Here is a 57,671-nt window from a genome sequence, read left to right on the forward strand (position 1 = left end):
GCTTACTGTAAACCACTCTGTTCCTTTTCGAATCATTGGCTCTCGAATGCGCTCTGGATCATGATGAAGTTCTTTTAAACTAAATCCTTTCGGGCACAAATATCCCTTACTGAAAGGATCTTTCTTATCACCCTCAATATGCGTTACTTCTCCATTCACCGTGTGAATTTCTAAGCCGCATGTGGCTTCACAGAGCGGGCAAGTACGGTAGTGAATCTTCTCCTCAGCAGTGGTCATCGCATATTCCTCCTTATGTTCGTTTAAATACCAACTGGTTAGTATTTAAAGTTTACTGAAAATTCCATCACTATTCAAGGGAAAGTAAAAGGATTCCGTTAGTTACAGAATCCATTTTTCTCTTAATGCTTTTGCAACTGCTTCGGCACGATGATTAGCTTGTAACTTTCGAATCGCCGTACTTATATAATCTCTCGCTGTAAAATCACTGATTCGTAATAACCTGGCCATTTCTTTCGTACTGTAGCCATCAGCTGCATATTGAAGAACTTCTGTTTCACGTTTGCTTAAGGGATTGGGTGACTGAGAGATTGGTGGGAGCATATAAGCAAGTGCCTGTTGAAAATAAATCATCACATCATCAATAAGCCCTTGATGAACCGTAACACCCTCTTCGTTTTTATCAATTAGGACACAGCCAATAGCAATTCGCTCAATGCTTAATGGAATAATTAAGACAGATGTTAAATCATAAGCTTCGATATATTCTGTGGGGAAGAGCTGATGATGCTGATCCATCACCAGGAAAGAAGGCTTGTTACTTAGAAGGACTCGTTGAATGGGTGGGATGCGCCGTATATCCTCACGTATAGCGCTCATAGAAAACACTCCACTACGATCAACGCGAAGAATGCCTTCTCCAACACCTGTAAAATAGGAAAAAGTAAAGAGACTGGCACGCATGAATGGAAAATGGGCAAGACATTGTTTAATCATTACTTCGCAACGTTGGATCGGATCTTTCATCTCTAACATCCGATGAAAAGATCGCATCCACGTTTCCTCATGCATCGACATGATTCACCCCTATCTTTTCAGGAATCGAACTGCCGTACAAAAATCGTTAAACTGTATATGTAAGCGCTTTCTAAGATAGCTCCTTCATTATAAAATTTGCTAGATTAAATCGCAAGTATTGAAAGGTGGTCAAAGATGCGGAAAGAAATGATAACGACAAGCAACCGCGGACTTCAGGAAGATTCCCTGCCATTTCGTCTTTATCAAAAAGCGAAGAAATTTGGCGGATGGGACCCAAGAGAGATTGATTTTACTCAAGACGTAAAAGATTGGCAGTTTCTAACCGGGGATCAACAAGAAGAGATACTGAGACTTATTTCTCAATTTCAGGCTGGTGAAGAAGCAGTCACATTGGACCTTCTGCCATTAATCATGGTGATCGCAAAAGAAGGAAGATTAGAAGAAGAGATGTACTTAACAACTTTTCTTTTTGAGGAAGCAAAGCACACGGAGTTCTTTCGTGTATTTCTAAATGAGATTGGTCAAACCGGGGACCTGTCCCGTTTTCACTCCGACACCTATCGTAAAATTTTTTATTCTATATTACCGGAAGCAATGGGGAAACTCCACCAGGACCATTCTCCTGAAGCGCTAGCTGAAGCTTCTACTGTCTACAATATGTTTGTGGAAGGGGTTCTTGCTGAAACGGGCTATTTTTCTTTCTACGAATCTCTTGATAAAGCCAAGGTTATGCCAGGATTAATGAAAGGCGTTGGATTGCTTAAAAAAGATGAATCACGTCATATCGGCTATGGAACCTTCTTGTTACAGCGCCTGATTGCTGAACATCCCCACCTCTTTGAGATTGTGCAAAATAAGATGAATCAGCTCGCCCCACTTGCAGAGCAGTTAACACAGGAAGGAATAGGAGAAAAAACACATAGCGCATTCGGAAATACACTTGATGCCACAATGGCCTTTTCTATGAAACAGCTATCGATAAGGATGGACATCCTTGCACGCGCAAAAGGAAAAGACATCAACGAGATTTACCGTACTTCTGAATCCGATGTTGGCGTTCTTTAAAGTAAAGGAGGAAGAGCTATGTCAGTAAACGTAGAAATAAAGTCATTTCCGCTTTTTATTAATGGAGAATGGTCTCCTTCAGAAAGTGGTCAACTGTTCGAGGTGATGAATCCTGCTACTGGAGATGTAATCGCAAAAGTAACGAGCGGTAACGCTAAAGATGTTGACCGAGCTGTAGAGGCAGCATCCAAAGCATTCGATAATGAAGAATGGCGTGAGATGCCTCCAAAAGAGCGTTCGAAAGTCCTTTATTCCATCGCTCAGAAAATCATGGAAAATGCAGATGAACTTGTTGCCTTAGAAGCGCTCTCTTCAGGTGGCACCGTTAGAAGACTTGGATCCAATGACATCATTCAGATGGTGGATCTATTCCAGACTCTCGGTAAATTTGTGCTCGATTACACCTATTCAGAAACACTGCCATCTCCTCCGTTTCCAGGACCAGCTCATAACTTTATCTGGCGTGAGCCAATCGGCGTCTGTGCCGCCATAACGCCATGGAACATGCCTATGCTTATTGCAACGTGGAAGATCGCACCTGCCCTTGCCATGGGGAACACCATCGTTATTAAACCAGCGAGTTATACACCACTTACAACGCTCCGTCTCGCTGAAATTATTTCTGAAATAGTTCCCAGAGGAGTGATAAATGTTGTCACGGGTAGTGGAAAAGACGTTGGTGAACCACTCGCTACGCACCCTAAAGTCGATAAGATAGCTTTCACTGGTTCTACTGAAGTGGGACGTCACATTATGAGTCTAGCTTCTAAAACAGTGAAGAACACAACGCTTGAACTTGGTGGGAAATCACCTTCCATTATCCTGGATGATGCAGATCTTTCAATCGCCCTTCCTGGCAGTCTGTTCGGCGTCTTCCTTCACTCTGGTCAATTGTGCGAATCCGGAACGAGACTCTTTGTGCCAGATAAACTGTATGATCAGGTAATCGATGGACTCAAAGAGCTTTCTGAGAAGCTTGTGATTGGAAATCCAATTGATCCGGCGACAGATATGGGTCCGGTGGTTTCTGCTACGCAAAAAGAAGCGATCTTATCATACATTGAGAAAGGTAAGCGGGAAGGGGCTCGTCTTATTTGTGGCGGGAATGAAGTTAACGTGAAGGGCTGTGAGAAAGGACATTTTATTGCTCCAACAATTTTTGCCGATGTCACGAACGACATGACGATCGCCAAAGAAGAAATCTTCGGGCCTGTGCTTTCTGTTATCCGGTATAGCGATGTTGATGATGCCATCCGTATGGCGAACGATACGATTTACGGACTAGCAGCAGGTGTTTGGTCAACTGATGTGAATAAAGCCTATAAGGTCGTAAGAAAACTGCGTGCCGGTGTTGTTTTGATAAATGATTGGCATATGCTCAGAAATGATGCACCGTTTGGCGGATACAAACAAAGTGGCATTGGTAGAGAAATGGGCAAGCATTCTCTTGACGCATATACTCAGGTGAAGCATGTGCACACCTCAATGGTGCCAGAAATCGAACGGAGAAATTGGTACAGTCTTCTCTTTTCTAACCAATCTTAATAAAGGAGGTAAAACTGTATGACATTAACATATTCTCAATATATGCTTCGAACGGCCATTCATAGCGGGGCAGGAACTCGGGCACTTGTACCCGATCTGTTCAGAGGACTTCAAGCAAAGCGTGTGGTTCTCTTTAGTGACCACGGACTTGAAAAAGCTGGTGTCGTTGAAAAGATCAAAGAGATATTCGAGCTGACACCACATGGGACTGGCCCTGAACTTGCAGGGATTTATCTTGATATCAATCAAGATGCAGGGAGTCATGATGTTAATGCAGCGCTTCAATTTGCCAGGGAAGTAAGTGCGGATGGGCTACTCGCTGTTGGCGGTGGCAGCGTGATGGACACCGTGAAAGGGGTGAAATACGCCCTTCACAACGGATTAACAGATATTAAAGAAGCTATTCCAGGAGGACTTCTCTATTTATCCTGGCCAGAGGCCACTCATATACCAATTCCCCACATCTCGATCCCTACAACCGCTGGTACAGGATCAGAGGTATCTCCTATTGCCGTGATTTATAACGAAGAAATCAAGATGAAGACAAACATTATTCATCCATTTATTAATGCCGATATGGCTATATTGGATCCAGAATTGACAACGGGATTACCACCTATCATTACGGCTTTTACTGGATTTGATGCGTTAACTCATGCAATTGAAGCATTCGTCTCACCATCAGCCACATCGCTAACTGATGCTTATGCCCTCCAGTCTATTCGCTTGATTGAGTCACATCTCTCAACTGCCGTCAACCAGGGAGATAACCTCACAGCACGTATGGAAATGCTCCAAGCGAGTATGATGGGTATAACGGCATTTAGCTTCGCCCTTAATGCCATTCCTGTGCATAATTTTGCGCATGCGTATGGAGCTCTTTTCCGCATTCCACACGGCCTTGCGAATGCCGTTTTTCTTCCGGTTGTGATGGAAATGCTCCCTGATCTCTATCTTCCAAAAATAAAGGAACTTGCTCGTGCCCTTCATTTAGAGACAACCGGCAAGAATAATGACGCGTTGCTACAAGCTGTCATTCATAAACTAAAAGAAATGCAGCAGAACGTTGGTCTTCCAGCTAATTTCAAAGATTATGACATTAAGCCTGATGCACTTGACGCTACAATCGCAGCGGTAAAAATGGATCCTGCTGCTCTCAATTATCCACTTCCACCAGAATTAATTCGCGCAGTTGGCGAGCGCGTCATTCATTCCCAGAAGGTATCCGTATAACCGAAAGAACCGTGAAGCTTAAGCTTCACGGTTCTTAGTATGCAAGTCCGATCGATTCTCGAATGTAGAGATGATCTGTTACGGTATGAAGCATAAAATCAGCTACATCTGATCGAGCGATGCGACGTCCGCCTTTTGGAATGCCACTTCGCGCTTTCCGATACTCTCCAGTCCGATCATCATTCGTTAATCCCATTGGACGAGCCACTGTCCACTCTGCTTCACTTGCAGCAAGAAGGTCGACTGCTCTTCGATGATCAGCAAGGACGTTCTGCAACAGTTTGCCTGCAACAAACCCTGTCACTCCAGGAATCTCTTTATTAATCCCAGCAGAAGCCATATAAACGATCCGCTTTACATCATGAATGCTCATCGCATCGAGGATATTTGCCGTCATTGTAGAAAGATCTGTTGTTTTTCCAAGTCCATTAGCACCCAAACATGAAATAACGGCATCAACGTCAGGAGTTATCGCCTGCTTCACATCAGCAGACTGCATCGCATCGCCAATTTCAACTAATAAATTTTTGTGAGTCGTTTCAAGTTTTGAAGGTGTTCGAACAAATGCAGTGACGGTATGTCCCGCTGCAATGGCCTGTTTCACAAAAGCATTTCCTGTACCGCCGGTAGCTCCGAATACAATTAGTTTCATGAGTACGACCTCTCCCTCTATTCAACGATCTTTATCTTTTTATCCCCGTTAATAGATATCAGTGAAACGCAAATACCCTATTTAATTTTCTTTATGAAAACAACCTTAAGATAGTTTCCTTCACGAAACTCTTTAATCGTACGAAAATCTTCAGGTAGTGTAAATTCTTCTAGCAGCTCATATTTACCGTTCGTTTCTTTAAATGCCTGATCAACAAACCCTTTAAACTTCTTCATATCATAGCCGCTATAGTTCGTTGAAGCGACAATCACACCATTATCTTCCGTAATTGAAATCGCATCTTTCAACAGATCTTTATAATCTTTAGCAGCACTAAATGTATGTTTCTTAGAACGTGCAAAGCTTGGAGGATCAAGAACCACCATATCAAAAGATAAATTCTTTTTAACGGCGTACTTAAAATATTTAAATACATCCATCACGAGGATGTTTTGTTCTTCATAATCAATGTCGTTAACGCTAAACTGCTCGATCGTCTTATTCAAGCTTCGATTAGCAAGATCAACGCTTGTAGTACCCGTCGCGCCACCTTCAACCGCAAATACCGAGAAAGCACCTGTGTAGGAGAACGTATTTAATACTGTTTTCCCCTTCGCGTATTGATCACGGATTAACTTTCGAACAGGGCGCTGATCAAGAAATACTCCAACCATGGCACCTTCATTTAAATACACAGCAAAGTTCACACCATTTTCTTTCACAATTAGCGGGAATTCGCCGCGTTCTCCTTCAACAAAATCATCATCTTCTACATATTGACCTTTCGCGTCAAAGCGTTTCTTCTCATAGATACCTTTAAAATCCACAAGCTGTTTTAACGCCTCTACTACAACATTTTTAAATGAATAAATCCCTTCACTGTACCAGTTAATAAGATAATAACCGTCGAAATAATCGATGGTTACGCCTCCCAGGCCATCTCCCTCCCCATTCACCACACGAAATGCCGTTGTTGTTGGATCTTCAAAGAACGAAGTACGATGACGAAGGGCTTGCTGGATTTTCCTCACAAAAAAGTCCTGATCAATTGCTTCTTGTTCATTTTGTGAGAGCACCCAGCCATACCCCTTGTTTTGCCTTCCATAATAGCCTCTTGCAATAAACTGACCTTTCTCATCTTCTAGTCTTAGAATCGTCCCTTCTTCTTTCAAGACGTCTGCATTCACAATCGCTTCCTTGAATATAAGGGGATATCCTTTAAAAAATTTCTTTTGATGCTTTGCTTGCACCTGCACGCTTCGTTCGTTCCTCATCGTGTCATCCTAACTTTTCGAGTTTTTTTAATCTGCTTGCATTATATCACGTAACCTACCTGCTCCATAAACCGAACTTCCCTCTGGATAATTGGATTGATTCATTCAGAAACTAACGACGAAAGGTGGTGATGAATGGTGAAAACGAAAACAGGAACGGATATTGAGACAGTGAAACGTCTTAATGCAAATTCAGGGCTTACCTATAACCAGGCAAAAGAAATGTTGGCTAAAAAGATGAAGAAAGAAAAGAGTTAATTTCATTGAAACCGTGAAATGAGACGAATCATGCGCTTATCGTTTACAATAAGCTGGTGCTTTACTAACGCATCAGGAGGGTTTTAATGAACGAGAAAACAACTTCAAGCTATTTCAAAACCATTCTTCTTTTAAGTGTGGCGGTCTGGCTTGTTGTCATGAATACAACAATGTTTAATGTTGCTTTACCAAATGTATTAACTGAATTTAACCTTTCCCCTGCAGACGGCGCCTGGATTGTGTCTGGATACTCCATTATCCTCGCAATTTTCACGATTACGTATACTCGTCTATCGGATTATCTACCGATCAGACGCCTCTTAATTGCAGGGATTGTCATATTTGGACTCGGATCAGTTCTTGGCTTCTTTTCAGAGACATTTCCACTACTATTAGCTGCACGTCTTTTACAAGCAACCGGAGCAGCTGCAATTCCTGGACTATCTATGGTGTTTGCGGGACGATTCATTCCATTTTCAAGTCGCGGACGGGCGATGGCCATGATTGCTTCAGCATCATCTCTCGGGTTCGGACTTGGCCCTGTTGTTGGGGGCGTCGTAACGGAGTATCTTGATTGGAATTATCTTTTCACTGTAACTTTATTTGTAGTTTTACTCATACCAATTCTCTTTCGTCGTCTTCCGGAAGAGGAGGTTCGTAAAGGAAGCTTTGACATTATAGGAGGACTATTGACAGGGGCTACTGTTACAAGCTTTCTACTCTATATTTCAACTTTTAATTGGCTGTTTTTAGCTCTGGGCATTATCGTAGGCGGACTCCTCTGGCTTCGAATTACAAGAACAGATATTCCTTTTATTCAACCGTCTCTTTTTAAAAACAATGGATATCGAAAGCTATTGTATATGAGCTATCTTGGGTTCACAACCCACTTTGCCATTTTACTTCTTATGCCACTCATGCTTCAGAACGTTTATGAAAAAGGACCTTCTGTCGTAGGGTATATTATTTTTCCAGGCGCCATGCTTTCAGCAGTTGCCGCTATTTATGTTGGAAGACTACTTGATCGATACGGAAACATGAAAGTGATTTATCTTGCTCACGGTCTGCTTCTCATCTCCACCGTGATTTTCTACTTCCTATCACCTCTAAATGAATACATGATTATGATTGGCTATATGTTCACAAGTTTCGGCTTCTCAAGCCTTTCATCTAGTACAACGAACGAGGTGTCGCGCATTCTTCCTTCTGAAGAGATCGCCACTGGCATTGGTATGAAGCAGCTCATACAATTTGTTGGGAGCGCCTCAGGATCTGTAGCTGGTGGGATCATGCTTGAACTTAACGGATTAACATATAGTACAGAATCATTCCAGCTAACGTATATCTTCTTATTTATCTTAATGGCACTATCAGCCATCATCATGTGGATATACGCCCGCAAATTGAAAACCTCAGTATAGATCATCTAAGCACTAGGAGACTAAATAACCCACCTCATAATGAGGTGGGTTATTGATTCGACAGGAATCGGGGAGTGCCTGTCACTCGCTATGTTTCAATCCCTTATTCCAAATAAGCGGTAAGATAAACGCAAGAACAAGGAGATACGCCCAGGTACCGAATGGAACTTTGGTTAGTATAAAGTGTACGACCCAGAATACAGGGATCAATAACGCAAACGGGATAGTCTTCCAACCATCACTTTGCCCGGCTGATTCAAAAGGCTCCGAAAAAGGAAGCGTGCCTTTCAATATTCGAAAACAAATGACGCTATAAATAAGAGCGATTAAGCATACGATGATCAAATCTGGAATAATTCGAACACCGAATAAAAAGGTATAAATCGCACTGATAGCCACAAACACAGGTGCAAATAGGCGAAGTAGAAAAGCCTTTAACGTACCCTTAATAATCACGCCAGAATTTTGTATAGGTGTGACATGATAAATCCATGACCCTTTACTTTTACTCGAATATTGAAGCATGATCACTATTCCCGGAACCATCATCATGCTCGCATAAATCGTTAAATAGGAGTTACCTGAAGTAAGGGCTTCAAATGACTGCCCAGCAGAATAGCTATTATACAGAAAAACAAAAGGAAAGATCATAGCAAACCCAAGAGAAGGATAGATCTTAAGTTTTAAATCACGTTCATTCTTTAGCATTCTCCCCGCAAATTGATAAAACGCATGCTCTTCTCTGCTTCGCGTGATAAATGAAGCCAAACGTTCCATTCCCTTAAATGTCTTCTTTTTCGATGGGCCAGTCTGATCGATGAGCTTAAGAAGGTTCTTCTCAAACGTAGGTAACAATGATAAATATAGCCACAGAGCGATTAGTGGTATCAAAATAGCTAATGCGATAAAGATATAGTAATAAGCTCCGTTAGCCCCATTCAACACTACAGCAAACGGTGCGCCAAACCAAACTGGCGGTAAAAGGAGATTCCACCATGTTGGTGAAAAGCCTACCTGTAATCCCGCAAATTCAAAAGCACGAGCAAGTACTTGATAACCGACTACGATGGTGATTGATAACCCTATTTGCACATAATTAATGACATCTCTTAAGCGTTCTCCGCCAAAAAATTTTAAGATGATGTAATACAGCAGCGCTGTCAGCGCCACAATTAACAAATCACTAAAAAACACTGTAACGACAAATAACACTCCAAATAAAATTCCATACTGCACAGTTCCTACAATAAGTGGAACAACAACAATCGCAGCCGTTAAGAAAAATAAATATATCGTAACGTGGACAGCCCGTGCTGCACTAATCGTTCGACGATCGACAGGTCTTGTGCCAATAACCGTTTGGTCTCGAACGTCTAAAAGAACAGAAGAGAAATCTGAAATCATCGCCGTCATAATTAAAAACATTAAAACGCCGAAAATCAAGCTCATCTGAAACATAAAATTGTCACCAAAAAACAGGATCGGAATCAACGTTAGCCCAATAAAAGCATAAAACCAGAGTGATTTAAGAAACTGGTTGGAATCTTTCTTTTTGTTCCCACTCATGTTCTGGCTCATTATCGTAGTAGGGCGTCTCCCATCCATCGTTAGCTTTACCTGAAGTATTCGACGCAAGGTTGGATAATCAATATCCAGCCGCTCAAATAGGAACCGAAAGAGGTCAAGAATCTTTAGTGTTGGAAAGTTCTTCATACATCTTCACGCTGCACGATTTGCACAAAATCTCCCGCAAGATTTTGATGCTCATTAAAACCTGTTAATTGATTAAATATCTCCTCAAGTGAGCCCTCTTTATTTTTTTGACGAAGCTGTTCAAAGCTTCCATCCGCAACAATCTTGCCATCATTTAGAAGGAGAATACGGCTACTAATTTTCTGAACGACCTCCATAATGTGCGAAGAGTAGAAAATCGTTTTCCCCTGAGCCGCAAGCTGAGCAAGGATTTCTTTAAACACCATGACACTATTCGCATCAAGACCATTGATCGGTTCATCGAGAAAAAGAATATCAGGGTCATGAAGCAAGCTAGAAATCAGTAAGACTTTTTGCTTCATACCTTTTGAGTAGGATGAAATACGAGATTCATAAACGTCTTCAAGCTCAAACACTCTCATCAGCAATCTAGCTTTATATTCCGCTGTATCAGCATCTAATCCGTAGAGTTCACCTGTAAACGTTAGGTACTCCTGCGCAGATAAGTTATCATAAAGGTCCGCCGATTCTGGAACATACCCGATTCTCTTTTTATAATCAACGCTATTCTTTTTAATATTTTCTCCAAATATCTCAACTTCACCAGCGTAAGTAGCTTCTAATCCGAGCATGATTTTAACAGTGGTACTCTTACCAGCCCCATTCGGACCAATGTAACCAATAATTTGCCCTTCATAAACATCAAGATCAATATTATCTAGAACGAGCTTTTCTCCGTACCACTTCGTCAATCCTTTCAAAGAAAGTACTTTTCCCGGTCCGTGTTCCATACAATCCCCTCCATATGTAAACTTCTACTTATTTCTACGAAACTTACGATAAAAGGTTTCATCCTGTCCACAAACCCTTTAGGTAGTATAATCAGGTACTTTCCCACCGAAAATTCATTTCGTCAACAAAAAAGACGATGCTACTCACATCGTCTTTCCAGCTATTCGCCCTCTCTACTTAACATTCGATTGGCCTTCTCTGTCAGCCCATAGCCTTTGGAGATTTTAAGCAGCAAGCCGTCTTTCTCCATGTATTTGATCCCTTTGACAACATGTTTTTCTTGCCAATTCTGTAAAAGACCGAACACCTCATTTTCATGTAGTCTCTGTGCTCGTATCGCATTTGTTGCTTGTCCGGTAAAGACTTTTGAGAGCACATGAAGTGGCTCATTTTCATGCCTGATAATGAAGTGAAGCAATAACTTCATCTCGCCAATTGTCATCGTATGTTTCTTTACATTCATGTACTCTTCCTCATTCGAAGGGACATTTTGACTGATTGACTTTACTTTTTCCAGGTAGTCTCGAACAAAGGTGATTTCCCTTTGATCCAAATCCGGAAAAACTGTCCGAGGCTTAAAAGGTGCTATGGTATCGGTTAATACATGGGAAAACCAAATAAGTGGTGAGCCTGCTCGATCTTCTGGCAGTCTCACGCTTTTGAGCTGCTGATAAACCGTAACCGTAGATGGCGCTTCAAATAAAGCAAGTTCTTCTTCTGATAAAGTATGCTGAACTTGTAGCACTTCAGCATAAAGCGGTGCATACGGCTTGAATGCTTGAATCGCTTGAGACACTTCCTCTATTTTTTCTACTAAACGTGGAGTCTTGTCTACCATTTTATTGAATTGTCGTTCAATCGTTCCGATACGTTTCTTCGCACGGTCCATGTCAATTTCCTCTTTAAAATGGACATGGTTTTCCTCTATATCATAATAAATCGCATATCCGCAGGCCTCACAATAAAATTCAACATCACTACTAGAAGGGTGAAGCATCATCTTCTTCTCATGATGACAAACTCCCTTTTCGGTCCATAACCATTCATCTGGAACTTCGCGGTAAGGTCTCATCACAATGTCGACTCGGTGTCGCCAGTAAGCAAGATCTTCAGGAGAATTTAAAAGGGAGATAAGAGGCGAGTGATTCATCCTTTCAACCGCTTTTACAACGTTTTCTTTCTCTCTAGCCAATTGAATAAACGGATGAAGTTGATACGCCTCTATAATGCGCTCTTCCCATTCTACACGAGACTTTTCAGCTAACTCCGCGCAAAAAAGGTAATCTCGAATAACCCGATCGAGATGACGATCAAGATCTTCCGTTGATAACTGTAAATAAAACTCTTGATAAGTAGAATTGTTATGGATGGGGAGGCCATGCATCGGTGAAAAAGTTTGCCACAATAATTGCTCTGGTTTGATAAGATGTGGGTAAAGCTCATCTTCTTTATTTAAAGGAATAGGTAAAACGGCTTCGTTTTCCTGTTCAAGAAACGTTTGCAACTTCTGCTTCTCTTCCTGGATAAGAGCGCCAATCTTCCGTTTCACATGTTCGTGAAGACGATGAATCATGCCTTTTTGTACTTTCTGACCTACCGTTCTAATTCGTTTATTTTTCTTTCCCATTGGAACAAACGCAAACATCGGATAGGCATCAAAATGATAAGTATGATGTTCAACTGTCATTATGCAAAACCCGCTTTCTGTCTTTCAGCTGTTTATCCAACAGTATACGGCGGAATTTGGTATGGAAACAACCTTACAGCATGCAAAAAAACACATTTAGAGGAGGGATACATTTGTACGGCTCGGGGTATATAAAGAGAAAATAGAAACTGAGGAGCACTACATATGAAGAAACGATCATGGTATCGCAAAAAACGTTGGATGATATTCATTATATTTTTAGTTATTTATGTAGGCGTTATCACTTATCACCGCTTCAAGCCTTTACCTGAAGGCGTATCCTACGCAGGTGAAGTTCATCAAATAAATGATGAAGACATCGAGTTTCTTTTTGACTTAACTTACGACAAAAAGGAGAAAGAAGTTTATGATCATAGTATTTTTGATGAAATCAACAGTACGATTCAAGAAGCCGATGATTTCCTTATTTTAGACCTTTTCTTATTTAACGGATACACGGATGGGAAAAGAGATTATCCAAAAATCAGTGAAGACTTAGCGAATACAGTAGTTGAAGTAATGAAGGCGAAGCCTAACCTGAAGGTTGTCCTCATTAGCGATGAAGTGAACACAACATATGGATCTCACGAGGCTGACCAAATAAATAAAATTAAGGAAATGGGCGCCGAAGTTATTTTCACTGATCTTGATCGGCTGCGAGATCCAAACTTATTTTATTCAGGGCTTTGGAGAATGGGGATCACCTGGTTTGGGCAAGAAGGCAAAGGATGGCTTCCAAACCCAATGGCACCTTCAGCACCAAAAGTCACTGCACGATCTTATCTAGAATTGCTTAATGTGAAAGCGAACCATCGTAAAACGGTGACTACAGAAGATGCGGGTATTATCATGTCTGCAAATCCTCATGATGCGAGCGGTTTTCATTCTAACATTGCCTTTAAAGTGAAAGGCGAGATTCTAAATGACCTTATCGAAACTGAAAAAGCAGTTGCCGCCTATTCTGGAGGAAACGTATCGTCATTTCCAGACACTAAGTTGACCGATGAGAGTCCCGAGGCTGCTTCTAATGTTAAAGCTCAAATTGTGACAGAAAGTAAAATTCAGGATAGAGTTGTGACAGCTATTGATGATGCCAAAAAAGAAGAGCTTATCTATATTGGAATGTTTTATCTGGCAGACCGGGATATCGTTGATGCGCTTGTTGACGCAACCGAACGAGAGGTCGACGTACGTCTAGTACTAGATCCCAATCAAAATGCCTTTGGACAGCAAAAAATCGGCTTACCTAACCTTCCTGTGACAGCTGAGCTAGAGAAACAAGGAAGTGAGCATCTTACAATTCGCTGGTATGACACAAATAAAGAGCAATTTCACACAAAACTATTGTATATAAAAGGAAATAAAGAGAGCACAATCATCGGTGGATCAGGCAACTATACCTCTAGAAACCTGGATGATTACAATATGGAAACGAATATTCATTTAAAAGCACCTAACGATACTAAAGTCGTCCAGGATGTTGACCGCTATTTTGAGCGAATTTGGTCAAATAAAGATGGAACCTATACAGCTGACTACGAAAAATATCAAAACTCTCTTTCCCCCTATAAATATTTCATGTATATTCTTCAAAAATTATTCCAAGTAACCACTTATTAACTATCATTAAAAATCCCCGGGAAAAATTTCCCGGGGATTTTTAGCTTACCTTGTTCTTCTTTTATTTCGCATTTTCTTTACAATCGGATAAATAATGGGACCGTATTTAATCGCTTTTTTAATCAAATTTCTCATAAAAGGATACCCTCCTCTAGTACTATCCTTTATTCCCGATTTCTTATTACCTAAACGAAAGATTAGAGGAGATTCAATGGACTGGAGAGAACTAGAAAATAACCAGATAATTAGGAGGACGATTTCTCTTATGATCAAACAGGTGAGCCAAATAGCGATTCCCGTCAAAAAGATGGAGCGAGCGGTCCAATTCTACAAAGAGCATTTGGAACTTAAATTATTATTTGAAACAAATCAGATGGCTTTTTTTGATTGTAATGGGCTGCGCTTGCTACTAAGTCTTCCAGAGAAAGAAACTTTCGCACATGCAAGTTCAGTTCTTTATTTTGAAGTAAGTCATATTGAGAAAAGCTACGAACGTTTAATGAAGAATGGGGTGATTTTCATTAGTAAACCTCACCTAGTTGCGAAAACAGATGACGTTGAAACGTGGATGGCGTTTTTTGAAGATAGTGAGCAAAACACACATGCCATCATGAGTGAAGTGCTAACAAAATAAAGAAAGGATGCCGGTGGCATCCTTTCTTACTTGAGTTCTAAACCTTACTTAATCTTCATCTTTTACATCTGGATCTTCTGGAAGCGGCTCATTGGCTTCTTCTTCTAATCGTCTCTTCATTTTTTCCAACTGTTCAAAATGAGTATTAAACTGCTCTTTATATAGCAAATATTGCTCACCATCAAAAATGGTGCGAACGCGCTTCTCTCGAATGAGCGTTTCGATATAGGATTCTGGTAAAGATAAATATTCTGCCGTTTCTTTAATAGTGAGGTACATGCGCCTGCCTCCAATATACGTCATTACGTCTCAAGTCTTATTCCAATTTAATACTCTAGATGATGTTTAGATGACTTGAACTACTATAAGATTACCATAGGGAATAGCATAACGACGGAAACTCGGGGAGGAAATATAGTGAGAAGTGGATTTATGGTCATTGTTGGGTTGCTTGCAGTAGGGGCGGTTTTATTAATTTTATTTGAAAACACCTCTCTTTTTGCACGAGGAAGTGATGAGAACAGCATTGAGTTAAGTGAAAAAATTAATCAAGTTAGTATTTTGACGCACAGCAGTGATATGAACATAGTCACTGAATCACGTGATGATGTGAAAGCAACCTTAAATGGTAGTGGAGAGCTTTCGGTGAGAAAGAAGGGAAATGCGATTGAAGTTGAAGTGAAGCGAAAGTGGTATAAGTTTTTTAACTTTAACGGGGGATCAGATGTTACTGTTTACCTCCCAGAAGACTTTAAACACGATCTCAAGCTTGAGGTTGGCTCAGGAAGTGTTGTCTTCAATAATGAAGAAAATCCTACCATTTTAAACGAAGTAGATATTGATATGAGTTCGGGTGATGTTGAACTTTCCAACCTGGAAACAAAAAGCTTCGAGCATGACGGCTCATCTGGTCGTCTTATCATCGATCGACTTTCAACCGAGAAGGGAAGCTTTGATATAAGTTCTGGAGACGTGATTTTAACCCATTATTCTGGCCCACTTGAGGGAGAAATGTCATCAGGTGACATGAAAGTTCAAATGGATCAGTTAACAGGGGATGTATCGTTTGACCTTAGTTCAGGTGATGTCGATTTGGACCTTCCGGACAATGCTGATTTCACATTGGATAGTGAGGCAAGCAGCGGGGACATCTCAACCAAATTCACTTTAGAAGAGCAGACGATTAGCAATAAGGAAATATCAGGAGTACATGGTTCAGGGAAGTATCACGTGAAGATATCCCTTTCAAGCGGAAGCGCCAGCGTTTATTAAAAAGGAACACCTGCTTTCCAATAGGATGGCAGGTTATTTTTGAGTTTTCAATGGAAAATAAACGATTTGGTTTACTCGTCGGTTACTTTAACGGCATTTATCATTTCACATCACCAAATTATTTCCATGAAAATATTCCTTAACATGTTCTAGGTAATATTTATAGCCCTGCCTTCGTAATTATACTCGGTGGAACGCTCATTACCATTATAGGAATCTTGAGCATTCTCTTCATTCAGAAATCAGAAACAAAGCATACAAAGCAAGCTTACAAAATACCTCGCTATAAAGAAAAAAACCACTTTTCAGCTCTGCTGAAAGGGCGCCCTATGATGACCAATCCGATTGGTCACCACAGGGCGTAAATGAGTCTAATATCAACAACATTCAATTACATAGTCTTTAAAATAAGAGATTTTTTTGCTAAAAATCTTGATTGCCTTCGAGGAGCGGAATACGTGATTTGTATCTCTCAATCAATGCCTGATTCGATTCATCTGACCCGTCTACATTCCCGCTCTTAAACACAGGAGGAGTTATTCCCCGTTCAATCAACTGATGAATAGTTTCTACAGTAATACCGTTGAGGATCCCCATTCCTATAACGGTAGAGATTGAACCAAATGAGACTTGATTCTCTGTATCTTGAATCACCGCATCACCCACCTCAACATGGTTATCAATCACTTGATCTACTACATCGTACAAGTACTTTCCTTCTTTGTGACGAGATGATTGTCCATTTGAAGCTTTTCGTGAGGTTAAGCCGATAACGTACGCTCCTCTTTCTTTACTAAGAAGGGCAACATCAATCGGAACCGGGTTACGACCTGACGTCGATACAACGATCACTACATCGCCTTTTTGAATATCCTGGTCCGCCATGAATTCCCGGGCTAATCCATTCGTTCGCTCTAGAGCAGAAGATCTCGTTCCGCCTCTATGGAGCATTAAGTCTTCAATAAAAATAGGACGAATTGGCACAAGCCCACCTGCACGGTAAAAAACTTCTTCCGCCATCATGTGAGAATGTCCACATCCAAATACATGAATGATTTTTCCGTTTTCGATGCTATCAGCTAGAGCGACTGCTGCTCGCTCGATAGAAACGGCTTCTTTCTCTTCAATTACTTGAAGGGATGTTCTAATTTTGTTGAAGTAATCATGAAACAAATGAACGCCTCCTCAATGAAATTAACGCTTAAGTGTAATCATAAATTTATACCGATCTGCTCTGTACGAAGACTTCACTACTTCAAGCGGTGTATCATCCGCTAGTTTCGTATTCCTCTGAATGAGCAGTATCGGTGCTCCTTTTTGTATATTTAGGTATTCTGCTTCCTGCTGAGTTGCTACAGAAGACTCTAACACTTGGGTCGCTTCCTCAATCTTGATCGCTAGCTGATTTTCAATGTGATGATATAAAGAGTGCTGTACAGTTTCTTCCGTCAACCCTTTTACGAGGTTAGCCGAGATGTACGTCTTCTCAAGTGCCATTGGGATACCATCAGCAAGTCTGACCCGTTTAATTTCGTAAACAGGTGCGTGATCCTGTATTTTTAACTGCTCCGATATATAAGGTGGAGCAGGTACAATTTCAAACCCTACTAGTTTACTACTTGGTTCCATGCCACGTGATTTCATATCTTCGGTAAAACTTGTTAACCCCATCAGCTGTTGCTCAATTTTTTTCTCAGCAACAAAGGTACCTACTCCCTTTTGTCGATAGAGGTAACCCTCATTAACGAGCTCTGTAATGGCCTGTCTTACTGTCATGCGACTAATGCCAAAGCGCTCTGCATATTCTCGCTCGGATGGAAGCGAATCTCCTGGGGTTAACTCGCCTCTTTCAATCAGTCCTTTTATCCACTCAACTAACTGATAATAAATAGGTAATGGGGACGTCTTATCAATCATCGGAAATAACTCCTTTCAGCGCACTGTTACGCCTGATAACGCTTTTTTATCAGCAATAATTGTAACATGAGAATGCCTGTTTAACACCGATGCAGGAAAGGATTCGTCCACTTCACCTTCAACCAATTTCCTCATTGCCTCGTTCTTTGCTTCACCAGCAACAAGTAACAAAATCTCTTTGCTTTTCATAATGGTTGCAATCCCCATCGTAATAGCTTCATGTGGTACTTCGTTAATATCGTTAAAAAAACGAGCGTTGGCTTCTCTAGTAGATTGAGCTAGCTGAACTATTTGTGTTGTAGCTTCAAAAGAAGTCCCAGGCTCATTAAATCCGATATGCCCGTTACTACCCATTCCGAGTAGTTGCACATCAATTCCACCTGACTCTTTAATGCTTTCTTCATATGTTTTACATTCATCATTAAGATCAATCGCCGTACCATTTGGAAGATGTATATTCGCACTTGGAATATCGATTTCCCCAAAAAGTTTCTCATACATGAAAGCATGGTAGCTGTTCGGATTATCAGCTGAAAAACCGACATATTCATCAAGGTTATAAGTAGTAATCTCCTTGTAGGTAGTATGATTTCGTTGATGATCCTGAATTAAATGCTTATAAGTCCCTTGCGGAGTTCCTCCAGTCGCAAGTCCCAAAACCATACTTGGATGTGTATGAATTTTATCAATAAGATAATTCGCTGCCAGTTCACTCATATGCTCATAGTCATGTGCTTCAATGATTCTCATTTTCTACATCTCCTTTATTCGTATATGCAAGATGTCCATTACAAAATGTCATCATCACTTCTCCATCATTGGATCGTAAGAAAAAGTCTGCGTCTTTTCCCACGGCAAGGCTTCCTTTTCGATCAAAAACACCAAGCTGTTTCGCAGGATTTTCCGATGCCATTTTTATCGCGTTTTCAAGAGTGCAGCCCGTAAAAGCCTGGATGTTAGCAAGTGCATCCTTCATTTTCAGCACACTACCTGCCAAAGTTCCATTATCTAATAGCGCTTTACCATCTTTCACCTCAACATCTTGTCCACCCAAATCATAGCGACCATTTTTTAGACATTTGGCTCTCATCGCATCGGTGATTAGAATCATCCCAGCAACTGATTTTTGAAAATAAGCTAACTTAATCATTTCAGGTCTTACATGATACCCATCTGCAATCACTTCTGTTTTCAACTGCTTACTTAACAGAGCAGCACCTGCTACACCCGGTTCACGATGATGGAGACCTCTCATCCCATTATAGAGGTGGGTAACGTGAGAGGCACCACATTCAACTGCCTCCATGACCTGCTCATATGTGGCATCGGAATGACCAATTGAAGCCACAATACCTCTTTCTGTTAAATATCGAACAAGTTCCATGCCTCCTTCTACTTCAGGTGCCAGGGTAACTAGCTTAATCGTGTTGTTTGCTAGTTTATTCCAAGCTTTAAACACATCCACATCTGGTCGCTGCATGGCAAGTAGTGGCTGTGCACCAGCCCGCTTACTATTAAGAAATGGACCTTCTAAGTGAATGCCAAGTACTTCCGCATGTCCTGGTTGTTGTCTCTCCATTAAGTACTCGCCTGCATTCTGAATAGCACGCTCAATCGCCTTTGCTTCCTGAGTAATAGTCGTTGCTAGAAAGCTCGTTGTTCCTTCACCTGGAAGTGCTTTCGAAATAGTATCAAGCGCTTCAGTGGAAGCGTCCATCGTATCGGCTCCATTCACGCCATGAATATGGACATCAATCATTCCAGGAAGCACAGATACGCTTTCATTAAATGAATAGACTTTTTCTTGTCCTGCTATAGTACGTTCATCTGTATGACCTATTTCAATAATTTTACCGTTATCGACTTTAAGATAGCCGTTTTGGATCGTTTGTTCTTCGCTATAAACTGTCACATGATCAATAACAAAACACGCTTCATTCACGATGAGACACTCCTTTTTTCGGTTCATCTTGTTATTAAAATCGTACCACCATTAAGTACAGTTGTCTATACCAGCGTAAGCCTAAATTCGTCCTGTACGAGAAAATTGGTATAGACAACTATATTTAGTGCTGTTATGATGAACATGACAATAAAACGTTTTCAAATTTCGAAAGGGGTTGAACGTAAATGCTCGGAGCTTTACAACGTATTGGTAAGTCCTTAATGCTACCAATTGCTGTACTTCCGGCTGCTGCCTTGCTATTGAGGTTAGGGCAGGATGATTTACTTGGTATTCCATTTGTAGCAGCAGCTGGTGGAGCCATATTTGATAATCTCGCACTTATCTTCGCAATAGGTGTAGCCATTGGATTTTCTAAAGACAGCAACGGTGCGGCTGGTCTAGCCGGTGCCATCGGTTACCTTGTTCTTACACAGGGGACTCAAGCAGTGAATGAGAATATTAATATGGCGATACTTGGAGGAATCCTTTCTGGTATCGTTGCGGGACTTCTTTATAATCGATTTCATGATATTAAGCTTCCGACCTGGCTTGGTTTCTTTGGTGGACGACGCTTTGTCCCTATCGTCACAGCAACAGCAATGGTTATTCTAGCAGGAATATTTGGATTTGTTTGGCCTCCGATTCAAGAGGGCATTAATTCGATCGGACAATGGATTATCGATGCAGGAGCACTTGGTGTTGGTGCATTCGGATTCTTAAATCGACTTCTTATTCCATTCGGTCTACACCATGTCCTAAATAGTTTAGTTTGGTTTGTCTTTGGTGATTACAACGGAGCAACTGGAGACTTGAATCGATTCTTTGCTGGAGATCCAACCGCTGGTATATTTATGGCTGGTTTCTTCCCAATTATGATGTTCGGACTTCCGGCAGCGTGTTTTGCAATGATTGCAGCTGCTAAAAAGGATAGAAGAGCAGAAGTAAGCGGAATGTTAATCGGAATCGCATTTGCATCCTTCTTAACAGGGATTACTGAACCAATTGAATTTGCCTTTATGTTCTTATCACCATTATTGTATGGGATTCACGCTCTATTAACTGCCAGTTCGATGGTTCTGGCGTATGTGCTGGATATCCACCACGGCTTCGGTTTTTCTGCAGGAGCCATTGACTTTTTCCTAAATTACGGTTTGGCACAGAAGGCAGGTCTACTACTTGTTATTGGGATTATTTACGGAGGAATCTACTTTGTTGTATTCTATTTCCTCATTAAAAAATTAAATCTCAAAACACCTGGACGCGAAGATGAAGACATGTCATATCCAACAAATGCACCAGCTTCAAAAGAAGACAAATACGATGTAATGGCAGGTCACTTTATCCGAAGCATTGGTGGCATTGATAACATCTCATCTATTGATAATTGTACAACAAGACTCCGCTTACAAATGAATGACATGACAAAAGTAGACGAAGCAGAATTAAAGCGTCACGGTGCTCGAGGTGTAGTGAAAGTTAACAACCGCAACTTGCAGATCATCGTAGGAACTGATGTGGAATTTGTTGCAGATGCAATGCGTGGAACAAATTCACATGCTTCTAGAGAGAGCGACGATCCAACTATCAATTTTACAAAAACGCTAGCTGAGCAAGATTTCGTCATGCCAGTCAAAGGAAAAATTATTCCACTTCAGGAAGTTCCAGACCAAGTATTTTCTGCAGGAATGATGGGGGATGGCTTCGCAATTCTTCCTGAAGACGGTCATTTCGTTTCACCTGTTGATGGTGAGATTATAAGCATTTTCCCTACAAAGCATGCAATCGGCATTAAGTCGAATAGCGGCGTTGAGATATTGATCCATGTAGGAATTGATACCGTCAACTTAAAAGGAGAAGGCTTTACAACACTTGTAAACGAAGGGGATACAGTTAAGAGAGGCGATAAGCTTATGACGGTCGATATAAGTAGCGTCAGACGTTCCGTACCTTCAGTTGCAACTCCAGTCATTTTCACGAATTTACAAAAGTTGAAAATCAAAAAATCCGGAAATATTAATCAAGGCGATAGTGGAATCATTTCGATTGATTAATCGCCAAAAACGAAGAAAGGCAGCGGATATCCGCTGCCTTTCTTTTTTATTTATTCATTTTATCAAGAAATCCTCCGAGCAAATCATCTGCGCTTTCTTCTTCCTCTACCGCTGAACTTTGCTCCTGTTGCGCCTGATCCCAATCAAAATTCATCAAATCATCATCAGACGACTTGGAAGGTGCTTCAATCGGTTCATAAACGGCTTTTGGCATAGTTCTTTTCGAAACTTCATCTTGCAAATAAAGCGCCTGATCAATATCAATCGAGTTGCTGTTAAAAGATGCAAGGAGTGATGCAGCCCGCACTGGATCAGATAAAATTTGGTAAACGATGTTGCCAAGAAGCGCTTCTGAATGCTCATGCTTAAGCCAATCTCGTTGGGCTTTGCTTAATCCCTTAGGCAAAGGCACAGTAATAGCATCATTATCGCGCCTTATCGTTTGCGTGACACCATCTAACACATACTCCGCAACGCGGCTTGAGAAGTTACGCTTTTCTTCGTCCTTTAACTTCTGAAGCTGCTTTAGAATATGATCAGGTGTATCAGAGGGAAGACGAAATGTAATCGCCTGTCCTCTCTGAATCCCCGTCATCCCCGCCTTTTTCATCAAATCACCCTACTAGTTTTTGACCTTGTTCTTTTCTTCTCTCTTTTCCTGGGGCTTGTCTTTATTATTCTTACGATTAAAGTCAGAGATGAGCTTGTAGTAAGCATTCGACATCATCCAAATGCTTTCTTTTTCATCTTCAAAGAAATCAATATTGTAGCCATCAAGGTTGTTATTCAATGTTTTAAGGTAATCTTTTAGAACAATGGAGCCACCACCAACGAAATAGCAGATTTCAGATTGAGAGTTCTTCTGCCAAACGTTACGAAGATGGCGATATTGCTTCTTAGCTAGTTCTAGTAAAATGCGATCCGTAATATCATGAACGCTTGTACGACTTCCGCGAACCATAATATGATTACGATCGTTTTTCTTCGTAATAATATCTACTACGTCTCGACGGCTGTCGAGCTCCACACCATGCTTAGAGCGTATTTCCTCACGAATGGCTTCTAGTGACTCAGCAACTCCAAGATTAAAGCCCTGCGCCTTATCATCGTCGACATTACGATTCTTAATAACCGCGATGTCAGTAGAAAGACCACCGATATCTTGAATCAAAATACGCTTATCAATTAAGTCTTTATTAATGATGTTTAAATCGCTGTCCATTACAAGATTAATATAAGCAGCAAAACCTTCAGGGTAAACCTTAACTTCATCAAATTTAATATTAACTTTCTTACCTTGGTACTTAGGCGTTACAAGAAATTCTACCTGGTGGACGGATCCTAGAAGTCTTGAGCGATATCCAACGTCCTTTCCTTCTTTCACTTCACGTAGTGGAAGTCCTGTACCAAGCGTGTAATTCGCATCTACAACGCCGTTCTGATTTCTGAAATTTGCTGAGTTCTTTGGATCAACAGCATCTAGAGCAAGTGATGCAAACAACATTACAAGAGTTTGATCCTCTTCTGATTTTGCGCTTCCTGGATCTAATTCTGTTGGGTTGTCACTCTTTGTCGCTAGATTGCCAACCCGATAGATCGCGTTGTTATCTTGTAGAGCAGGGGAGTGTACACGAATATGAATGCCATCAAGCGGATCTTTAGTATCCAACTCTTCAATTCCAATTACAGGGCGATCTTCTATATCTCTAGCAATTACGTTTGGTATGTATAGATCAGATTCAAGTTTTCCATAGATTCCTTTTAACGAGTCGTTACCTACATCGACTGCTGCAATTCTTGAATTACTCATAAAATAATCCATCCTTTCATATTTGAAATCTAGTATTTCTACTATTAACTTAAAATTTATAGAAATTTGCAAATGAAGTCAATGAGTCATTCTATCTAGTTTACAAATTTGTGTACTTGTGTACAAATACGTTTACATGTGTACTTTTTCTGTATACACGTAAACAATTATGTACACATCCCTATAAATCAATGTGTGTACACTTTTGTGTACTTGCGTACATTTTTCGTTTACAAGTATACAGCTTTGTTTACATGTCTACATTTTATGTATACATCTTTTTTTGGATTCTGTTTGTCTTTTGGAATGCCCCTATTATTCTTTGCAATCTGTAGATTGTAAGCATAAAAACTATGTATTTAAAATAAAAATGCTAAAGAAAGGAAGAGTAAAACAAGCTAGGTCTTTTCTTTAAAGGTACGGAATTAGCAATAGAAAAAGGAAGATGAGAGAACCCAATCCCTCCCCTTCCCTTCAAAAACGTTACATTAATGAGGCAACTCCTGCCCAAAACCATATTTTCAAACCTAACGTAACAATTCCCGTAACTAACCCTGTAACGGCAAATCCTTTCTTAAGAGGGTTTTTCTTCGCAATTACTCCAAAAATGATCGCCAATATTGCCAAAGGATAAGGAATAATTGGCACTAGAAAAAGCACAAGTCCAATAATACCTAACACCATCGAAGATACCGCGAGACCATTGCTCTCTGGTTGTGGAGCTACATTCACATTTCCTTCCATATCAATTCCCCCCTAAAAATCATCTCTTTTTAGAAAACTATTTTTTTACATAATTGAATTTATTAGAGTGGCATTGATTTTATTCCACAAAAAAAGCATGTAGCAATTAATTGCTACATGCTTTTTTAGGGATTTTCCCACTAAGCCAAATATAATCAGGGTTTCTCTAGCCAATAATGCTATAGATCCTTCTCTATTTCTTCACAACTTAACTATAAGCGGGCTCACTTTCATTGAGAGCAAGCGTCTGTACTATTGAGGCATTGATTTCGTTGAATAATTCAGGATTTTCTCCTAATAACTTGCCATAGGAAGGTATCATTTCTTTAATTTTAGGTTCCCAATCAGGCAACATGTCTGGGAAACATCGCTCGAATATCTCAAGCATAACGTGTACAGCAGTAGAGGCACCTGGAGAAGCGCCAAGAAGAGCAGCAATGGAACCGTCAGAGGAACTAACAATCTCTGTTCCAAATTGAAGCGTTCCTTTTCCTCCACCTTCCGTATCTTTGATTACTTGAACACGTTGACCAGCCGTTACGATATCCCAATCTTCACTTTTGGCAGTTGGAATAAATTCCCGAACTTCTTCCATACGTTTTTCATCTGATAACATAACTTGTTGCACTAGATATTTTGTAAGGCCCATCTCTTTTAAACCAGCAGCCATCATTGTTAACATATTATTTGGCTTAACTGAGCCAATTAAATCCAAATTTGACCCGCCTTTTAAAAACTTTGGTGAAAAGCCCGCAAATGGTCCAAACAACAAGCTTTTTTTATTATCAATATATCTTGTATCAAGGTGAGGAACAGACATAGGAGGAGCGCCAACTTTGGCTTTTCCATATACTTTTCCATGATGCTTCTCAATCACCACAGGATTATTGCATACCATGAAGAGTCCGCTTACAGGGAATCCGCCAATATGCTTTGACTCAGGAATACCCGTTTTCTGAAGTAGTGGTAGACTACCTCCTCCACCGCCAATAAAGACGAAATCAGCTGTGTGATACTCAAGATTGTCGTTGTCGATATCCTTTACCTTTACTTCCCAGATGCCATCGCTATTTCGTTTAATATCTTCTACGCTATGCTTATAGTGCAGTTCTACTTTTTCACCCTCTAAATGCTCAAACAGCATGCGGGTTAACGCTCCGAAATTGACATCTGTACCAGAGTCAATTTTTGTTGCAGCAATCGGTTCATCTGACGTTCTTCCATCCATGATAAGTGGAATCCATTCTTTCAGTTTCTCAGGATCGTCCGAAAATTCCATTCCTTTAAACAATGGGTTAGCTGACAACGCTTCCAATCTCTTTTTCAAAAATTTTACATTATCTCCCCCGTGAACAAGGCTCATGTGAGGAAGAGGCTTGATAAAGTCCTGTGGTTTATCAATCAATTGATTGTTTACTAAATAAGACCAAAATTGTTTTGAAAGCTGAAATTGCTCATTGATTTTGACAGCTTTCTCAATGTCTATCGACCCATCGGTCTTTTCAGAAGTATAGTTTAGTTCACATAGTGCAGAATGGCCTGTCCCCGCATTATTCCATTCGTTAGAACTTTCTTCTCCTGCACTTCCTAGTTTCTCAAACACTTTAACGTTCCAATTAGGTGCTAATTCTGTCAGTAATGATCCTAAAGTCGCACTCATGACTCCAGCACCAATTAAGATAATGTCTTTTTTTTGATTCTTGCTCATGATACCCTTCCTTGTCTCATTTATTTGTAATAAAAAGAATAGGCGCTCATGCTCACATGTCATAAAAAGCAAGGCGACTCTTAGGTACACAACATGTTCTATCTTAATTATACCTTATCATAGTCAATTGTTATAATTGTAGAAAAAATATCTAATAATCTGATGCGTATTTACTAATTTTTACACGTTATTTGAAGAAAAAGAGGCTTGAAAAACAATACAGAAACTAACATCGGAAATTATAAAGTTAAATAAGGTAGGATCATTCTTATTTAAAAAAATTTACTATCCCAGGTAGCTTAAAGACCAACTTCTACCATGAAAAATAAATATTATCCAAGATAGAATTCCTAACAAACCAAATTCTTATTTGGAATCACACTAACCATTTTCCCTTTTAGCCCCGTCATTAACCGTTTTGAAGTCTGTTTGTTCTTATCCAGAGGTTATAGAGTTTTGATTTGTTTCTATGTCGATTTACTTAAACACAAGACGACTCTTCCTCTTGCACTTTTCATTGAATGCTTTTAAAGTATATAATGGTTAAATTCAGTCTAACTAGTAATGGATAAGATAGAAACATTATTACTTTTTAATTTTGGGAACTTGTTTTCCCTTAAGGAAAGGGTTCAGATATACTATGAAAGATAATTTTTGGCACGAGTTGCCTCGACCATTTTTTGTTCTTGCTCCAATGGAAGCTGTGACGGATGTTGTTTTTCGACATGTTGTGAGTGAAGCAGCGAGACCTGACGTGTTTTTTACAGAGTTCACCAATACTGCAAGCTACTGCCATCCGAGAGGAAAAGACAGCTTAAGAGGACGATTGACATTCACAGAAGATGAACAGCCAATTGTTGCCCATATTTGGGGAGACAAGCCCGAATACTTCCGAGAAATGAGCATTGGCATGGCAGAAATGGGTTATCGTGGAGTGGATATCAATATGGGCTGTCCTGCTCCTAATGTTGCCACTAAAGGGATGGGATGCGGACTCATTCGTCGTCCTGATGTTGCAGCGGACATCATCCAGGAAGCGAAAGCGGGGGGATTGCCCGTCAGCGTAAAGACTCGCCTTGGTTATACGGAAGTGGAAGAATGGCGTCACTGGCTGAAGCACCTTCTAGAACAGGATATTGTTAATCTTTCCATCCATCTTCGTACGAAAAAGGAAATGAGTAATGTTGATGCGCATTGGGAGCTGATTCCGGAGATCAAGAAACTTCGAGATGAAGTTGCCCCAAATACGCTTCTGACGATTAACGGCGATATTCCAGACCGTCAGAAGGGACTTGAACTTGTTGAGAAGTATGGCGTGGATGGCGTTATGATCGGGCGTGGGATTTTCCATAATCCGTTTGCTTTTGAAACAGAGAAGAAAGAGCATACGAGTGAAGAATTGCTTGATCTTCTTAGATTGCAGCTCGATTTACATGATAAATATTCAGCAGAACTAGAAACGCGTCAGTTTATAACGCTTCGCCGCTTTTTTAAGATCTATGTAAAAGGATTCCGTGGCGCAAGTGAATTAAGGAATCAGCTTATGAGCACTGAATCCACTGATGAAGTGCGTGCTCTTCTTGATGAATTTAAAGAAAAAGAAAGATCAAACAAAAGTGAAAATTTTTCTATTTCTTGAGTAAAGTTTGAGTCATTTGAACCAAATCGTTCTTAGATTGTTACAGGAGAGGAGAGCCATTCGTGCTTTTCTCTCTTTTTTATAAGACTATGTTAATAAACCATTTTGATTTTTCCTCATTGAGACTCTGTGATGAGCAATCGCATTGAGCAAAAACCAAGAATCAACAGAAGAAAGCTGGTCTGGCTTCAATATGGAGGCTTGACCCCATTTCTTTAAAGCTTTATCAGATGTAATGTCAGACAATTTATATCTGTTACTTTTAAAAATTTAATATAAAAGCCGGTTTCTCCCGCACTTTTCAAGTATAATGGACCATATTCTGATAATGCATATAATATTTCTTGGAGAGAATTCTATACATATGACGAAAAACCAAAAACGAGGTTGAAAAATGAGTAAAAAAAGTTTTGCAGAATATCATCTAAGCGAAGAAATAAAAAGAGCACTAGCTGTGCTAAAATACGAAACGCCAACAGAAGTTCAAAGTGAAGTTATTCCATTAGCATTAGAAAATCAAGATCTTGTCGTAAAAGCTCAAACAGGAAGTGGAAAGACCGCTTCCTTTGGTATTCCTGTTTCCGATATGATTGAATGGGAAGAAAAAAAACCACAGGCCTTAATTCTTACTCCTACTAGGGAGCTTGCGGTTCAAGTCCGCGAAGACATTACGAATATCGGAAGGTTTAAACGCATTAAAGCAGTGTCCGTTTATGGCAAAGAACCTTTTACGAAACAAAAGGATGAATTGAAACAAAAAACTCATTGCGTCGTTGGTACTCCTGGACGGGTCATGGACCATATTGAACGAGAAACTCTAGCTTTGGATCAAATAAAGTATCTTATCATAGACGAAGCTGATGAGATGCTTAATCGAGGTTTTATCGATAAAGTAGAAGCGATTATGAAAGAGCTGCCTTCAAACCGAGTAACAATGGTTTTTTCTGCTACCTTGCCTAAAGATGTTGAAAATCTATGCCATAAATATATGAACGATCCGATTCAGATTGAGATTGAATCGGACGGGATGACAGCCGATACCATTGAACATTCTTTAGTTGAAGTGAGAGAAGAAGAAAAGATCTCACTCCTTAAAAACATCACGGTTGTAGAAAATCCAGACAGCTGCCTCATTTTCTGCAGAACCAAAGAACACGTTGATTCTGTGTATAGCGAACTAGAGAAATCTGGATACCCTTGCGAGAGACTCCATGGGGGGCTAGAACAAGAAGACCGGTTCTCCGTTATGGAAGGTTTCAAACTGGGGAACTTCCGCTATCTCGTGGCTACCGATGTAGCTGCGAGAGGTATTGATATTGATAATGTGACACTTGTTATCAACTACGACGTTCCTATGGAAAAAGAGAGCTATGTACACCGAACAGGAAGAACCGGTCGCGCTGGAAATAAAGGAAAAGCCATTACGTTTTCGACACCTTTTGAAGGAAAGTTCATTAAAGCAATTGAAAGATACATCGGCTTTGAGCTACCAGTTATAGAAGCTCCAAGCCATCTGGAACTGGCTGGAAAAAAAGCAGCTTTCGAAGAAAAACTTAACAGCAGACGCATTGTAAGAAATAATAAAACAGCCCGCATCAATCAAGATATTATGAAACTCCATTTCAACGGCGGTAAAAAGAAGAAAATTCGTGCTGTTGATTTTGTTGGAACGATCGCAAAAATCTCTGGAGTCACTGCAGAGGATATCGGCATTATAACCATCCATGATCATATGTCCTATGTAGATATTCTAAATGGCAAGGGCTCACTAGTTCTACAGGCCATGGAGAATGCGACTATCAAAGCAAAGAAGTTAAAAGTGAGCATAGCCATTAAATAAAATATTTATAGAAATCCTTAAATCCCCCTCACTTTAAAAGATGAGGGGGATATTTGCTTCTATATGAAATTAAAAGAGACATGATGACCCTAGGAGATTGTTTGGTCTAGCCAAGTGTAGCTCCTACTGTACTGAATACAATGCGAACAAAGTAATATGTTTTCTCCGAAAAAACTTGAGATTTTGACTCTTTTCTTTTATATCCTCATTTACTTATGATACGGTTCGCCTCTATTAATCTTAAACGCACGATAAACCTGCTCAACTAGAATTAGCCTCATTAGCTGATGAGGAAAAGTCATCTTAGAGAAGGAAAGCGTGTCATTTGCTCTCTTGAGAACATCATCACTTAAACCAAGGGAGCCTCCAATAACAAAAGCTACCTTACTCTTTCCATATGTTGCGAGCTGGTCAAGGTCGCGTGCTAACTGTTCAGAAGTTTTCATTTTTCCTTCAATAGCTAAGGCAATTACGTGAGCATCAGGTGAAATTTTGCTCATAATGCGATCACCTTCCGCCTTTTTCACCTGAAGCATTTCAGTGTCACTTAGGTTCTCTGGAGCTTTTTCATCGGAGACCTCGATCACTTCTACTTTTGCGAAAGGACCGAGACGTTTCGTATATTCCGCAATCCCCTGCTTTAAATATTTTTCTTTCAGTTTCCCCACAGTAACAATACTTATGTTCAAAAGTTATCCACACCTATCCTTTTTTCTTAAATCCACAGCAGATAAACAAGTTATCCACAGAAATTATCCACATATACACATTTTTCACCCACATGTCGTGACCGAATATTAGTTCGATACCATATATGTTGCGCTGTTTTTGCAATACTCACATGTTGTGGACAACTCATTTGATTCTTTCTCAAGCTCTTCTAATACAGGGAAACTTTCTGTTTCATCAACCATTACATCAAGAGCCAATTCAACATGATCTTTACAGCAATATATTTTCATTCTACCTCTCCTTCATTTCACTTATCCACTGTGCATAAGTTTCTCCAAAAAGAAACAGGAGAGTTCCCCCTCCTGCACTATTTAAGAGCTTTGCTGCTCGGCAAGTGTCACTTCTACTTCTTGTTTCGTACCTTCACGATAGACTGTTAATTTCACTCGGTCTCCAATTTCTTTTTTTGTGTAAAGAAATTTACGAAGGTCGATTGAATTCTTAATTTTTTCTCCATCCATTGCTGTTATAACGTCAAGCTCTTTTAAGCCCGCAATATCACCTGAAGAAGTAGGAAAAACACTCATAACTACGACTCCATAATCCACTTTATCTGGCAACTTTAGTGATTCACTCCAGTGATAGGTAGGAATCTCTGAGAGTGATTTTGTTCCTATTCCTATTTGAGGCCTTCTGACTTCGCCATACGACTCTAGATCATTAATGATAGGCTCAGCGATATTGATTGGAATCGAGAAGCCAATTCCCTCTACGCTTGATTGAGCGATCTTCATTGAGTTAATCCCTACTAATTGACCTGAGATGTTAATTAACGCTCCTCCACTGTTACCTGGATTAATAGAAGCGTCTGTTTGAATTACATCAGCATTCCAATCAATTGTCCCATTCTGATCGGTATCTACTGGAAATGAACGCTCAGGGTTGCTAATAATACCTTGTGTGACGGTCCCTTCAAGAAAGCCTAATGGATTACCGATGGCTATAGCTGGTTCACCTGGCTTGAGAGTATCCGAGTCACCAAATTCAGCAACCATTGTAACGGCCTCAGAAGGGATTTTAAGGACGGCAAGGTCCATTAGAGGGTCAGTGCCTACAAGCTCTGCAGAAACGCGCTTTTCGGCGTTTAAGCTCACTTCAAGCTGCCCTGCACCTTCAACCACGTGATTGTTAGTAACAACAAATGCCTCTCCGCCTTCTTTTTTATAAATAACGCCTGATCCTGCTCCAGCTTCTCCGTAATCCTCTGCCCAGAAATCTGTTTTTTGTAAATTAATCACTCCGACAACCGCTTCGCTTACATTCGCAACAGCTGACGTAATGTCATTTGTTACATCAATACTAATATCTTTAGTAATCGCCCGCTGTTCCGACTTCACTTCCGCTTCTTCATCTTGCGGTGGTTGAATATCAGGCAGCACGCCTACATCCGAGAGAGCAGGCACAGTAAAGAGAATAAGTAATGCGCCTAGAATGGCACCAATCAGTCCAGCCATAAATGCGCCGCCGCGATTACCTTTCTGTCGCATCGGTCGATTGTTTTCATCACCATCATAATAGCCCAAATCCTTCACCAATCCTTTCAGTTAAAAAAGGAGACCTCAGAATCAAGACTAATCTATCTTACTTGCCCTCACTCAAGCTTCTCGTTATAACTTCGTAACAAGTGTTGGCGCAGCAGGATCTGTATCATATAGAGCAATCTGCTCCCCGACTGCAAAGCCGTTTTGTTCAAGGGTTTGCTGGACAGAAAGTCTTGCCAGGTCTTTCATGTTATTATCTTTACTTAAATGGGCTAAATAAATACGCTTTGTTTGATCACCAATTATATCTGATAGGGCAGCTCCCGCATCTTCATTAGAAACGTGACCCATGTCACCTAAAATTCGTCTTTTCACATTCCATGGATAGCGCCCCATCATAAGCATATTGATGTCATGATTTGACTCAAATACAAGCATATCTGAATTGCGAATCGTTCCTTTGATTCGATCACTCACATATCCAAGGTCTGTCGCGATACTAAGTTTCTTACCTTCGTGATGAAAGGCATAAAACATCGGCTCGGCTGCATCATGGGAGACACCAAATGATTCGACATCAAGATCGTCAAAAGTTTTCACAGTATCCATATCAAACTGAAACTTTTGTTCTACTGGTATTGCACCAATTAGACCTGACATCGCTTCCCACGTTTTTGCATTTGCATATATAGGCAGCTTATACCTTCTTGCAAATATGCCAAGACCTTTAATATGATCGCTATGTTCATGAGTCACAAGCAACCCATCTAGATCCTTTGGATCGAGATGGGCTTTTGCGAACAGTTCTTCAAGTTTTTTTCCACTTAATCCAGCATCTACAAGAAGCTTATGCTTCTCAGTACCAACATAAATGGCGTTACCAGTGCTTCCGCTTGCAAGCACACTAAATTCAAGAGACATATTCCATTCCTCTCCTACTTATCGCTTGTTACCGTTTTAGGCTTAGAAGGATCCGGTTTCTCACTGTCATCTGAATCCTCCTCATCCTCTTGCTCATTGGTTTCGACCTCTTTAGGATCACTAAAGACTGTTTTCTCAATCGCATTGACATAATAGTTCTGAATTGGTTTATCCTTGTTTTCGTTCTTAACGACAACATGCCACGTTGGAACGAAAACAAATGTATCGCGGTCATCCTCGTTCGTAACCGTTGTGTAATAGCCAATTGACATGTCTTCTACTTTGTCATTTAAAGAAATATCCTGCTGATTCACAAGAAGCCCAATCGTTTCAGAAGCTGGATCGATTTTACGTTCTTTGCCGATTTTCTTTAAGTTCAAGTATGTTTGCGTATAAGAGACAACCTTGTCATCTTCAAGCGTAACAATTAGCATACCTGAATCCTGGCTATAAATAGGACGATCTTCAAAGGTTTCCGCGAAATAAATAATGTTTGGATTATTCTCATCACGGGCGTAAAACTGATACTTCCCACCTTCATACACATACGTCTCTAGAAATATTGAAAAGGCAGAAGGCTCGTCCGGATCGCTTATCGGGAACGGCTTCTTAAGAGTGGAGATTAACTTTCGTCCATCAAGCGTAATGTCCTGACTTGTTCCCTCTTCTAACGTTTTCTCTTCTTGCTCTGTAAATTCATGAACGTCTCCACTAATGAAAGACATCTTCTCCGTTTGAACAGGAAGGTTTTTCTCATACGTGACGTTTAAATTCTTTAATTGATCTTCAATCGTAACCTGCTCATACTGCTCGAGATCACTTAATTCGGTTTGCTTCTTAAATAAATCACTAGCTAGAAAGATATTAAACACAAGAAACGTTAATATTAATATCGTTTTCGTTCTATTCCAATCCAACTGATTCCCCTCCCTGTTCATTGCTAATGGATTGTAGCGGTGTCCAGGAATTGTTCAACTTCACATACCATTGGGGAATAAGCGTAAACTCATAATTTTGTTCTGCTGACCGATCAATTGTGAAACCCATTGTTATGTTTTGTATTTCGGTTTTCTTAAAACTTCCCTCGTCTAGTAGAGAAAGGACTTCTTCATAACTCGGTAGCTTACGATCTCCAATTTCTCTAGCGTATTGAATAACCTTCAACATTCGCTTGTACGTGCTAACATCATCATTTTCAAGAGTTACATCAATCTCATCAAGATCTTCTGTTGAAGAGCTATAGACTGGATAGCCACCCGTATATAGTCGGAAGGTAATTTGATCTGTATTGTTATCAGAAGATCTGATCCATTCGTTCAGCACATATTCATCATCATCGTAATCGGTGATACGAAAACCAAAATGCTTATTGATAAATCCATAGGCATCCAGAATAGGAGATTCATTCGATACATACCGACTTGTTGTAGAAGGTGGATTCTTAAACACCATAAATTCATTTTCATGACTAAACGTTAAGTCTCGGCTACCGTCAGTATAAAGATCAGAAATATTGTTGAATGAGTTCTTCTCAACACGATCTTGTTCAGGAAAAAGCGCTTCTTTAAAATCTTCTTCATTTGCTAGCTCATCGGAACTTCCTCCGAACGCCGCTAAAGAAGGACCTTGTATCGGAATATAAAAAGTCGGTAGCTCGTCAGAAACTTGAAACGATTTGGCACGAAAGATCTTATTTTCTTCAGCTTCACTACTATTAACCTCAAAAGAAGAGAAGACGTTTGAATACCATTCTTTTATATCATTCGAAGCTTCAACCGTAGCTCGCATTCCATCACCATTGGATGTATTGAGGAAAATGATTTCATTGTTTTTACCTGATGCAATAGACGGAATGATAATGCGATCGAATGTCGACAAAGGAATATCGTCTTTCGAAATGCTCACTAGTTTCTTCAAAACGTCATTTGAAAGCAATGTTGGAAAAATAAGCTCTACGCTATTGCCGGTCTCCCGTATACTTTTCATATCATTCTCCATCGTAAAGGACTTGATTTTCATTCCGGAGATAAATTCATTGTAAAAAGAATCAATGGTATTGGAATAAAAGGAAGTAAAATGTTGATTATCAATGTGATAAACGAGCTGATTTGGTTTTACAACTTCATTGATACTTACTTCCTTAATACCAACAGGACTTGCTTCTGTAGGAGCAGCTTCCTTTTCGTACTCAGGTTCGAATGTCCAAATCTGCCACGTTAGAAACAAGCTAGTTAAAACGAGAACATTTAGTAAAACGGTTTTAAAGTTCTCAAATTGTTTCTTCGTCATTCTCACTTGTCTTCGACCTCCCTTATTCGCTTATAAGGGAGAGTAAAGTAGATCGTTGTTCCATGTCCCCACTTACTCTCTGCCCAGATATCCCCATGATGGGCATGGATCATTTCCTTGGCAATAGCCAAACCAAGTCCAGTTCCTCCAAGCTGCCGTGAGCGAGCTTTATCTACACGATAGAACCGATCAAAGATCTTCGAAAGATTATTTTTGGGTATGCCAACACCTTCATCACTAATGCTGATTCGGATCTTCTTCCCAATCGTCCAGCATCTTGCTGTGATAGTACCTCCATCCGGGGAGTACTTAATCGCATTAGAAATAATGTTATCAAGCACCTGTGTCATTTTGTCCTTATCCACTTTTGTGTAAATCGCTAAACGCGGAAGCTGCCTTACAATTTCAATATTCTCTCGCTTCGACATCTCAAAGCGATCAAGCACATGATCAAACATCTCAACGAAATCGACTTCCGTAAACTCAAGATGATACTCTTTCTTATCCATTTTAGAAAGCTGTAATAGATCATTAACTAACCTGATCATACGCTCTGTTTCATTTTGCGTGACGCTTAAGAAGCGCGGAGCAATTTCAGGATCCTGTAATGCTCCCTCCTGAAGCGCCTCAAGGTAACTTCTCATCGTTGTAAGAGGCGTACGTAACTCATGTGACACATTCACTACAAATTCACGTCGTTCCTGTTCAAGCTGTTCTTGCTCGGTAATATCATGAAGGACAGCAATCAACCCATTAATTGGACCGTCTTCTTTATGGATAATAGAAAAGTTAACTCGAATAATAAACGTTTGTTGATCATCACTTAAATCTAGAATCATTGAGTCAGGACCATTGTAAACATCATCCCACGTCTTCTCTTCAGCGAACTGAAGAATTTTGTTTAGTGATGTTCCAAGAACCGTTTCACGTGAAACGTTCATCATTTCCTCAGCACGATCGTTCATTAGAATGATCATACCTTCTCGGTCTGTAGCAATAACACCATCCGTCATATAAGCAAGCACAGATGTAAGTTTACGTCGCTCACCTTCTGTAATGGCATTAGCTTCTTGAAGCCTTCTTGTTAAATCATTAAAGGCAAGCGCAAGCTGTCCAATCTCATCTTCTCCATACACCTTCACTTTTCGAGTGAAATCGCCTCTGGCCATCACAAGTGCTTGTTTTCTCATATCCGAAATTGGCCTTGTTATCGTACGAGAGATAATAATACCAAGTAGGCCTGTCAGTACCAGGGCAATCAAGGCAGATTGAGCCAATAAACTATTCACTTCATCTGCTTGTTCAAATACCTGATTCATATTTGCCTGAATGTAAACCGCTCCAACAGTAGTGTTTGTTTCACCTTTAATAGGATAGCCATAAGCTAAAAACCGCTCTCCTTCACTATCAAGAAGGATTTCTTGTTCAGCTACACCATTTAATGCACTATCCACGAAATCATTCGTTGCACGTGTTCCTTCTAGACCATCATCATTAAGCGTACCGACTACTTGACCTAATGAATCAACTACTAGAATTTGACGAATTTCATTTTGGCTAAAATTTCTAATCAAGTTATTAATCGTATCATCTTCTTCATCGCTCTTACTGTTCACCTGATCAGAGACATTATCAGCTAGAAGCTCAGCACGATCGCGAATGGAACTAGCGTAGTTACTCTGAAACTGCTCTTCTAACTTGTCGTTAAAATAAACAGAGATAAACTGGATGGCAACAAGAATAAGAAGGACATAAACAATCGCAAACTTAAAATGAATGGATTTAAAAAAACCGACCTTTCCCATCTAAAGTTTACTGCTCCTGTTCCGGTTCACGCATATAGTAGCCAACGCCACGTCTTGTAATAATCCATGTCGGATGGCTTGGATTATCTTCGACTTTCTCGCGTAATCGACGTACTGTTACATCTACTGTTCTAACATCGCCAAAATAATCATATCCCCAAACAGTTTGTAACAAATGCTCTCGGGTCATAACTTGACCTATATGTTTTGATAAATAATGTAGCAATTCAAATTCTCTATGTGTTAACTCAATTGATTCTTCACGCTTCGTAACAAGATAAGCATCTGGATGAATCGTTAGCGCACCCACTTTAATAAGCGAGTTCGGTGAAGATTCTTTCTCAGGCTCCTGCTGACGACGGCGCAAATTGGCTTTTACACGCGCAATAAGCTCACGTGTACTGAAAGGCTTTGTCACATAATCATCAGCACCAAGCTCAAGACCTAGCACTTTATCAATTTCAGAATCCTTTGCCGTTAGCATAATAATTGGCATTTCATATTTTTTACGAACTTCACGACAAACTTCCATTCCGTCACGTTGAGGTAACATGATATCAAGAAGAATCATATCCGGATTCTCTTCCTCAACTTTAGCAATGGCCTCGTCTCCATCGTAAGCACAAACCACCGTAAAGCCTTCCTTCTCAAGATTAAATTGCAGAATATCTGCAATTGGTTTTTCATCATCTACAACAAGAATTTTCTTGTCCATTATGAACGCTCCTTCTTTGATATGACAATATCAATTTACCGTTGATATGAAACATGCATACTTTTGTCTATTTTATCATATTATGTAGGTTTTATTACGATTCCCTACCGCTCTTCCCTTAACTTCTATAAGAGAAACGCTACGTCCTTTCTCTTTCGTCTTATAACACCGTTACCTAATGGCTTTATGAAGTCCTACTAATGCATTCGCCATTCAAACACATCTTTCGCCAGGAAGCCATAAAAGAAACCTTCAGTTTTCACTGAAGGTTATTTTTTCACGTAATTCATTGGATTTTCAAGATCACCGTTCTTATATACTTCAAAATGAAGATGAATACCTGTTGAATCCCCTGTAGTACCCATAACTCCAATTTTGTCACCTTTCTGAACCGTATCGCCAACTGAGACAGAAATGGACGCCAGGTGAGAATAAGTTGTTTTTAAACCGTTATTGTGATTAACAGTAACCTGGTTCCCATAACCACTTCGCGTACCTGCAGCTGTAACCTTTCCATTATCCACTGTACGGATTGTTTTATCCGATACCCCCGCAATATCGATTCCTTTATGGTAAGATCCCCAGCGATCGCCCTGCTTACTTGTAATTGTTCCTCCTACAGCAGGCCATGCAAATGAACCAGTTCCTTTTGATGGAATTACCTTTGTTCCAATTTTAATTACCTCATCTACAGGTTCCTTAGAAACGTCTTCTTTCACAACTTTCTTTTCAACGGCTTTTCCATTTTCACGTTTTACTTTATAAGTAACAGTCTTCTTACCCTTTTCTCCATCTTGCGTTACTTTCTTCTCACCCTTTAAGAGAGAATCACTTTTCTTTTTAGTAACTTGATATGGAATTTCTTTTGTTTTTTCAATTTCTACCGTTTCCATCACGTTTACAAATTTATTCTTCTCAAGAACGTTTAATTGATCACCCTTCTTTATCTCATCCTCACTAGAAAGGTTATTTTTCTCCATTAATTCTTTAACATCCATCTTAAACTTTTTAGCTACTTGTTTAAGAGATTGGTTTTCTGTAACTTTATATGTTACCTCTTCTTCAAAACCTGATTTAAGGAGGGACACTCCTTCCTCCTCCGTTAAAATATCCTCTGGGTTCACTTCATTCTTTTCAACTGTAAATGGTTGTGAGAGCTCAACAGCATCGATCGGATGAGGCTTATCACCTGATTCGAATACATTCAGACTTGTTCTCTCAATTTCCTTCACTTTATCATCAGTAAGTAAGGACTTAGCGTACTCCCATAGAGCATCTTTTGCTTGTTCCTCACTTACGAAGCTCCCTACCTGCTCTCCATCAAAAGAGAGGGTATACCCTTCACCAGTAAACGTAATTTCTTCATCTAATTGCTCGAGTGCTTCCTTATTGTCAACTGAAGGTTTAAATAAGCGTTCCGTCACAACCTCCACGTCATTCTCAACTGATAACTTCACACCATTTGCCTCTTGTTCGTTTTTTAATTCCTTTATATTTTCGTTCAATACCGCTCGACTATCTACAGTGCCTACGTTTTCTCCATCTATATAAACGTGATAAACAGGCTTCATGAGATTATAAACTGATGCACCAACTGGTTCTATCCAAAAAAGTGTACTAACACTCGTTACAATGACTGAAAGTTGTATAAAACGACGTACATTTATTTTTTTCATGCGACTTCCCCCTGCTATAGCTAAAACTATCTTTTTTACTCACGTTTCGCACTTTATCATATACAGGAAGTCACATGGGTACAAATACTCAACTTGTAATAAAAATGTAGTCATTTCGTCACGATCGTGGCAACTCATACCAGAAAACTGGAAGGTTCTTCATCGATTACCTTACACTTTAAATAAGGATCACGACTGCAGGAAATAGTTCGCTTTTAAAAATCAACAACAAAAAAACGCATACCCCTCAATGAGAGATATGCGATATATGTACGTTGTTAATTGAAAAATAATGGTGGCTCCGGACGGAATCGAACCGCCGACACGTGGATTTTCAGTCCACTGCTCTACCGACTGAGCTACAGAGCCATATTACTAATTCCATTTAATAGATTAAATGGCGGTCTCGACGGGAATCGAACCCGCGATCTCCTGCGTGACAGGCAGGCATGTTAACCGCTACACCACGAGACCAAGTTATGAGTGTATTTTGCTCACTTACGTTAGAAAGTAGTTACATCTAGCAGTGAGTTTAGGTTGCCCCTAAAGGGACTACCATTAAATTTTATCATCGATGTTTAATCGACGTAGTTAAAATTTTTATTTGGTTGCGGGGGCAGGATTTGAACCTGCGACCTTTGGGTTATGAGCCCAACGAGCTACCGAACTGCTCCACCCCGCGACGATATGAATGAAAGATTGCTGCACTTGCTTCTTTATGCTGTGCACTGTTTCGTCCTCTGCAAGATTATGCTCCGATGCGTATCCGTCGAAACAACTCGACGTTGATTCAATGAAGTAACGCTCGTTGCTCCACCCCGCGACGATATGTATCATTTTCATCTAAAGAAAATGGTGAGCCATGAAGGACTCGAACCTTCGACCCTCTGATTAAAAGTCAGATGCTCTACCAACTGAGCTAATGGCTCGTCATAAGTATCTTGTAACGACGACAAGATTTATCATATCATTGGATTTCATAAAAAGCAAGAGATCTTGAAAAGAAAATAAAAAAACAGCCATGGAGTAAGTTAACCCTGTCTTAATTTACCCCTTTGCCTGTTTATTTAATCGCTCTTTCATCATTTCACGAATTTCTTGTTTCCGACGATGACGTTTAATGGCGAAACGATTGACCTCTTGAAAAATGAGTGAGGATTCCTTATCCGTTTTGAGATGAAACTTCACACCAAAAAAGTGGCTTGCTCTTGTGTTTGGATCATTAGGGTCGTTTGGCTTCCCCCACACCACTTCACCTGTAATGCGAAATGGTTCATCATTTAACTTAATCGAAAACTCCATATTCGTATGCATTGGCGCTTCAAAATCTACAGAAAAACCAATACCTTCGAGTCCGATATCATGAATATAAATTTTATGGTTAAAATCCGTAGCGACAGGTGTGTTCTTTTCAATAATTCTCATCCTTGCAGCAAAAGGAACGTCAAGCTGCTGACGAAAGACCTGTCTTTTATTCCGACTCATGCGAACACCTCATCAAAGTTTAACAATTTTGATAGTCCAAGTTTACCACAAAAATCGTTTTTCTGCAGAATTTTCCAACTTCTAATGTTCTAAAAAAAGCTGGCAGTCTCAGCTGCCAGCTCGATCAATTAAGCAAAAACGCCACGAATCATATTTGTTTGATTACGGTCTGGACCTACTGAGAAGATTGATAATGGAATACCTGTCAATTGTGAAACACGCTCAATGTAGTGACGTGCGTTAGGTGGTAAATCACCAAGGTTTTTCACACCAGTAATATCTTCTGTCCAACCAGGCATTTCTTCATAAACAGGTTCACATTCAGCAAGAACCTTAAGGCTTGCTGGGAACTCTTCAATAACTTCACCTTTGTACTTATAGGCTGTACAAATTTTAAGCGTTTCGATGCCAGTCAGTACATCAATGGAATTTAGAGAAAGATCGGTAATTCCGCTTACGCGGCGTGCATGTCGTACTACAACGCTGTCGAACCAGCCAACTCTGCGCGGTCTGCCAGTCGTTGTACCATATTCATTTCCTACTTCACGAATTTGGTCGCCTACTTCATCATGAAGCTCAGTAGGGAACGGGCCGTCACCTACTCGTGTCGTATAAGCCTTCGAAACACCAACAACATGATTAATTTTACTAGGTCCTACACCTGAACCAATTGTAACCCCACCAGCAATTGGATTTGAAGACGTTACAAATGGGTATGTACCCTGATCGATATCAAGCATGACACCTTGTGCACCTTCAAATAGAACACGACGCCCTTCATCAATGGCATCATTAAGGACCACTGAAGTATCTACAACATACTTTGCAATCTTTTGGCCGTATTCGTAGTATTCTTCAAGAATATCTTCTTTTTTAAAGCCTTCAACTTCATACATTTTCTCTAGAAGACGATTTTTATCAGTTAGGTTACGCTCCAGCTTCTCTTCAAATACTTCTCTGTCAAGAAGATCACAAATACGGATTCCCACTCTTGCAGCTTTGTCCATATATGCTGGGCCAATTCCTTTTTTCGTTGTGCCAATTTTATTTTCGCCTTTGTACTCTTCTTCCACGACATCAAGCTTCAAGTGATAAGGAAGAATAACATGTGCGCGATTGCTAATGCGCAGGTTATCTGTATTAATATTGCGTTCATGTAAATAGGCAAGTTCTTCAAGAACAGCTTTTGGATCAACAACCATTCCGTTTCCGATGACACAAATTTTATCGTCATAAAAAATTCCTGATGGAATCAAGTGAAGTTTGTACTTCGTATCATTAAATACAATTGTATGTCCTGCATTGTTTCCACCCTGATAACGAGCGACAACTTCTGCATTTTCCGAGAGGTAATCCGTAATCTTTCCTTTACCTTCATCGCCCCACTGTGTTCCTACCACAACTACTGATGGCATTTGAGCACCTCCAGATGCTTCCTACGATTAATTCATCAAGAAGCATACTTCTTTTTTTAAAAAACCCAGGGTAAGTGTACCAATTTGATGGTTGTAAGTCAACAAACCCGAACAATTATATAAATAAATATAATTATGTTCGTTATTTAGTTATTCCTTTCGAATAAAAATAAGACAAATGTAGTGCTTTTATTATGCTCATTTTTGTGAACTATAATAAAAAAGCCTCATAAAAGAGGCTTTTTTAGGCACCTGGTGGCATGTCACCTTCATCATGACGCCTTTCCAGGTTAACGAATTTATTGTATTCTTTCACAAATGCAAGCTCTACTGTTCCAACTGGACCATTTCGCTGCTTTGCAATAATAATTTCAATGATGTTTTTATTTTCCGATTCCTTATCATAATAATCATCTCGGTATAAGAACGCGACAATATCAGCATCCTGCTCAATACTTCCAGATTCACGTATATCAGACATCATTGGTCTTTTATCCTGTCTCGACTCAACTCCACGAGAGAGCTGTGATAGTGAAATGAGAGGTACTTCAAGTTCACGTGCAATGCCTTTTAAGGACCTCGATATTTCGGAAACTTCTTGTTGTCTGTTCTCCCCAGATCCATTACCACGAATAAGCTGCATATAATCAATTAGAATCATGCCAAGGCCCTTCTCCTGCTTCAAGCGTCGACATTTAGCACGAATATCACCAACTCGAATACCAGGAGTATCATCAATATAAATACCGGCATTTGAAAGACTACCCATAGCCATCGTCAGCTTCTGCCAGTCATCTCCTGTCAGTCCACCTGTTCGAAGACGTTGTGCATCAATATTCCCTTCAGCACAGAGCATACGCATGACAAGCTGTTCAGCACCCATCTCAAGACTAAAGATCGCAACATTTTCATCCGTCTTCGTAGCGACATTTTGAGCAATGTTAAGAGCAAAAGCTGTCTTACCTACAGAAGGTCTTGCTGCAACAATGATCAAGTCATTTCGTTGAAAGCCTGCGGTCATTCGATCAAGCTCAGAAAATCCTGTAGGAATGCCTGTAATATCTTCAGTACTGTTTTGTAGCATTTCAATATTATCATAGGCAGTTACAAGAACATCTTTAATAGATATAAAAGCTCCTGTATTCTTTCGCTGAGAAACCTCCATAATGGATTTCTCAGCTTCTGATAGAAGGTTTTCAATCTCATTTTCTTTCGCATAGCCATCGGAAGCTATATCTGTGGCGGCGCGAATAAGTCTTCTTAAGATTGATTTCTCTTCCACAATTTTAGAATAATACTCAACGTTCGCAGCCGTAGGGACTGAATTAGCCAGATCACTTAGGTAAGATACTCCACCAATTTCTTCAAGAATTTTAAGGTCCTGCAGCTCTGATGTAACCGTGACAAGATCGACAGGCTCACCCTTCTCGGAGAGATCAATCATGACAGAGAAAATCTTCTGATGTGCCGCTCTATAAAAGTCTTCTGGCTGCAATACTTCCGTTGCTGTTGTGAGTGCATCAATTTCTAAGAAAACAGCACCGATTACCGCTTGTTCAGCTTCTATATTTTGAGGTGGCGTACGATCAGCAAATAAATCACTCATGTTGTTTTCCCCCTGAGCATTTCGCTATTTTCCACCCGTGATCACCTATTATTGCTCTACCACATGTACTTTAACAGTTGCTGTTACATCATGGTGCAATTTAATGGGTACATTCGTGTATCCCAGTGAACGGATTGGTTCATCAAGCTCGATTTTACGTTTATCCACTTTGATGTCGTGCTTTTTCAGTTCTTCAGCAATATTTTTACTTGTAATGGATCCAAATAAACGGCCGCCTTCACCAGATTTTGTTTCCAATTCAACTTCAAGGCTTTCGATTGTTTCTTTCAGCGCTTTTGCCTCATCAAGCTCTTCCTGAGCCTTTTTATCATCACTGCGCTGTTTTGCTTTTAAAGTTTTCATATTTGCATTATTTGCTTCTAGAGCTAGATTATTCTTCAACAGATGGTTACGAGCATAACCGTCTGCCACATTTTTCACTTCGCCTTTTTTACCTTTACCTTTTACATCTTCTAAGAAAATCACTTTCATGATTCATCTTCGCTCCCTTCCAAATAGTTATCAATTGTTTCCTTAAGCAATTCTTCTGCTTCTTCGATTGATCCAGAATCAATTTGCGTCGCAGCATTGGTTAAATGTCCACCGCCATTAAGGCCTTCCATTATAATCTGAACATTAACATCACCAAGCGATCTTGCGCTAATGCTAATTTTACCATCAGTTCGTTTCGAAATAACGAAAGAAGCAATCACGCCGCTCATTGATAAGAGCGTGTCTGCGGCTTGTGCAATCAATACTTGATCGTATGTTTGGTCTCTTTCACCGAGTGCAATCGCAATACCGCTTCGATATATGTGCGATTTCTCTATAATTCTGGCTCTCCTAATATACTGTGCAATGTCTTCACGTAGAAATTCCTGTACAAGAACAGTATCAGCTCCATGTGCCCTTAAATAGGATGCAGCGTCAAACGTTCTAGAGCCGGTTCTAAGCGTAAAGCTTTTTGTATCCACAATAATCCCTGCCAAAAGAGCTGTTGCTTCCATAATGTCCATTTTGAGCCTTTTCGGCTGGTATTCAAAGAGTTCCGTTACAAGTTCAGCTGTAGAAGAAGCATATGGCTCCATATAAACAAGAACTGGATCTTCAATAAACTCTTCTCCACGTCTATGATGATCAATGACAACCACATGGTCAAGCTTTTGTAAAAGGCGCTCTTCCATTACAAGAGAAGGTTTATGGGTATCGACGACAACTAGAAGCGTATTCGGTGTACAATTCTCGAGCGCATCTTCAGGATCAATAAAGCGAGCCCAAAGTTGGTCATTCCCTTCAATCTCTTCCATTAATCTTGAGACACCACTTGTCCGCTGATTTTGATCAAAAACGATAGAACCTTCTTTTCCATTGGCCTGTGCTACTTTTAATATACCTATCGAAGCGCCGATGGAATCCATATCGGGATTTTTGTGTCCCATAATAATGACTTGATCACTATCCAGTACAAGTTCTCTTAAAGCGTGAGAAATAACTCGTGCTCGAACCCTTGTCCGCTTTTCAATCGGATTGGTCTTTCCTCCATAGAACTTCACTTTCCCGGTTGTCTGCTTAATCGCCACCTGGTCACCACCACGTCCAAGCGCTAAATCAAGACTAGACTGAGCTAATTGACCAAGTTCCGTAAGTGTACTGTGACCACTACCAATACCAATACTCAATGTAATGGAAATGTTCTCTTTCGAAGTAGCTTCACGCACCTCATCAAGGATAGAGAATTTATTTTTCTCCAAATCCTGAAGGATCTTTTGGTTTAATACAGCAAAGAATTTCTCAGATGAACTTCGCTTCAAGAATATTCCCTGCTCATCAGCCCAGTTATTCAGAATCGAGGTAACAGAGCTGTTTAAGTTACTACGCACCTGATCGCCAAGTCCCTGGGTTACTTCTTCATAGTTATCCAGATAAACAATCCCAACAACCGTTTTTTCTTCGCTATAAAGACGTTGTATTTCTACCTTTTCACTCACATCGAAGAAATAGAGAAGTCTTTCTTCTTGTTTGAAATACGTTTTGTACTTACGATCATGGATCGTTAAAATTTCTTCATTCGCTTCTGACTTCAAAAAGGGAATAATTTGCTCCGATATATCATTCAACGAAAGTCCTATCAATTGCTCTTTCTCCATCATGATAGGCAAATATGGATTGGTCCATTCGATGTGATAATCCTCATCATACAGCAATATTCCAAAAGGCATCTCCATCAGAGCCTCGTCTCCCACCTTCTTCACACGGTGAGACAGAGTTGATACGTAATCCCTGAGTGCAGCTTGAAATAAAGATTCAGCTCGAATCGCTGTATAAACAAGAAGCGTCATGACCACTACGCTTCCAACCCCTAATATCCAGTTGTAATAGGTGATGATGCCGATAAACAGGATGGAAATGACGAACAAGGCTACCACATGATAACCATGCCACCGTTTCGTTAAAAACTTTGGCATACTTTCAGCTCCTACCTATGATTTCATTCTCCTTCGCAATTCGAAACCAAGATCAATGATTCCAATAATAACAATAAATGATGTTAGTGCGAAGCCAAGAACCGTTAACAGAATTGGCACGACGATGGGCCACCCCTTTTGATGGCTAAAAAAGTAAATGACTGCAAGCCCCTGAACAAATATCAGTGCGTTGAGTATTAAGTAAACGTTAATGGATGCAACAAATACAGCAGATCCTTCTTCTAATCCTACCATCATAACAATAGTAACAACTAAATAATACCATAAAAAACTCTTCGGAAATGACCATTCTCGGATTGGTGGAAAGACTGGTGGATGAAAATTTCCTACCCTCTTTAAAATCGGCACTGAAATAAGTTGAGATATAAGCGCAATAACTGCCCCCATTAATACAAGAACAGTTGGGATAAGATATCGAATTAAACTAATTTGCTCCCTAGCCTGAGCAATTTGATCCGAATTCCCTCCTAAAGCTTTCGCCATTGACTCAGCCTGTTGAAAAGATTGATTCATCATTTCCATAGATAAATCTGCTGGATTTTGACCAATAAGTAAAATACTTGAAATGAAAATGATAACCAAACCAACAACATAGGCAATGGTACTTCCAAGTAAAACAGCAAGCGCAGATTTACGAAGATAATATAAGTACCCTGCAGTTAAACCACCAAGACTAAATACTAAGGTAAAAGCAAACGAAGGTATACCAGCTGTTAATACCCCAATAACAATAGTTACGGCCCACATCACCAATCCACTCTTCAACCCATTCCGAACTACCATTAAAATAAACGGCACTGGAAGAGCCCATAAAGTAATTACACCAACAACGGGTACATACATCGTTACCAAAAATAAAACAGCAAACACAGCCGCAAGCGCAGCCCCTTCAACTAACGGTACAACAGCACGATTCTTCATCATTAACTCCTTTTCTGTAAAGCGGAAGTGGGCGATTAGGCTCGATAAGCACTGTAACCTTTTCATTTGAACACGGTCTTTGTGTTCAGAGGAAAAGGTGAAGTGATCGAGAGACTGCCCACTGCAGCTGGATCAGTAAAGCGGAGCGGGCCTGCTAAAATCCGCAGGCTGTTGGAGCCCATGAGACTGAGGCGCTTTTTGTCTCATTCGATTGGGCGAAACAGCCGAAGGATTTGGCCCGCGCAGCTAGATCAATAAAGCGGAAGTGGGCGATTAGGTCCGACAAGCGCTGGAGACCTTTCATTTGAACACGGTCTTTGTGTTCGGATGAAAGGTTGAAGCGACTCGAGGACCTGCCCACTGCAGCTGGATCAGTAAAGCGGAAGTGGCCGATTAGGCTCGACAAGCACTGGAACCTTTTCATTTGAACACGGTCTTTGTGTTCAGAGGAAAAGGTGAAGTGATCGAGAGACTGGCCACTGCAGCTAGATCAGTAAAGCGAACGATAACGTTCGACTACTAAATAAATCTACATTCAGTCTCACGCCCTACCATACCAGTATTTACACGAATTCAATAAACTACCTTTTATGAAATTCAAAAAAACGGGTCGAAATCCCCTTACTACATTGTAAGAATTTCTGCCCGTTTCAGCAAATGTTTCATTAATTTGAATAGTAAGCATTAAGAAAAGGCTGTTTTCTCAACAGCCTACTATGTATTACATAAGAGATAAAGACTCTTCTTTTGCGCTATCCATTTCATTTTGAAGCCATTTTTCTAATTGCATAGATGCTTCGGTAGCATCCTCACCGTCAGCAATAAGAAGAAGTGAGTCATTTTCTTTCACCGTAAGATTGAACGTTATTAAGCTTGTTAAGTTCTTTGCGTTAATGCTATGACCATTACGATAGAGTGACACGTGACTGTTAAACGATTTCGCTTTTTTTACGAATGCCATAAGGGAGTTCATACTAAGCTGCTCTGTCAGATTAATTGTTGTTGTTTCCACATTCTTCATTATTGTGGTTCCTCCTTACAGATCTCTTGTAAGGTTCTTATTCCCTCAATATGTGAAGTCATAAACCACTTATTCTCCAACAATGTAAAAAAACATTATTTCAGAATAAACTTGTATAGAAAAAAAACAGTGGGACAATGTCCCACTGTTTTAAAACTTACTCACCAAGTACGTATGGTAGTAAAGCCATTTGACGAGCACGTTTAACCGCACGAGTCAATTGACGTTGATATTTAGCGCTAGTACCTGTTACACGACGTGGAAGAATTTTTCCACGCTCAGATACGAAACGCTTAAGAAGATCTGTATCTTTATAGTCGATGTAAGTGATTTTGTTTACTGTGAAGAAACAAACCTTTTTACGACGACCTCTGCGTCCACCTGGTCTTGCCATGGGTAGTTACCTCCTTTGCATTTAAAATTCGATCTCTGTTTTCACCGCTCGAAACAGAGAGTATTAGAACGGCAAGTCATCATCTGAAATGTCGATCGGCTTGCCATCGCTCGCAAACGGGTCATCTCCAAAATTGGAGTGATCACGGTTGTTATCACGATTTTGGTTCTGATTCCCGTAACCGCCGGTTTCTCTGTTTTGGTTGCCGCCACCGTAGTTGCTACTGTTGCCGCTTCCGCCACCGCCCTGGTTTGCACCTTTAGGCTCGAGAAATTGGACGCTTTCAGCCATCACTTCTGTCACAAACACACGCTGTCCCTGGCTATTATCGTAAGAGCGAGTCTGAACTCGTCCATCTACACCAGCAAGGCTGCCTTTTTTCAAGAAATTGGCTGCATTTTCTGCCTGTCTGCGCCATACAACAATGTTGATAAAATCAGCTTCGCGGTCTCCCTGCTGATTCGTAAACGGGCGATTTACAGCAAGTGTAAAGTTCGCAACCGCTACGCCACTAGGGGTATAACGCAATTCAGGGTCTTTTGTTAAACGTCCAACTAATACGACGCGATTCAGCATCAGAACCCCTCCTATTTATAAAACAATTACTTTTTAGCTTCTTCTAGGTTGATCGTCATGAAACGAAGAACATCGTCGTTGATTTTCATCAAACGGCTGAACTCTTCAATCGCTTCAGTATTACTGTTAATGTTAAGAAGCATGTAGATCCCGCTGTTGAAATTCTCGATTTCATAAGCAAGACGCTTCTTACCCATTTCTTTAGTTTCATTAATTTCCGCACCATTGTCTGTAAGGATACCGTTGAAACGCTCAACAAGAGCTTTCTGTGCATCCTCTTCAATGTTTGGACGGATAATGTACATAATTTCGTAGTTACGCATTCCGTTCACCTCCTTTTGGTCTAACGGCTCTCAATGGTAATTAAGAGCAAGGAGTAAGTATACAAAGATAATTACTCACAGCTTTAGATTATACCAAATTAATTCTTTATTAGCAAGTCCCGTAGAAATTGAATCTATAGACTGGTTGATTTCCGCTTCAGGATGCTCGCTTTCCGCGAAGCGGGCGGTGAGCACCTTCCGCTCCAATCAGCTACGTGTGGATTTTTTATACAAAACCCTTTCAAAACAACAATCTTTTAGAAAAGAACCTATATCTTAAACGTTAAAGCGGAAATGAATCACGTCTCCGTCTTTTACAATGTACTCTTTTCCTTCAAGACGAACTTTTCCTTTTTCTTTCGCGATAGCCATTGTCCCAGCTTCAACTAGGTCATCATAAGCTACAATTTCTGCGCGGATAAAACCACGTTCGAAGTCTGTATGGATAATACCAGCTGCTTGTGGAGCTTTCATTCCAAGACGGAATGTCCACGCACGAACTTCTTGCTCACCAGCTGTGAAGTAAGTAGCTAGTCCAAGAAGGTCATAGGAAGCGCGGATTAATTTATTCAATCCCGGCTCAGAGATTCCGATGTCTTCAAGAAATGCATCTTTTTCTTCGCCTTCAAGTTCAGCGAGTTCGGATTCAATCTTCGCACAAACGACGATAACTTCTGCGCCTTCTTTTGCAGCATATTCACGAACTTTAGCCACATATTCATTATCAGTTGGGTCCAGAAGATCATCTTCGTCAACGTTTGCTACGTAAAGAACAGGCTTTTTCGTTAATAGATGGTAGCCGTAAACAATTTTCTCTTCTTCTTCCGTTAGCTCTACGCTTCGAGCAGGCTGTTCTTCTTCAAATGCTTCCTTAAGCTTTGTGAGAACGTTAAATTCAGCTAGCGCTTCCTTATCTTTTTGCTTCGCCATTTTCTGAACACGGGCGATGCGCTTTTCTACTGATTCAAGGTCTGCAAGGACTAGCTCAAGGTTAATCGTTTCAATATCAGAAATGGGATCTACTTTACCAGAAACGTGTGTAATATTCTCATCATCGAAACAGCGAACAACTTGAGAAATCGCATCTACTTGACGAATATGAGAAAGAAACTTGTTTCCTAGGCCTTCGCCTTTACTTGCCCCTTTAACAATCCCAGCAATATCTGTAAATTCAAAAGCTGTTGGTACAGTCTTCTTTGGATTTACAAGCTCAGTTAGCTTTTGAAGACGCTCATCTGGAACTTCTACAATTCCAACGTTCGGATCAATTGTACAGAACGGATAGTTAGCTGACTCTGCTCCTGCCTGTGTAATTGCGTTAAATAAAGTTGACTTCCCAACATTCGGAAGTCCTACAATACCGGTGGTTAATGCCATCTCGGTCACTCCTTTAAAGTATCTGCCTCAGAAGGCGATTTTTATAAAAATAAAGATGGCTAAATGAGCCATAAATAGACTTTTTTGATCATCTTGTTCAACGAACGACATACCTTACCAATTATAGAGATGACGAAGCAAAAAAACAAGCGTCCCCCTTTCTCTATAAGTAAAATGACCGCCCAAAATGGACGGTCAAGATTCTGCATGCTCAAGAACTTTTTTCAATTTTCTAGAGAACTCTTTTCTTGGAAGCATCACACTATGGTCACATCCGAGACACTTGATTCGGATATCTGCTCCCATTCGAATTACTTTCCAACGGTTTTCTCCACACGGATGCGCTTTTTTCATTTCGACAATGTCATTCAAGCCAAAGTCTTTATCAGACATAAGGATTCCCCCTTTATGCTTTTTCTTTTACTTCACTTTGCTCATCACGCTGATACATGACAACGCGTGGCAGAGCAATTTCAATACCAATTTCATCAAAACGTTGTTTAACCGCTTTTCGGATTTCTCGCCCTATGACCCAGTGCTCCATTGGATGCACTTCTGAGATAATACGAAGAACTACTTCTGACTGCCCTAAATCCTGGACTCCAAGATATTCCGGTTTCACAATCATAGCATCAAACTGCTCATACAGCTCGTCCATTAAATCAATGATCACTTTCTCGGCTTCTTGTATATGTTCTTCATACGCAATGTTCACATCAACAACGGCAATACTATTATGAATAGAATAATTCGTTACTTGATTAATGTTACCATTCGGTAGGATATGAAGTTCTCCTGTCCAACTTTTAATTTTCGTAACGCGTAGTCCAATTTCTTCAACAAATCCTTCTACACTAGAGATACGGACATAATCGCCTACAGAAAACTGTTTTTCGAAAATAATAAAGAAACCTGTAATAACATCACGCACAAGGTTCTGTGCCCCGAAACCTACAGCAAGACCAACCACTCCGGCTCCAGCAATTAGGGTCCGAACGTCTACGCCAAATTCACTCAAAATCATAACTAGTGCAACAAAATAAGTAACATAGGTTAGAACATTCTCAATCAACCTTATGAGAGTCGCTTCTCTACGTTCCGATAACCGGAGGGGGCTTTTTAAACGAATAGAGAAAATCTGACCTAATGCTGATTTTGCTATTCGCAAAAAGATCCATGTACCAATTAAAATAGCTAAAATAGTAAGTGCACTTTTGACCATATTCCCCCAAAGCTCACGATTGGATAAATACTGATATGTAGGCGTCCACAAAGAATCGAACCAATCCAATCCACATACCTCCCAGTTTTTAGTACTATGATAACAAATCATACCGTTTAAGAACTGGGAAAATCAAGATAGATGCTAAAATATAGAGATTTAGTACACCGTACAGAGGGTATAAAAAAGCAATTAGTGTAGAAAAACCAAACGCAGTAAACGGAAGCATAATCATGACAATAATAAAAGCGACAATCCATAGAGGAAGACCAAGCAAATCTCGAAATCTCGATGTAAGACCAAAGACTCCACTTACAGCTGTAGTGTATATGGCTAACCATAGTAAGACAGACATAATCAAAATCATATAGTACGGATACGTTTTTAAGATCGCAAACAATGGGATCTCGTATAAAAGAAGGTCATGAGCCACCTGTATGAGTGATTGATTATAAAGAAAAGACACTCCCCCGAGAATTAATCCACTTCCAAGGCTCGCAATCCAAATTTCTCCTTTATGCTTAATTTGATGACCGACGGCTGAAAGGACTGCGACAAGTGGTAAAATATTTAGCGCTGTGAACGTAAAAGCCGCTGGCCAGTTCGCTTGTTTTGTCCAATTAAAAAGCATAGCTGAGGGATTCGAGTGAATGAACAATCCAAGTACTGAAAGTAAGAGAATAATAAGCAAAGGAAGAATAATGGCATTCATTGATAACATCCCGTTGATATCCCAGAAGAAAAGGATAATAACTAATACAGCAAGAATACAAATACCTAACCAATAAGGTAGATGAACCACTTCCATCGTTGCCCCACCACCTGCAAACATTACAATCGTTGTTGTAAACAAATACAGGATAATGAGTAAATCATAGATTCCGGTTAACTTTTTGCCCACAAGTCGTTCCAAAATCGGCAAATAATGAGTGGATTTCGTTTCGTAACTTATTTTCATAATCACATAACAACAAATCGAGAACATGACTGTAAATAAAATGATAGCCAGTACGCTTTCATGACCAAAAAATTGCCACAGTTCTCTCCCTGATGCATAGCCTGCACCAATCATCGTTCCTAATATAAGAAACAACCATTTCATTCCACCGCTTATCATGGCATTCCCTCCTAGTCTTACTCAATACGAAATTGAAGTAAAATCCACGGCAGAAATGATCTTGTATGTATAGATCACGTCAAAATTCCGTATACTGTTACTACTATTACAAAGGAGAGAATCCTATGAATCTTCGAGACAAGTTTTTTCAAAAAAAACCTGCTGCATATCGAATCCATCATGAGGATGATCTTGCTATAGAAACACTTAGTGAGAGGATTTCGCTTCTGCTGCCAACGAGAAGAACAGATTCAATTGTGATCGTTTGCATCGGAACGGATCGTTCAACGGGAGACGCTTTAGGCCCGCTTGTTGGAAGCAAATTGCAGCAGCTTCAGCCAAAAGCAACAGTATACGGTACGCTTGAGTCACCAGTTCATGCTGTGAATTTAAATGAAGTGATGACATCAATTGAACAGACGCACACTCGTCCATTTATTATCGGAATTGATGCTTGTCTCGGACGTCTTCACTCTGTTGGAATTATTACGGCAGGAGAGGGCCCTGTGAAGCCAGGTGCGGGAGTAAAAAAAGAGCTCCCAGAAGTTGGGGATATTCATTTAACAGGGATCGTGAATGTTAGTGGATTCATGGAATACTTTGTTTTGCAAAATACACGATTAAATTTAGTTATGAAAATGGCTGATGTTATGGCTATAAGTCTTCATCAATCTATTGAAGCATATGGATCAGATATGTCACTCGAGAAGAACAATGCCTTAAATTGGGGAGATGACCTTCTTCAACTTCCATAACGTCGACAAAAAGACCCGTATCCTGGTCATTTACAAAACCAGAGTACGGGTCTTTTTAATATAGATCTCTGTTACTAAATCATATGGTTTCTTGATTTTTGACTGCTTAACAAAACCTGATTAAATAATCGCATTCTAAAACATCGAAGGCATCAGGTACAGACTTGAGACAAGAATAGCTGCAATTAATAAAGCAGGGAGAAAGTTAGCTACTCGAATTTTAACAATACCGAGCAAGTTCAATCCAATTGCTAGAATCATAATTCCTCCTGCAGAAGTTACCTCTGCAATAAACGCATCGAGAAGGGCTTGGGGGACAAACTGGTTTATCTGTGCAGCAAAGAGAGCAAGAACTCCCTGATACAGCATTACGGGTATTGCTGAAAACAATACACCATAACCTAGCGTTGCTGTAAACATAATTGCAGTAAAACCATCTATTAAAGACTTTGTAAATAATATTGAGTGATCATTTCGTAGGCCACTATCAAGTGCCCCAAGAATAGCCATAGCACCAACAACGTAAACGAGTGTAGCTGTTACAAAAGCTTGAGCTACGCTGCCTTCCGAAGCAGCACCAGTTTTTCTCTCAATCCACTTCCCTAAACCATTCAGCTTTCCTTCTAGATTCCAATACTCACCTAGTATACCGCCCAGCACCAGACTGCCAATTACAATTAAGAACTGCTCGCTTTTCATGGCCATTTGTAGTCCGATAACAGAAACAACTAAAGCTAGTCCCTGCATAATTGTCGTTTTCGTTTGTTCAGGGATGCGACTGCTAACCGTGCCAATCAGCGTACCCGCAATAATGGCTGCACCATTCACAACTGTTCCTAATAATACCATTTCCTACATCTCCTCAGCCAAAGTACCCCTCAACAATTTCTTCTACTGCTTGGATGGTTTTATTAATTTCATCTATTGAATTATAAGGTCCCACACTTAATCGTACCGCTCCAGTAGTGGTCGTTCCGATCGTTTCATGTCCAAGTGGAGTACAGTGTAGGCCTGCTCTTACTGCAATCTCGTAATGCTGATCAAGTATAATTGCAATTTCCTGAGCATCAATTCCTTCAATAGTAAAAGGGATAACTCCAAGGCGTTCTTTATTAGGTCCATACACCTTCACATAATTAATTTCTTTTAATCCATTTATTAGAAGCCCAGTTAAATGCAGTTCATGCATTCTTATTTTATGAAGACCCATTTTCTTCACTGCATTGAGACCTGCTAATAACCCGGCAATTCCTGGTGTATTGACGGTTCCGCTCTCAAGGCGTTCAGGGTATTTTAGTGGCTGATCGACCAACTCAGAACTACTCCCCGTACCGCCATGATATATAGGATTAAGCTCAACCGCTTTGCTAACCATTAGTACACCTGTACCCTGCGGACCAAGTAAACCTTTATGACCTGGGAAAGCCAATAGATCAACGCTCATTTGCTCCATATGAATAGGAATAATACCAGCTGTTTGGGAGGCATCTACGAGAAACGTAATTCCCTTTTCTCTGGCTATTTTTCCAATCTCATCGATAGGAATAATTTTACCAGTTAGATTAGAGCCATGTGAAACAATAATCATTTTTGTAGAAGATCGTACGGCATTGCAGAATGCCTCCACATCAAATTCCTCAGTCGTCTCCAGATTAATGTAATCCACTTCAATTCCTGAAGTTTTCTTCATATATTCTAAAGGACGACGTACTGAGTTGTGTTCATAAGAAGTGGTTAATACATGATCCCCTTCATTGAAGGAAAAACCTTTTATTGCCTGATTAAGAGCTCCTGTAGCGTTTGCTGTAAAACAAACGCGTTCAGGTTGGTCAAAACCAAAGAAATCAGCCAGCTGTTCACGTGCTTGTACAATCATGTTATCAGCGCGCTTGGATAAAGCATGTCCACCACGACCTGGATTTGCCGCGTATTCGGTCATACACTCAGTCATAGCCTGAACAACTTCAGGCGGCTTAGGAAAGGACGTTGCCGCTTGATCAAGATAAATCACATTACCACCCCATTAAGTTCGTTTCAAATTGTACTAAGCTAGAATAAAAGCATAAACTGAATGTCAGTTTATGCTTTTATTCGTTATCTTCTTTCTCTAACACTTCTAATATGCGATTTAGATCTTCTTCTGAGAAAAACTCAATCTCTATTTTACCTTTTTTCTTCATTCTTTTAATTGAAACCGACGTTCCAAATCGCTCACGAAGGTGATCTTCCTTTTCCTTAAGAAACGGATCTGACTTCTCTTTTCTCTTTGTTTCACGTGAAACATTCTGATTCAATTCCGTAATTAACTTCTCTAGCTGGCGAACGTTTAATTTCTCCTGAAGAACTCGATCCGCAAGTGGCTTTCTAGCTTCTTTATTTTTTAATCCAAGTATCGCCCGCCCATGCCCCATCGTGAGCTTTCCGTCTGAAATATACTCCTGTACTTCAGAAGGTAACTGTAAAAGACGAAGGAAATTAGCGAGATGCGGTCTACTTTTACCCAGGCGTTTTGACAATTCTTCCTGTGTCACATCTGTTTCTTCCATCAGTTTCTGGTAAGCATGCGCCTCTTCAATCGGATTTAGATTCTCACGCTGCAAGTTTTCAATTAAGGCAATTTCCATCATTTTTCGATCTGTTAAATCTTTCACAACAGCTGGAACGGTTGTAAGACCTGCTTCTAAAGAAGCCCTATACCTCCGCTCACCTACAACAATTTCATAGCCTTTAATGCTTTGACGAACGATTAATGGCTGGAGGACACCGAAAGTTTGAATCGAAGCACTTAATTCTTCAATCGCTTCAGTACTAAACTTCTTTCTCGGTTGATAAGGGTTAGGACGAAGCTCATTAACGGGAATATCCCTCACAGTCTCGTTCTCATTTTGGGAAGGGAAAAAGGCGTTAATTCCCTTACCCAAACCACGATTAGTCATTGACTAACACTTCCTTTGCAAGTTCTAAATAGCATTCAGCCCCTCGAGATTTTGGATCATAGACAATGATTGGCTTCCCATGACTTGGCGCCTCACTCAAACGTACATTCCTTGGTATGATCACTCGATAGACTTTTTCTTGGAAGTACTTTTTAACTTCTTCAATCACTTGAATACCAAGGTTTGTCCTTGCATCAAGCATTGTTAACAGTACTCCTTCAATCTTTAATTCTGTATTTAAATGCTTTTGGACGAGTCGTACTGTATTAAGTAACTGACTTAGTCCTTCAAGTGCATAGTATTCGCATTGGACAGGAATAAGCACTGCATCTGCGGCTGTAAGAGCATTAATTGTTAATAACCCCAACGATGGAGGACAATCAATTATAATATAATCATAGTTTTTTTCAACTTTATTTAGCGCCCTTTTCAATCTTACTTCCCGGGAAATGGTGGGAACAAGTTCGATCTCTGCTCCTGCAAGCTGAATTGTTGAAGGAATGACGTGCAAATTCTCAACAATCGTCTCCTGAATAATGTCTCCAGCATCTAGGTCATCTACGAGGATGTTATACACACATTTTTCAATATCGCCTTTCTCA

The 57,671-nt window shown here is 40.2% G+C and carries 55 protein-coding genes and 4 tRNA genes (2 of these 59 cut by a window edge); 12 read left to right on the plus strand and 47 right to left on the minus strand.

All coding sequences use genetic code 11. From position 1 onward, the window contains the following. Together AC0VYO_RS21660 and AC0VYO_RS21665 are read right to left on the minus strand one after the other, a co-directional pair. A protein-coding gene (locus AC0VYO_RS21660; RefSeq protein WP_475368255.1) for a molybdopterin-dependent oxidoreductase crosses the window boundary here: on the minus strand, window positions 1–237 show its beginning. The gene continues 2,034 nt to the left of window position 1, outside the view; 237 of the gene's 2,271 nt are visible here — the first part of the coding sequence; the start codon lies at window positions 235–237; its stop codon lies off the left edge, out of view. A gap of 102 nt (window positions 238–339) precedes the next feature. Beyond that, window positions 340–1,035: a LuxR C-terminal-related transcriptional regulator gene (locus AC0VYO_RS21665; protein ID WP_475368256.1), complete on the minus strand. Its 696-nt coding sequence runs from the start codon at window positions 1,033–1,035 to the stop codon at window positions 340–342. A 135-nt stretch (window positions 1,036–1,170) separates the two neighbouring features. On the opposite strand from AC0VYO_RS21665, the gene AC0VYO_RS21670 reads away from it, so the two are divergent. Genes AC0VYO_RS21670 through AC0VYO_RS21680 form a run of 3 tightly spaced genes read left to right on the plus strand, consistent with a single transcriptional unit; the run spans window position 1,171 to window position 4,839 of the window. Further along, window positions 1,171–2,061 carry a R2-like ligand-binding oxidase gene (locus AC0VYO_RS21670; RefSeq protein WP_475368257.1) on the plus strand — a complete coding sequence of 297 codons (891 nt, stop codon included), beginning with the start codon at window positions 1,171–1,173 and terminating at the stop codon, window positions 2,059–2,061. Window positions 2,062–2,079: 18 nt separating this feature from the next. Further along, window positions 2,080–3,606, plus strand: a complete 1,527-nt coding sequence (locus AC0VYO_RS21675; RefSeq protein ID WP_475368258.1) for an aldehyde dehydrogenase family protein — start codon at window positions 2,080–2,082, stop codon at window positions 3,604–3,606. An 18-nt stretch (window positions 3,607–3,624) separates the two neighbouring features. After that, a complete protein-coding gene (locus AC0VYO_RS21680) occupies window positions 3,625–4,839 on the plus strand; it encodes an iron-containing alcohol dehydrogenase (protein WP_475368259.1) in 1,215 nt (404 codons plus the stop codon). 34 nt (window positions 4,840–4,873) lie between these two features. Here the strand turns inward: AC0VYO_RS21680 and AC0VYO_RS21685 are convergent, their stop codons facing one another. Together AC0VYO_RS21685 and AC0VYO_RS21690 are read right to left on the minus strand one after the other, a co-directional pair. Further along, window positions 4,874–5,491, minus strand: coding sequence for an NAD(P)-dependent oxidoreductase (locus AC0VYO_RS21685; RefSeq protein WP_475368260.1), 618 nt, complete (start codon window positions 5,489–5,491; stop codon window positions 4,874–4,876). Between the two features lie 77 nt (window positions 5,492–5,568). After that, on the minus strand, window positions 5,569–6,765 hold the full coding sequence (locus AC0VYO_RS21690; protein ID WP_475368261.1) for a class I SAM-dependent rRNA methyltransferase: 1,197 nt from the start codon (window positions 6,763–6,765) through the stop codon (window positions 5,569–5,571). 135 nt (window positions 6,766–6,900) lie between these two features. On the opposite strand from AC0VYO_RS21690, the gene AC0VYO_RS21695 reads away from it, so the two are divergent. Continuing rightward, complete coding sequence (locus AC0VYO_RS21695) at window positions 6,901–7,023, plus strand: hypothetical protein (protein ID WP_255622932.1); 123 nt, start codon at window positions 6,901–6,903, stop codon at window positions 7,021–7,023. A gap of 86 nt (window positions 7,024–7,109) precedes the next feature. Beyond that, window positions 7,110–8,444, plus strand: coding sequence for an MFS transporter (locus AC0VYO_RS21700; protein WP_475368262.1), 1,335 nt, complete (start codon window positions 7,110–7,112; stop codon window positions 8,442–8,444). An 81-nt stretch (window positions 8,445–8,525) separates the two neighbouring features. Here AC0VYO_RS21700 and AC0VYO_RS21705 read toward each other — a convergent pair whose 3' ends face one another. The 3 genes from AC0VYO_RS21705 to AC0VYO_RS21715 form a co-directional block, all read right to left on the minus strand. Further along, on the minus strand, window positions 8,526–10,157 hold the full coding sequence (locus AC0VYO_RS21705) for a hypothetical protein (protein ID WP_475368263.1): 1,632 nt from the start codon (window positions 10,155–10,157) through the stop codon (window positions 8,526–8,528). Then, entirely contained in the window at window positions 10,154–10,948 is a 795-nt protein-coding gene (locus tag AC0VYO_RS21710) for an ABC transporter ATP-binding protein (RefSeq protein WP_430245440.1), read from the minus strand. Before AC0VYO_RS21710 ends, AC0VYO_RS21705 begins: the two co-directional genes overlap by 4 nt. Window positions 10,949–11,109: 161 nt before the next feature. Further along, window positions 11,110–12,636: an RQC-minor-2 family DNA-binding protein gene (locus AC0VYO_RS21715; protein WP_475366255.1), complete on the minus strand. Its 1,527-nt coding sequence runs from the start codon at window positions 12,634–12,636 to the stop codon at window positions 11,110–11,112. A 165-nt stretch (window positions 12,637–12,801) separates the two neighbouring features. Between AC0VYO_RS21715 and AC0VYO_RS21720 the strand changes: the two genes are divergently transcribed. Next, entirely contained in the window at window positions 12,802–14,256 is a 1,455-nt protein-coding gene (locus AC0VYO_RS21720; protein WP_475366256.1) for a phospholipase D family protein, read from the plus strand. Between the two features lie 265 nt (window positions 14,257–14,521). Then, window positions 14,522–14,890 (plus strand): VOC family protein, encoded by a 369-nt coding sequence (locus AC0VYO_RS21725; RefSeq protein ID WP_194218189.1) that lies wholly within the window; start codon window positions 14,522–14,524, stop codon window positions 14,888–14,890. 48 nt (window positions 14,891–14,938) lie between these two features. Here AC0VYO_RS21725 and AC0VYO_RS21730 read toward each other — a convergent pair whose 3' ends face one another. After that, complete coding sequence (locus AC0VYO_RS21730) at window positions 14,939–15,169, minus strand: excisionase family DNA-binding protein (RefSeq protein WP_194218188.1); 231 nt, start codon at window positions 15,167–15,169, stop codon at window positions 14,939–14,941. Between the two features lie 138 nt (window positions 15,170–15,307). Between AC0VYO_RS21730 and liaG the strand changes: the two genes are divergently transcribed. Continuing rightward, window positions 15,308–16,162, plus strand: coding sequence for a LiaG family protein (liaG, locus tag AC0VYO_RS21735; protein ID WP_194218187.1), 855 nt, complete (start codon window positions 15,308–15,310; stop codon window positions 16,160–16,162). Window positions 16,163–16,585: 423 nt separating this feature from the next. On the opposite strand, the gene AC0VYO_RS21740 is transcribed toward liaG, so the two are convergent. Genes AC0VYO_RS21740 through nagA form a run of 4 tightly spaced genes read right to left on the minus strand, consistent with a single transcriptional unit; the run spans window position 16,586 to window position 20,024 of the window. Next, a complete protein-coding gene (locus tag AC0VYO_RS21740; RefSeq protein WP_194218186.1) occupies window positions 16,586–17,335 on the minus strand; it encodes an SIS domain-containing protein in 750 nt (249 codons plus the stop codon). 21 nt (window positions 17,336–17,356) lie between these two features. Continuing rightward, on the minus strand, window positions 17,357–18,079 hold the full coding sequence (locus AC0VYO_RS21745) for a GntR family transcriptional regulator (RefSeq protein WP_194218185.1): 723 nt from the start codon (window positions 18,077–18,079) through the stop codon (window positions 17,357–17,359). Between the two features lie 15 nt (window positions 18,080–18,094). After that, a complete protein-coding gene (gene nagB, locus AC0VYO_RS21750) occupies window positions 18,095–18,829 on the minus strand; it encodes a glucosamine-6-phosphate deaminase (protein ID WP_475368264.1) in 735 nt (244 codons plus the stop codon). Further along, entirely contained in the window at window positions 18,816–20,024 is a 1,209-nt protein-coding gene (gene nagA, locus AC0VYO_RS21755; RefSeq protein ID WP_475369085.1) for an N-acetylglucosamine-6-phosphate deacetylase, read from the minus strand. Before nagA ends, nagB begins: the two co-directional genes overlap by 14 nt. A 185-nt stretch (window positions 20,025–20,209) precedes the next feature. Here nagA and nagE point away from each other — a divergent pair, with 185 nt between their 5' ends. Beyond that, complete coding sequence (gene nagE / locus AC0VYO_RS21760; protein ID WP_430247122.1) at window positions 20,210–22,075, plus strand: N-acetylglucosamine-specific PTS transporter subunit IIBC; 1,866 nt, start codon at window positions 20,210–20,212, stop codon at window positions 22,073–22,075. 46 nt (window positions 22,076–22,121) lie between these two features. On the opposite strand, the gene AC0VYO_RS21765 is transcribed toward nagE, so the two are convergent. From AC0VYO_RS21765 to mqo, 4 genes are all read right to left on the minus strand, one after another. After that, window positions 22,122–22,685, minus strand: coding sequence for a hypothetical protein (locus tag AC0VYO_RS21765; RefSeq protein WP_430247123.1), 564 nt, complete (start codon window positions 22,683–22,685; stop codon window positions 22,122–22,124). A 12-nt stretch (window positions 22,686–22,697) separates the two neighbouring features. Beyond that, window positions 22,698–23,885 carry a ParM/StbA family protein gene (locus AC0VYO_RS21770; protein WP_194218180.1) on the minus strand — a complete coding sequence of 396 codons (1,188 nt, stop codon included), beginning with the start codon at window positions 23,883–23,885 and terminating at the stop codon, window positions 22,698–22,700. A gap of 483 nt (window positions 23,886–24,368) precedes the next feature. Continuing rightward, window positions 24,369–24,629 (minus strand): DUF4190 domain-containing protein, encoded by a 261-nt coding sequence (locus AC0VYO_RS21775; RefSeq protein ID WP_194218179.1) that lies wholly within the window; start codon window positions 24,627–24,629, stop codon window positions 24,369–24,371. A 208-nt stretch (window positions 24,630–24,837) separates the two neighbouring features. Further along, entirely contained in the window at window positions 24,838–26,400 is a 1,563-nt protein-coding gene (mqo, locus tag AC0VYO_RS21780) for a malate dehydrogenase (quinone) (protein ID WP_475368265.1), read from the minus strand. A gap of 577 nt (window positions 26,401–26,977) precedes the next feature. Between mqo and AC0VYO_RS21785 the strand changes: the two genes are divergently transcribed. Further along, on the plus strand, window positions 26,978–27,976 hold the full coding sequence (locus tag AC0VYO_RS21785) for a tRNA dihydrouridine synthase (RefSeq protein WP_475366259.1): 999 nt from the start codon (window positions 26,978–26,980) through the stop codon (window positions 27,974–27,976). Window positions 27,977–28,370: 394 nt separating this feature from the next. Continuing rightward, on the plus strand, window positions 28,371–29,816 hold the full coding sequence (locus tag AC0VYO_RS21790; RefSeq protein WP_475366260.1) for a DEAD/DEAH box helicase: 1,446 nt from the start codon (window positions 28,371–28,373) through the stop codon (window positions 29,814–29,816). 209 nt (window positions 29,817–30,025) lie between these two features. Here the strand turns inward: AC0VYO_RS21790 and rlmH are convergent, their stop codons facing one another. The 27 genes from rlmH to AC0VYO_RS21925 form a co-directional block, all read right to left on the minus strand. Next, window positions 30,026–30,505, minus strand: coding sequence for a 23S rRNA (pseudouridine(1915)-N(3))-methyltransferase RlmH (rlmH, locus tag AC0VYO_RS21795; protein ID WP_194218174.1), 480 nt, complete (start codon window positions 30,503–30,505; stop codon window positions 30,026–30,028). A 108-nt stretch (window positions 30,506–30,613) separates the two neighbouring features. Beyond that, window positions 30,614–30,778, minus strand: a complete 165-nt coding sequence (locus tag AC0VYO_RS21800; protein ID WP_475366261.1) for a CxxH/CxxC protein — start codon at window positions 30,776–30,778, stop codon at window positions 30,614–30,616. 81 nt (window positions 30,779–30,859) lie between these two features. Continuing rightward, window positions 30,860–32,071 carry a S1C family serine protease gene (locus AC0VYO_RS21805; RefSeq protein ID WP_371017936.1) on the minus strand — a complete coding sequence of 404 codons (1,212 nt, stop codon included), beginning with the start codon at window positions 32,069–32,071 and terminating at the stop codon, window positions 30,860–30,862. Window positions 32,072–32,155: 84 nt separating this feature from the next. After that, window positions 32,156–32,950 (minus strand): MBL fold metallo-hydrolase, encoded by a 795-nt coding sequence (locus tag AC0VYO_RS21810; protein ID WP_194218171.1) that lies wholly within the window; start codon window positions 32,948–32,950, stop codon window positions 32,156–32,158. Between the two features lie 14 nt (window positions 32,951–32,964). After that, complete coding sequence (locus AC0VYO_RS21815) at window positions 32,965–33,867, minus strand: two-component system regulatory protein YycI (RefSeq protein WP_194218170.1); 903 nt, start codon at window positions 33,865–33,867, stop codon at window positions 32,965–32,967. After that, complete coding sequence (locus tag AC0VYO_RS21820) at window positions 33,854–35,239, minus strand: YycH family regulatory protein (protein ID WP_194218169.1); 1,386 nt, start codon at window positions 35,237–35,239, stop codon at window positions 33,854–33,856. Before AC0VYO_RS21820 ends, AC0VYO_RS21815 begins: the two co-directional genes overlap by 14 nt. Before the next feature lie 2 nt (window positions 35,240–35,241). Further along, window positions 35,242–37,044: a cell wall metabolism sensor histidine kinase WalK gene (gene walK, locus AC0VYO_RS21825; protein ID WP_194218168.1), complete on the minus strand. Its 1,803-nt coding sequence runs from the start codon at window positions 37,042–37,044 to the stop codon at window positions 35,242–35,244. A 7-nt stretch (window positions 37,045–37,051) separates the two neighbouring features. After that, on the minus strand, window positions 37,052–37,759 hold the full coding sequence (gene yycF / locus AC0VYO_RS21830) for a response regulator YycF (RefSeq protein ID WP_098445599.1): 708 nt from the start codon (window positions 37,757–37,759) through the stop codon (window positions 37,052–37,054). A 269-nt stretch (window positions 37,760–38,028) separates the two neighbouring features. Then, window positions 38,029–39,435 (minus strand): peptidoglycan DD-metalloendopeptidase family protein, encoded by a 1,407-nt coding sequence (locus tag AC0VYO_RS21835; RefSeq protein WP_475366263.1) that lies wholly within the window; start codon window positions 39,433–39,435, stop codon window positions 38,029–38,031. 293 nt (window positions 39,436–39,728) lie between these two features. Then, window positions 39,729–39,804: transfer RNA gene (locus AC0VYO_RS21840), tRNA-Phe, on the minus strand. Window positions 39,805–39,833: 29 nt separating this feature from the next. Beyond that, window positions 39,834–39,909, minus strand: a tRNA-Asp gene (locus AC0VYO_RS21845). Window positions 39,910–40,040: 131 nt separating this feature from the next. Further along, window positions 40,041–40,117 (minus strand) — tRNA-Met (locus AC0VYO_RS21850). Window positions 40,118–40,288: 171 nt separating this feature from the next. Further along, window positions 40,289–40,364, minus strand: a tRNA-Lys gene (locus AC0VYO_RS21855). 118 nt (window positions 40,365–40,482) lie between these two features. Next, window positions 40,483–40,920, minus strand: a complete 438-nt coding sequence (locus AC0VYO_RS21860) for a PilZ domain-containing protein (RefSeq protein WP_194218166.1) — start codon at window positions 40,918–40,920, stop codon at window positions 40,483–40,485. A gap of 128 nt (window positions 40,921–41,048) precedes the next feature. Then, window positions 41,049–42,335, minus strand: coding sequence for an adenylosuccinate synthase (locus AC0VYO_RS21865; RefSeq protein WP_194218165.1), 1,287 nt, complete (start codon window positions 42,333–42,335; stop codon window positions 41,049–41,051). A gap of 244 nt (window positions 42,336–42,579) precedes the next feature. Then, window positions 42,580–43,941, minus strand: coding sequence for a replicative DNA helicase (gene dnaB / locus AC0VYO_RS21870; protein WP_194218164.1), 1,362 nt, complete (start codon window positions 43,939–43,941; stop codon window positions 42,580–42,582). A 48-nt stretch (window positions 43,942–43,989) separates the two neighbouring features. After that, window positions 43,990–44,433, minus strand: a complete 444-nt coding sequence (gene rplI, locus AC0VYO_RS21875) for a 50S ribosomal protein L9 (RefSeq protein WP_194218163.1) — start codon at window positions 44,431–44,433, stop codon at window positions 43,990–43,992. Next, window positions 44,430–46,406, minus strand: coding sequence for a DHH family phosphoesterase (locus AC0VYO_RS21880; protein WP_194218162.1), 1,977 nt, complete (start codon window positions 46,404–46,406; stop codon window positions 44,430–44,432). The genes rplI and AC0VYO_RS21880 overlap by 4 nt, the downstream gene beginning before the upstream one ends. 15 nt (window positions 46,407–46,421) lie before the next feature. Further along, entirely contained in the window at window positions 46,422–47,348 is a 927-nt protein-coding gene (locus AC0VYO_RS21885) for a YybS family protein (RefSeq protein WP_194218161.1), read from the minus strand. Between the two features lie 721 nt (window positions 47,349–48,069). Beyond that, window positions 48,070–48,369, minus strand: a complete 300-nt coding sequence (locus AC0VYO_RS21890; RefSeq protein ID WP_475366264.1) for an HPr family phosphocarrier protein — start codon at window positions 48,367–48,369, stop codon at window positions 48,070–48,072. A gap of 157 nt (window positions 48,370–48,526) precedes the next feature. Then, window positions 48,527–48,763: a 30S ribosomal protein S18 gene (rpsR, locus tag AC0VYO_RS21895; protein ID WP_048311135.1), complete on the minus strand. Its 237-nt coding sequence runs from the start codon at window positions 48,761–48,763 to the stop codon at window positions 48,527–48,529. Between the two features lie 63 nt (window positions 48,764–48,826). Continuing rightward, window positions 48,827–49,339: a single-stranded DNA-binding protein gene (ssb, locus tag AC0VYO_RS21900; RefSeq protein ID WP_194218159.1), complete on the minus strand. Its 513-nt coding sequence runs from the start codon at window positions 49,337–49,339 to the stop codon at window positions 48,827–48,829. Window positions 49,340–49,365: 26 nt separating this feature from the next. Then, on the minus strand, window positions 49,366–49,662 hold the full coding sequence (rpsF, locus tag AC0VYO_RS21905) for a 30S ribosomal protein S6 (RefSeq protein WP_194218158.1): 297 nt from the start codon (window positions 49,660–49,662) through the stop codon (window positions 49,366–49,368). A 276-nt stretch (window positions 49,663–49,938) separates the two neighbouring features. Further along, entirely contained in the window at window positions 49,939–51,039 is a 1,101-nt protein-coding gene (ychF, locus tag AC0VYO_RS21910) for a redox-regulated ATPase YchF (RefSeq protein WP_194218157.1), read from the minus strand. Between the two features lie 195 nt (window positions 51,040–51,234). Next, window positions 51,235–51,432, minus strand: coding sequence for a DUF951 domain-containing protein (locus AC0VYO_RS21915; protein ID WP_430244397.1), 198 nt, complete (start codon window positions 51,430–51,432; stop codon window positions 51,235–51,237). 13 nt (window positions 51,433–51,445) lie between these two features. Further along, complete coding sequence (locus tag AC0VYO_RS21920; protein ID WP_475366265.1) at window positions 51,446–52,330, minus strand: mechanosensitive ion channel family protein; 885 nt, start codon at window positions 52,328–52,330, stop codon at window positions 51,446–51,448. Window positions 52,331–52,355: 25 nt separating this feature from the next. Then, entirely contained in the window at window positions 52,356–53,378 is a 1,023-nt protein-coding gene (locus AC0VYO_RS21925) for a YkvI family membrane protein (RefSeq protein ID WP_194218154.1), read from the minus strand. Window positions 53,379–53,503: 125 nt separating this feature from the next. Here AC0VYO_RS21925 and yyaC point away from each other — a divergent pair, with 125 nt between their 5' ends. Beyond that, entirely contained in the window at window positions 53,504–54,133 is a 630-nt protein-coding gene (yyaC, locus tag AC0VYO_RS21930; protein ID WP_475368266.1) for a spore protease YyaC, read from the plus strand. 135 nt (window positions 54,134–54,268) lie between these two features. Here yyaC and AC0VYO_RS21935 read toward each other — a convergent pair whose 3' ends face one another. The 4 genes from AC0VYO_RS21935 to AC0VYO_RS21950 all read right to left on the minus strand — a co-directional run. Continuing rightward, window positions 54,269–54,982, minus strand: coding sequence for a DUF554 domain-containing protein (locus AC0VYO_RS21935; RefSeq protein WP_430244390.1), 714 nt, complete (start codon window positions 54,980–54,982; stop codon window positions 54,269–54,271). Window positions 54,983–54,995: 13 nt separating this feature from the next. Beyond that, the gene (locus tag AC0VYO_RS21940) at window positions 54,996–56,144 is read right to left on the minus strand and encodes an aminotransferase class V-fold PLP-dependent enzyme (RefSeq protein ID WP_475368267.1); all 1,149 of its coding nucleotides are present in this window, start codon (window positions 56,142–56,144) and stop codon (window positions 54,996–54,998) included. 76 nt (window positions 56,145–56,220) lie between these two features. Next, entirely contained in the window at window positions 56,221–57,069 is an 849-nt protein-coding gene (locus AC0VYO_RS21945; protein WP_475366267.1) for a ParB/RepB/Spo0J family partition protein, read from the minus strand. Further along, window positions 57,062–57,671: the 3' portion of a ParA family protein gene (locus tag AC0VYO_RS21950; protein WP_475368268.1), read on the minus strand. It continues 176 nt past the right edge of the window; the window shows 610 of its 786 coding nt (coding positions 177–786); its start codon lies beyond the right edge, outside the window; its stop codon occupies window positions 57,062–57,064. The genes AC0VYO_RS21945 and AC0VYO_RS21950 overlap by 8 nt, the downstream gene beginning before the upstream one ends.

The sequence above is a fragment of the Anaerobacillus sp. 63XJN7_4_ISO-PGPR-S23-413 genome (assembly GCF_056173725.1).

Bases quoted from the DNA above. Each gene is read 5' to 3' on its own strand.
- AC0VYO_RS21775 (WP_194218179.1), bottom strand. From the start codon at position 24,629: ATGGAAGGAAATGTGAATGTAGCTCCACAACCAGAGAGCAATGGTCTC.
- ychF (WP_194218157.1), bottom strand. From the start codon at position 51,039: ATGGCATTAACCACCGGTATTGTAGGACTTCCGAATGTTGGGAAGTCA.
- rplI (WP_194218163.1), bottom strand. From the start codon at position 44,433: ATGAAAGTGATTTTCTTAGAAGATGTAAAAGGTAAAGGTAAAAAAGGC.
- AC0VYO_RS21790 (WP_475366260.1), top strand. From the start codon at position 28,371: ATGAGTAAAAAAAGTTTTGCAGAATATCATCTAAGCGAAGAAATAAAA.
- AC0VYO_RS21765 (WP_430247123.1), bottom strand. From the start codon at position 22,685: ATGAAAAAGGCGGGGATGACGGGGATTCAGAGAGGACAGGCGATTACA.
- dnaB (WP_194218164.1), bottom strand. From the start codon at position 43,941: ATGAGTGATTTATTTGCTGATCGTACGCCACCTCAAAATATAGAAGCT.
- yyaC (WP_475368266.1), top strand. From the start codon at position 53,504: ATGAATCTTCGAGACAAGTTTTTTCAAAAAAAACCTGCTGCATATCGA.
- rpsF (WP_194218158.1), bottom strand. From the start codon at position 49,662: ATGCGTAACTACGAAATTATGTACATTATCCGTCCAAACATTGAAGAG.
- walK (WP_194218168.1), bottom strand. From the start codon at position 37,044: ATGGGAAAGGTCGGTTTTTTTAAATCCATTCATTTTAAGTTTGCGATT.
- nagE (WP_430247122.1), top strand. From the start codon at position 20,210: ATGCTCGGAGCTTTACAACGTATTGGTAAGTCCTTAATGCTACCAATT.
- AC0VYO_RS21880 (WP_194218162.1), bottom strand. From the start codon at position 46,406: ATGCCAAAGTTTTTAACGAAACGGTGGCATGGTTATCATGTGGTAGCC.
- AC0VYO_RS21925 (WP_194218154.1), bottom strand. From the start codon at position 53,378: ATGATAAGCGGTGGAATGAAATGGTTGTTTCTTATATTAGGAACGATG.
- yycF (WP_098445599.1), bottom strand. From the start codon at position 37,759: ATGGACAAGAAAATTCTTGTTGTAGATGATGAAAAACCAATTGCAGAT.
- nagB (WP_475368264.1), bottom strand. From the start codon at position 18,829: ATGAGAATCATTGAAGCACATGACTATGAGCATATGAGTGAACTGGCA.
- AC0VYO_RS21865 (WP_194218165.1), bottom strand. From the start codon at position 42,335: ATGCCATCAGTAGTTGTGGTAGGAACACAGTGGGGCGATGAAGGTAAA.
- AC0VYO_RS21675 (WP_475368258.1), top strand. From the start codon at position 2,080: ATGTCAGTAAACGTAGAAATAAAGTCATTTCCGCTTTTTATTAATGGA.
- AC0VYO_RS21670 (WP_475368257.1), top strand. From the start codon at position 1,171: ATGCGGAAAGAAATGATAACGACAAGCAACCGCGGACTTCAGGAAGAT.
- AC0VYO_RS21680 (WP_475368259.1), top strand. From the start codon at position 3,625: ATGACATTAACATATTCTCAATATATGCTTCGAACGGCCATTCATAGC.
- AC0VYO_RS21885 (WP_194218161.1), bottom strand. From the start codon at position 47,348: ATGAAGAATCGTGCTGTTGTACCGTTAGTTGAAGGGGCTGCGCTTGCG.
- AC0VYO_RS21720 (WP_475366256.1), top strand. From the start codon at position 12,802: ATGAAGAAACGATCATGGTATCGCAAAAAACGTTGGATGATATTCATT.
- AC0VYO_RS21725 (WP_194218189.1), top strand. From the start codon at position 14,522: ATGATCAAACAGGTGAGCCAAATAGCGATTCCCGTCAAAAAGATGGAG.
- AC0VYO_RS21785 (WP_475366259.1), top strand. From the start codon at position 26,978: ATGAAAGATAATTTTTGGCACGAGTTGCCTCGACCATTTTTTGTTCTT.
- AC0VYO_RS21745 (WP_194218185.1), bottom strand. From the start codon at position 18,079: ATGATTGATAAGACGTCCCCATTACCTATTTATTATCAGTTAGTTGAG.
- AC0VYO_RS21705 (WP_475368263.1), bottom strand. From the start codon at position 10,157: ATGAAGAACTTTCCAACACTAAAGATTCTTGACCTCTTTCGGTTCCTA.
- AC0VYO_RS21690 (WP_475368261.1), bottom strand. From the start codon at position 6,765: ATGAGGAACGAACGAAGCGTGCAGGTGCAAGCAAAGCATCAAAAGAAA.
- AC0VYO_RS21715 (WP_475366255.1), bottom strand. From the start codon at position 12,636: ATGACAGTTGAACATCATACTTATCATTTTGATGCCTATCCGATGTTT.
- rpsR (WP_048311135.1), bottom strand. From the start codon at position 48,763: ATGGCAAGACCAGGTGGACGCAGAGGTCGTCGTAAAAAGGTTTGTTTC.
- AC0VYO_RS21665 (WP_475368256.1), bottom strand. From the start codon at position 1,035: ATGTCGATGCATGAGGAAACGTGGATGCGATCTTTTCATCGGATGTTA.
- AC0VYO_RS21890 (WP_475366264.1), bottom strand. From the start codon at position 48,369: ATGAAGAATGTGGAAACAACAACAATTAATCTGACAGAGCAGCTTAGT.
- AC0VYO_RS21935 (WP_430244390.1), bottom strand. From the start codon at position 54,982: ATGGTATTATTAGGAACAGTTGTGAATGGTGCAGCCATTATTGCGGGT.
- AC0VYO_RS21730 (WP_194218188.1), bottom strand. From the start codon at position 15,169: ATGTACCTCACTATTAAAGAAACGGCAGAATATTTATCTTTACCAGAA.
- AC0VYO_RS21710 (WP_430245440.1), bottom strand. From the start codon at position 10,948: ATGGAACACGGACCGGGAAAAGTACTTTCTTTGAAAGGATTGACGAAG.
- AC0VYO_RS21915 (WP_430244397.1), bottom strand. From the start codon at position 51,432: ATGTCTGATAAAGACTTTGGCTTGAATGACATTGTCGAAATGAAAAAA.
- AC0VYO_RS21685 (WP_475368260.1), bottom strand. From the start codon at position 5,491: ATGAAACTAATTGTATTCGGAGCTACCGGCGGTACAGGAAATGCTTTT.
- AC0VYO_RS21860 (WP_194218166.1), bottom strand. From the start codon at position 40,920: ATGAGTCGGAATAAAAGACAGGTCTTTCGTCAGCAGCTTGACGTTCCT.
- AC0VYO_RS21945 (WP_475366267.1), bottom strand. From the start codon at position 57,069: ATGACTAATCGTGGTTTGGGTAAGGGAATTAACGCCTTTTTCCCTTCC.
- AC0VYO_RS21810 (WP_194218171.1), bottom strand. From the start codon at position 32,950: ATGTCTCTTGAATTTAGTGTGCTTGCAAGCGGAAGCACTGGTAACGCC.
- AC0VYO_RS21770 (WP_194218180.1), bottom strand. From the start codon at position 23,885: ATGAGTAATTCAAGAATTGCAGCAGTCGATGTAGGTAACGACTCGTTA.
- AC0VYO_RS21800 (WP_475366261.1), bottom strand. From the start codon at position 30,778: ATGAAAATATATTGCTGTAAAGATCATGTTGAATTGGCTCTTGATGTA.
- mqo (WP_475368265.1), bottom strand. From the start codon at position 26,400: ATGACATGTGAGCATGAGCGCCTATTCTTTTTATTACAAATAAATGAG.
- AC0VYO_RS21695 (WP_255622932.1), top strand. From the start codon at position 6,901: ATGGTGAAAACGAAAACAGGAACGGATATTGAGACAGTGAAACGTCTT.
- AC0VYO_RS21835 (WP_475366263.1), bottom strand. From the start codon at position 39,435: ATGAAAAAAATAAATGTACGTCGTTTTATACAACTTTCAGTCATTGTA.
- ssb (WP_194218159.1), bottom strand. From the start codon at position 49,339: ATGCTGAATCGCGTCGTATTAGTTGGACGTTTAACAAAAGACCCTGAA.
- AC0VYO_RS21700 (WP_475368262.1), top strand. From the start codon at position 7,110: ATGAACGAGAAAACAACTTCAAGCTATTTCAAAACCATTCTTCTTTTA.
- AC0VYO_RS21820 (WP_194218169.1), bottom strand. From the start codon at position 35,239: ATGACGAAGAAACAATTTGAGAACTTTAAAACCGTTTTACTAAATGTT.